Origin of the sequence: Ancylobacter gelatini (genome assembly GCF_022601675.1) — a bacterium.
GTDB lineage: Bacteria > Pseudomonadota > Alphaproteobacteria > Rhizobiales > Xanthobacteraceae > Ancylobacter > Ancylobacter gelatini.
The window spans coordinates 164055-221725 of record NZ_JAKVIL010000004.1; the positions used below are offsets into that span (position 1 = coordinate 164055).

At 67.3% G+C, this 57671-nt stretch carries 49 protein-coding genes (1 of these 49 only partly in view); 19 read left to right on the plus strand and 30 right to left on the minus strand.

The genetic code is table 11. From position 1 onward, the window contains the following. The 5 genes from MKI84_RS09120 to MKI84_RS09140 all read right to left on the minus strand — a co-directional run. Nucleotides 1–418, minus strand: partial view of a pyruvate dehydrogenase complex E1 component subunit beta gene (locus MKI84_RS09120; RefSeq protein ID WP_241618757.1) — the 5' portion only. 998 nt of this gene lie to the left of the window's left edge; only the first 418 of its 1416 coding nucleotides appear in the window; its start codon is at nucleotides 416–418; its stop codon lies beyond the left edge, outside the window. A gap of 37 nt (nucleotides 419–455) precedes the next feature. Next, a complete protein-coding gene (locus MKI84_RS09125) occupies nucleotides 456–770 on the minus strand; it encodes a hypothetical protein (RefSeq protein ID WP_241618759.1) in 315 nt (104 codons plus the stop codon). Between the two features lie 28 nt (nucleotides 771–798). After that, nucleotides 799–1872 carry a pyruvate dehydrogenase (acetyl-transferring) E1 component subunit alpha gene (gene pdhA, locus MKI84_RS09130; RefSeq protein WP_241618761.1) on the minus strand — a complete coding sequence of 358 codons (1074 nt, stop codon included), beginning with the start codon at nucleotides 1870–1872 and terminating at the stop codon, nucleotides 799–801. A gap of 245 nt (nucleotides 1873–2117) precedes the next feature. Next, nucleotides 2118–2450, minus strand: coding sequence for an FtsB family cell division protein (locus tag MKI84_RS09135; RefSeq protein WP_241618764.1), 333 nt, complete (start codon nucleotides 2448–2450; stop codon nucleotides 2118–2120). 115 nt (nucleotides 2451–2565) lie between these two features. Beyond that, the gene (locus MKI84_RS09140) at nucleotides 2566–3300 is read right to left on the minus strand and encodes an SDR family NAD(P)-dependent oxidoreductase (protein WP_241618766.1); all 735 of its coding nucleotides are present in this window, start codon (nucleotides 3298–3300) and stop codon (nucleotides 2566–2568) included. Nucleotides 3301–3385: 85 nt separating this feature from the next. On the opposite strand from MKI84_RS09140, the gene MKI84_RS09145 reads away from it, so the two are divergent. Beyond that, nucleotides 3386–3802, plus strand: coding sequence for a winged helix-turn-helix transcriptional regulator (locus tag MKI84_RS09145; protein WP_241618768.1), 417 nt, complete (start codon nucleotides 3386–3388; stop codon nucleotides 3800–3802). Between the two features lie 92 nt (nucleotides 3803–3894). On the opposite strand, the gene eno is transcribed toward MKI84_RS09145, so the two are convergent. Next, nucleotides 3895–5178, minus strand: coding sequence for a phosphopyruvate hydratase (eno, locus tag MKI84_RS09150; protein WP_241618770.1), 1284 nt, complete (start codon nucleotides 5176–5178; stop codon nucleotides 3895–3897). 122 nt (nucleotides 5179–5300) lie between these two features. Here eno and queF point away from each other — a divergent pair, with 122 nt between their 5' ends. After that, a complete protein-coding gene (gene queF / locus MKI84_RS09155; RefSeq protein WP_241618772.1) occupies nucleotides 5301–5753 on the plus strand; it encodes a preQ(1) synthase in 453 nt (150 codons plus the stop codon). Nucleotides 5754–5765: 12 nt separating this feature from the next. On the opposite strand, the gene glmS is transcribed toward queF, so the two are convergent. Beyond that, nucleotides 5766–7592 (minus strand): glutamine--fructose-6-phosphate transaminase (isomerizing), encoded by a 1827-nt coding sequence (gene glmS, locus MKI84_RS09160; RefSeq protein WP_241618774.1) that lies wholly within the window; start codon nucleotides 7590–7592, stop codon nucleotides 5766–5768. Nucleotides 7593–7709: 117 nt separating this feature from the next. Here glmS and MKI84_RS09165 point away from each other — a divergent pair, with 117 nt between their 5' ends. After that, entirely contained in the window at nucleotides 7710–8219 is a 510-nt protein-coding gene (locus MKI84_RS09165) for a GNAT family N-acetyltransferase (RefSeq protein ID WP_241618776.1), read from the plus strand. 4 nt (nucleotides 8220–8223) lie between these two features. Here the strand turns inward: MKI84_RS09165 and glmU are convergent, their stop codons facing one another. Then, a complete protein-coding gene (gene glmU / locus MKI84_RS09170; protein ID WP_241618779.1) occupies nucleotides 8224–9585 on the minus strand; it encodes a bifunctional UDP-N-acetylglucosamine diphosphorylase/glucosamine-1-phosphate N-acetyltransferase GlmU in 1362 nt (453 codons plus the stop codon). A gap of 94 nt (nucleotides 9586–9679) precedes the next feature. Here glmU and MKI84_RS09175 point away from each other — a divergent pair, with 94 nt between their 5' ends. Then, a complete protein-coding gene (locus MKI84_RS09175) occupies nucleotides 9680–10102 on the plus strand; it encodes a hypothetical protein (RefSeq protein WP_241618782.1) in 423 nt (140 codons plus the stop codon). Here MKI84_RS09175 and MKI84_RS09180 read toward each other — a convergent pair. Then, nucleotides 10062–11681 carry a glycoside hydrolase family 17 protein gene (locus MKI84_RS09180; RefSeq protein WP_241618783.1) on the minus strand — a complete coding sequence of 540 codons (1620 nt, stop codon included), beginning with the start codon at nucleotides 11679–11681 and terminating at the stop codon, nucleotides 10062–10064. The two genes, MKI84_RS09175 and MKI84_RS09180, sit on opposite strands and share 41 nt — an antisense overlap. A 240-nt stretch (nucleotides 11682–11921) precedes the next feature. Between MKI84_RS09180 and MKI84_RS09185 the strand changes: the two genes are divergently transcribed. Both MKI84_RS09185 and MKI84_RS09190 read left to right on the plus strand, forming a co-directional pair. Next, the gene (locus tag MKI84_RS09185) at nucleotides 11922–12392 is read left to right on the plus strand and encodes a hypothetical protein (RefSeq protein WP_241618785.1); all 471 of its coding nucleotides are present in this window, start codon (nucleotides 11922–11924) and stop codon (nucleotides 12390–12392) included. Nucleotides 12393–12658: 266 nt separating this feature from the next. Continuing rightward, nucleotides 12659–15319 carry a glycosyltransferase gene (locus MKI84_RS09190; protein WP_241618787.1) on the plus strand — a complete coding sequence of 887 codons (2661 nt, stop codon included), beginning with the start codon at nucleotides 12659–12661 and terminating at the stop codon, nucleotides 15317–15319. Between the two features lie 95 nt (nucleotides 15320–15414). On the opposite strand, the gene MKI84_RS09195 is transcribed toward MKI84_RS09190, so the two are convergent. The 4 genes from MKI84_RS09195 to MKI84_RS09210 all read right to left on the minus strand — a co-directional run bounded on the left by MKI84_RS09195 (nucleotide 15415) and on the right by MKI84_RS09210 (nucleotide 19943). After that, entirely contained in the window at nucleotides 15415–16284 is an 870-nt protein-coding gene (locus MKI84_RS09195) for a VOC family protein (protein ID WP_241618788.1), read from the minus strand. Between the two features lie 255 nt (nucleotides 16285–16539). Next, nucleotides 16540–18168, minus strand: coding sequence for a CTP synthase (locus tag MKI84_RS09200; protein WP_241618790.1), 1629 nt, complete (start codon nucleotides 18166–18168; stop codon nucleotides 16540–16542). 119 nt (nucleotides 18169–18287) lie between these two features. Then, nucleotides 18288–18674: a preprotein translocase subunit SecG gene (gene secG / locus MKI84_RS09205; RefSeq protein ID WP_241618792.1), complete on the minus strand. Its 387-nt coding sequence runs from the start codon at nucleotides 18672–18674 to the stop codon at nucleotides 18288–18290. Nucleotides 18675–18878: 204 nt separating this feature from the next. Beyond that, nucleotides 18879–19943 (minus strand): hypothetical protein, encoded by a 1065-nt coding sequence (locus MKI84_RS09210; RefSeq protein WP_241618794.1) that lies wholly within the window; start codon nucleotides 19941–19943, stop codon nucleotides 18879–18881. Between the two features lie 295 nt (nucleotides 19944–20238). On the opposite strand from MKI84_RS09210, the gene MKI84_RS09215 reads away from it, so the two are divergent. After that, nucleotides 20239–21321: a helix-turn-helix transcriptional regulator gene (locus tag MKI84_RS09215; RefSeq protein ID WP_241618797.1), complete on the plus strand. Its 1083-nt coding sequence runs from the start codon at nucleotides 20239–20241 to the stop codon at nucleotides 21319–21321. Here MKI84_RS09215 and tpiA read toward each other — a convergent pair. Beyond that, on the minus strand, nucleotides 21312–22061 hold the full coding sequence (tpiA, locus tag MKI84_RS09220) for a triose-phosphate isomerase (protein ID WP_241618799.1): 750 nt from the start codon (nucleotides 22059–22061) through the stop codon (nucleotides 21312–21314). The two genes, MKI84_RS09215 and tpiA, sit on opposite strands and share 10 nt — an antisense overlap. 179 nt (nucleotides 22062–22240) lie before the next feature. Here tpiA and MKI84_RS09225 point away from each other — a divergent pair, with 179 nt between their 5' ends. The 9 genes from MKI84_RS09225 to MKI84_RS09265 all read left to right on the plus strand — a co-directional run bounded on the left by MKI84_RS09225 (nucleotide 22241) and on the right by MKI84_RS09265 (nucleotide 31383). Then, nucleotides 22241–24145 (plus strand): peptidylprolyl isomerase, encoded by a 1905-nt coding sequence (locus tag MKI84_RS09225; RefSeq protein WP_241618802.1) that lies wholly within the window; start codon nucleotides 22241–22243, stop codon nucleotides 24143–24145. A gap of 10 nt (nucleotides 24146–24155) precedes the next feature. Beyond that, nucleotides 24156–25670: an anthranilate synthase component I gene (gene trpE, locus MKI84_RS09230; RefSeq protein WP_241618804.1), complete on the plus strand. Its 1515-nt coding sequence runs from the start codon at nucleotides 24156–24158 to the stop codon at nucleotides 25668–25670. 190 nt (nucleotides 25671–25860) lie between these two features. Continuing rightward, nucleotides 25861–26469 (plus strand): anthranilate synthase component II, encoded by a 609-nt coding sequence (locus MKI84_RS09235; protein WP_241618806.1) that lies wholly within the window; start codon nucleotides 25861–25863, stop codon nucleotides 26467–26469. Nucleotides 26470–26500: 31 nt separating this feature from the next. After that, nucleotides 26501–27526 carry an anthranilate phosphoribosyltransferase gene (gene trpD, locus MKI84_RS09240; protein WP_241618808.1) on the plus strand — a complete coding sequence of 342 codons (1026 nt, stop codon included), beginning with the start codon at nucleotides 26501–26503 and terminating at the stop codon, nucleotides 27524–27526. Between the two features lie 10 nt (nucleotides 27527–27536). Continuing rightward, nucleotides 27537–28352, plus strand: coding sequence for an indole-3-glycerol phosphate synthase TrpC (trpC, locus tag MKI84_RS09245; protein ID WP_241618810.1), 816 nt, complete (start codon nucleotides 27537–27539; stop codon nucleotides 28350–28352). A gap of 3 nt (nucleotides 28353–28355) precedes the next feature. Further along, the gene (gene moaC / locus MKI84_RS09250; RefSeq protein ID WP_241618812.1) at nucleotides 28356–28862 is read left to right on the plus strand and encodes a cyclic pyranopterin monophosphate synthase MoaC; all 507 of its coding nucleotides are present in this window, start codon (nucleotides 28356–28358) and stop codon (nucleotides 28860–28862) included. Nucleotides 28863–28867: 5 nt separating this feature from the next. Next, nucleotides 28868–30097, plus strand: a complete 1230-nt coding sequence (locus MKI84_RS09255; RefSeq protein WP_241618814.1) for a molybdopterin molybdotransferase MoeA — start codon at nucleotides 28868–28870, stop codon at nucleotides 30095–30097. Nucleotides 30098–30183: 86 nt separating this feature from the next. Then, the gene (gene hpxZ / locus MKI84_RS09260; protein WP_241618816.1) at nucleotides 30184–30582 is read left to right on the plus strand and encodes an oxalurate catabolism protein HpxZ; all 399 of its coding nucleotides are present in this window, start codon (nucleotides 30184–30186) and stop codon (nucleotides 30580–30582) included. A gap of 72 nt (nucleotides 30583–30654) precedes the next feature. Then, on the plus strand, nucleotides 30655–31383 hold the full coding sequence (locus MKI84_RS09265) for a GntR family transcriptional regulator (protein ID WP_241618818.1): 729 nt from the start codon (nucleotides 30655–30657) through the stop codon (nucleotides 31381–31383). A 44-nt stretch (nucleotides 31384–31427) separates the two neighbouring features. Here MKI84_RS09265 and atzF read toward each other — a convergent pair whose 3' ends face one another. Then, the gene (gene atzF, locus MKI84_RS09270) at nucleotides 31428–33254 is read right to left on the minus strand and encodes an allophanate hydrolase (RefSeq protein WP_241618822.1); all 1827 of its coding nucleotides are present in this window, start codon (nucleotides 33252–33254) and stop codon (nucleotides 31428–31430) included. 237 nt (nucleotides 33255–33491) lie between these two features. On the opposite strand from atzF, the gene lexA reads away from it, so the two are divergent. After that, on the plus strand, nucleotides 33492–34187 hold the full coding sequence (lexA, locus tag MKI84_RS09275) for a transcriptional repressor LexA (RefSeq protein ID WP_241618823.1): 696 nt from the start codon (nucleotides 33492–33494) through the stop codon (nucleotides 34185–34187). A gap of 89 nt (nucleotides 34188–34276) precedes the next feature. On the opposite strand, the gene MKI84_RS09280 is transcribed toward lexA, so the two are convergent. Beyond that, complete coding sequence (locus MKI84_RS09280) at nucleotides 34277–36607, minus strand: ComEC/Rec2 family competence protein (RefSeq protein WP_241618825.1); 2331 nt, start codon at nucleotides 36605–36607, stop codon at nucleotides 34277–34279. Nucleotides 36608–36752: 145 nt separating this feature from the next. Between MKI84_RS09280 and gltX the strand changes: the two genes are divergently transcribed. Together gltX and gltA are read left to right on the plus strand one after the other, a co-directional pair. Then, a complete protein-coding gene (gene gltX / locus MKI84_RS09285) occupies nucleotides 36753–38186 on the plus strand; it encodes a glutamate--tRNA ligase (RefSeq protein WP_241618827.1) in 1434 nt (477 codons plus the stop codon). Between the two features lie 276 nt (nucleotides 38187–38462). Beyond that, complete coding sequence (gene gltA, locus MKI84_RS09290) at nucleotides 38463–39773, plus strand: citrate synthase (RefSeq protein ID WP_241618829.1); 1311 nt, start codon at nucleotides 38463–38465, stop codon at nucleotides 39771–39773. Nucleotides 39774–39903: 130 nt separating this feature from the next. Here gltA and lpxB read toward each other — a convergent pair whose 3' ends face one another. The 14 genes from lpxB to dnaE form a co-directional block, all read right to left on the minus strand. Then, nucleotides 39904–41070 carry a lipid-A-disaccharide synthase gene (gene lpxB, locus MKI84_RS09295; RefSeq protein WP_241618831.1) on the minus strand — a complete coding sequence of 389 codons (1167 nt, stop codon included), beginning with the start codon at nucleotides 41068–41070 and terminating at the stop codon, nucleotides 39904–39906. Next, nucleotides 41067–41975 carry an LpxI family protein gene (locus MKI84_RS09300; protein ID WP_241618833.1) on the minus strand — a complete coding sequence of 303 codons (909 nt, stop codon included), beginning with the start codon at nucleotides 41973–41975 and terminating at the stop codon, nucleotides 41067–41069. Before MKI84_RS09300 ends, lpxB begins: the two co-directional genes overlap by 4 nt. Next, a complete protein-coding gene (gene lpxA, locus MKI84_RS09305; protein ID WP_241618835.1) occupies nucleotides 41950–42780 on the minus strand; it encodes an acyl-ACP--UDP-N-acetylglucosamine O-acyltransferase in 831 nt (276 codons plus the stop codon). Before lpxA ends, MKI84_RS09300 begins: the two co-directional genes overlap by 26 nt. After that, on the minus strand, nucleotides 42777–43250 hold the full coding sequence (gene fabZ, locus MKI84_RS09310; protein ID WP_241618838.1) for a 3-hydroxyacyl-ACP dehydratase FabZ: 474 nt from the start codon (nucleotides 43248–43250) through the stop codon (nucleotides 42777–42779). The genes lpxA and fabZ overlap by 4 nt, the downstream gene beginning before the upstream one ends. Continuing rightward, complete coding sequence (gene lpxD / locus MKI84_RS09315) at nucleotides 43247–44323, minus strand: UDP-3-O-(3-hydroxymyristoyl)glucosamine N-acyltransferase (RefSeq protein ID WP_241618840.1); 1077 nt, start codon at nucleotides 44321–44323, stop codon at nucleotides 43247–43249. The genes fabZ and lpxD overlap by 4 nt, the downstream gene beginning before the upstream one ends. 88 nt (nucleotides 44324–44411) lie before the next feature. Further along, nucleotides 44412–46874: an outer membrane protein assembly factor BamA gene (bamA, locus tag MKI84_RS09320; protein ID WP_425353818.1), complete on the minus strand. Its 2463-nt coding sequence runs from the start codon at nucleotides 46872–46874 to the stop codon at nucleotides 44412–44414. Nucleotides 46875–47056: 182 nt separating this feature from the next. Further along, nucleotides 47057–48202, minus strand: a complete 1146-nt coding sequence (rseP, locus tag MKI84_RS09325) for an RIP metalloprotease RseP (RefSeq protein ID WP_241618845.1) — start codon at nucleotides 48200–48202, stop codon at nucleotides 47057–47059. A 122-nt stretch (nucleotides 48203–48324) separates the two neighbouring features. Further along, nucleotides 48325–49149 (minus strand): phosphatidate cytidylyltransferase, encoded by an 825-nt coding sequence (locus MKI84_RS09330; RefSeq protein WP_241618847.1) that lies wholly within the window; start codon nucleotides 49147–49149, stop codon nucleotides 48325–48327. A gap of 4 nt (nucleotides 49150–49153) precedes the next feature. Next, nucleotides 49154–49915 (minus strand): isoprenyl transferase, encoded by a 762-nt coding sequence (locus MKI84_RS09335; RefSeq protein ID WP_241619210.1) that lies wholly within the window; start codon nucleotides 49913–49915, stop codon nucleotides 49154–49156. A gap of 51 nt (nucleotides 49916–49966) precedes the next feature. Next, a complete protein-coding gene (gene frr / locus MKI84_RS09340; protein ID WP_241618850.1) occupies nucleotides 49967–50530 on the minus strand; it encodes a ribosome recycling factor in 564 nt (187 codons plus the stop codon). A 163-nt stretch (nucleotides 50531–50693) separates the two neighbouring features. Next, on the minus strand, nucleotides 50694–51428 hold the full coding sequence (gene pyrH / locus MKI84_RS09345) for a UMP kinase (protein WP_241618853.1): 735 nt from the start codon (nucleotides 51426–51428) through the stop codon (nucleotides 50694–50696). 117 nt (nucleotides 51429–51545) lie between these two features. Next, nucleotides 51546–52469 (minus strand): translation elongation factor Ts, encoded by a 924-nt coding sequence (gene tsf, locus MKI84_RS09350; RefSeq protein WP_241618855.1) that lies wholly within the window; start codon nucleotides 52467–52469, stop codon nucleotides 51546–51548. A gap of 206 nt (nucleotides 52470–52675) precedes the next feature. Next, the gene (locus MKI84_RS09355) at nucleotides 52676–53674 is read right to left on the minus strand and encodes a 30S ribosomal protein S2 (protein WP_241618857.1); all 999 of its coding nucleotides are present in this window, start codon (nucleotides 53672–53674) and stop codon (nucleotides 52676–52678) included. 262 nt (nucleotides 53675–53936) lie between these two features. Then, the gene (dnaE, locus tag MKI84_RS09360; protein WP_241618859.1) at nucleotides 53937–57371 is read right to left on the minus strand and encodes a DNA polymerase III subunit alpha; all 3435 of its coding nucleotides are present in this window, start codon (nucleotides 57369–57371) and stop codon (nucleotides 53937–53939) included. Between the last annotated feature and the right edge of the window lie 300 nt (nucleotides 57372–57671).

The window sequence follows — 57671 nt, forward strand, 5'->3', positions numbered from 1 at the left end:
CTTCCGGCTCGGGGATTGCCGCCGGCTGGGGCGGGGTCGCGACCGCCGAATTCACGATAGCCGGGGCGGCGGGAGCGGACGCCGCGACCGGCGAGGGCTCCAGCGGCGCGGCCTCGACCGGCGGGGCAGACTGGGCCGCCTGGGGGCTCGGCGCGCTTGCCGCGCTGGCGTCCTCGCCATCGGCAAGGATCACGGCGATCGGGGTGTTCACCGCGACGTCCTGCGTGCCTTCCGGCACCAGGATCTTGCCGAGCGTGCCCTCGTCGATCGCCTCGACTTCCATCGTGGCCTTGTCGGTTTCGATCTCGGCGATCACATCGCCGGACTTCACCGTATCGCCTTCTTTTTTCAGCCACTTGGCCAGATTGCCCTTCTCCATGGTGGGAGACAGGGCCGGCATGAGAATTTCGGTCGGCATGGCGGCGTTCCCCAAAAGGTCGCGTCGAGATCGCGCGTCACTGATGCGTCTGTGCCGGAAGCACCAACGTCAGATTGCTGTAGACAGCCATCGAGGCGATGGCGACGAGGATGGCGGCGAAGAGCGCGACCAGCATCTTGTTGAGGCTGGTCGCCTTGTCGGAGGGCGCCCCGGGGACGTGGCGCATGGCAAACGGCCACGCCACGGCCATGATGAGGCTGACGGCGGAAGAGCCGCCGCCGGCGCGGGTCACCGAGGCGATGCCATAGGCCAGCCGGATCGACAGGACCCAGATGACCGCCGCGGCCGAGACCGAGGCGACCAGGAGAACCCAGAACAGGTTGGCAAGCATCAATGCGACCCCGGTGCCGGCGCGGCGATCAGCGAAGCACGTCGGTGTAGAGCTCCGACGCGTCGGGCTCCGGATCGTTGGTGGCGAAATCGGCCGCCGCGTTCATGGTGTCGCGGATGCCGGCATCGACCGCCTTGAGGTCATCCTCGCTGGCCCACTTCTTCTCCAGAAGGCGGGCACGCACCTGCTCGATCGGATCGTGTTCGGTGCGCATCTTCTGCACCTCTTCCTTCGAGCGGTACTTGGCCGGGTCGGACATCGAGTGGCCGCGATAGCGGTAGGTCAGCATCTCAAGGATGTAGGGGCCCTTGCCGGAGCGGGCGAAGGCGACTGCGCGCTCGCCGGCGGCCTTGACCGCGCGCACATCCATGCCGTCGACCTGCTCGCCGGGAATGTTGAACGAGGCGCCGCGGCGGGAGAAGTCGGTCTGGGCGGAGGCGCGGTTCACCGCGGTGCCCATCGCGTATTTGTTGTTCTCGATGATGTAGACCACCGGCAGCTTCCAGAGCTCCGCCATGTTGAAGCTCTCATAGACCTGGCCCTGATTGGCGGCGCCATCGCCGAAATAGGCCAGGGTGACATTGCCGTTGTCGCGGTAGTGATTGGCGAAGGCGAGGCCGGTGCCGAGCGAGACCTGCGCGCCGACGATGCCGTGACCGCCGAAGAAGCCCTTCTCGATGCTGAACATGTGCATCGAGCCGCCCTTGCCCTTGGAATAACCGCCGCGACGGCCGGTAAGCTCGGCCATGACGCCCTTGGGATCCATGCCGGTGGCCAGCATGTGGCCGTGGTCGCGATAGCCGGTGATGACCTGATCGCCCTGCTTGAGCGCGAGCTGCATGCCGACGACGACGGCTTCCTGGCCGATATAGAGATGGCAGAAGCCGCCGATCAGGCCCATGCCGTAAAGCTGGCCGGCCTTTTCCTCGAAGCGGCGAATCTCGAGCATCATCTTGTAGGCTTCGAGATCCTGCTCCTTGGTGAAGTCGAGGACGGAAGCGGCCTTTTCGCTCCGCCGAGCCGAGGCCCTCGTCGTCGCAGCCTTGGCCGCGGTCTTAGGTGCAGTCTTGCCAGCAACCGTCTTCTTCGCGGCAACAACCATGGCGCATCCCCAGCTCGTTACGAATTGGGTGAGCTTAATATCGCAACTTCCGGCAATGCGCTACGCCCGAAACGCAATGCTGCGCCGCACAACATGTTGTAGACGCAATGGTTTCGGCATTTCAACTGAATTTGAGTTAATAAATAAAATTAGCTCAAATCAAGTTAAGTTCATGCGATTCCTGAGTTTCCTCTCCGCAAGGTCATTTGCGTATAAAAAATACCATAAAACCACTCACGCAGCTTTCATGGCGCCGGCGGCGCCGCAACCGGACGCAGCAGCACGAGGTCCTTCGGATGCACGAGATTGAGAAGCGAGCGCGCCTCCTCGTCGAGAAGGTCGGCATCGATCCGGTCGGGCGACAGCAGCCGGACGCGGGATTCGATCGCCTCGCGACGGGAGCGCAGCGCGTCGCGCTCCTGCGTCAGTTCGGTGATCTGCTGCTCGAAGCCCCGGCGGGCGAGCAGGCCATACTGGCCGTTATAGCCCTGAAAGGCGAAATAGCCGATCAGGGCCGCAGCTCCCAAATGGAGCGTGATGGTCTGGAATATGGAGCGCCAGCGCGTGCGAATAATCATGAGGCCAGAGCCTAGCGCGCGGCGGTTGAGAGGGCGTTAACGATGATTGCGAAAGCCTCGCACCCCCTCCCTTGGCAGGAGATGTGAGGCGGCGCGACACCGCCTCACACGCGCCTCAGACCTGAGCGAGGCCGCCGTCGACGAACACCTCGCCGCCGGTCATGAAGCTGCTGTCCGGCGAGGCGAGGAACGCCGCCACCGCGCCGGTCTCCGACGCCTCGCCGACACGGCCCAACACCGTGCTGGCGCCAACGGCCGCTATTCCCTCCTCGCCGACCACCTCAACCGCGAGTTCAGTGCGGATCGGGCCGGGTGACATCACGTTGACGCGGATGCCGGAAGCTTTGAGATCCAGCGCCCAGCTGCGCGCCAGGTTTCGCACGGCCGCCTTGGTCGCGCTGTAGATGCTGAACGCCGGCGTGCCCATGACGCTGGTACTGGACCCGGTGAGGATGATCGATCCGCCCGCCGACATGAGCGGCAGCGCCTTCTGCACCGTAAAGATTAGGCCTTTGACGTTGACGTCGAAGGCCTGGTCGTAATGCTCGGGCGTGATCTCGCCGAGCGCGGCGAACGCCCCGGTGCCGGCATTGGCGAGCACGATGTCGAGCGTGCCGCGTTCGGCCTTCACCGTCTCGTAGAGCCGGTCGAGGTCGCCAAGCTCCGTGACCGAGCCCTGCACCGCCCGCGCCGAGGGGCCGAGCTTCGCCACGGCCTCGTCCAGCACCTCCCGCCGCCGCCCGAAGAGATAGACGAACGCGCCCTCTTCGATGAAGCGCTTCGCGGCGCCGAAACCGATGCCGCTTGCGCCGCCCGTGACTACCGCCGTCTTGCCTGCCAGCCTGCTCATGATGTGCTCCTTGGTTTAAGGTTGCACTGAGCTGGCAAGCTACCCACCTATGGACAAGTATGCACCTTTTGGTAAGTGTCGAAAAATGTCATCCGATCGCTCGACGCCTGTCCCGGCTCCGCCTCAGAACTGCACGCCGACGCTGCCCGGCTTCACGTGCGGGCTCGACGCCACCTTGCGGGTCATTTCGGGAAAATGGAAACCGCTGATCCTGTACTTCCTCGCCCAGGGCGGCCCCACCCGTTATGGCGAACTGCGCCGCGCGGTGCGCGATGTCAGCGACAAGATGCTGATCCAGCAGTTGAAGGAGCTGGAGGGCGACGCCCTGGTGAAGCGCACCGACTACAAGGAGGTGCCGCCGCGCGTGGACTACAGCCTCACGCCGCTGGGCCGGAGTCTGGCCGAGGCGCTGGTGCCGCTGTGCAACTGGGGCACGGAAAACCTTGCCGAAGTCACACGGGTCTTTGCCGAGCGCGAGAGCCTGAGGGCCACCCGGCGCTGAGTGCCCGCCAAAAGAAAATCCCCGGGACCGGCCCGGGGATTCGCGTAAGCATCCAACATCGCGCTGGCGGATGGCCCGCGCGCCTTTCAAGCTCAGGCCAGCGCCTTCAGCGCGGAGCGGCCGGCGTAGATCGCCTGGGGGCCGAGTTCCTGCTCGATGCGCAGGAGCTGGTTGTACTTGGCGGTGCGGTCGGAGCGGGCCAGCGAGCCGGTCTTGATCTGCCCGCAATTGGTGGCGACCGCGAGGTCGGCAATGGTCGAATCTTCGGTCTCGCCCGAGCGATGCGACATCACGGCGGTGTAGCCGGCCTTGTGGGCCATCTCGACCGCGTTCAGCGTCTCGGTGAGCGAGCCGATCTGGTTGACCTTGACCAGGATCGAATTGGCCACGCCCTGCTTGATGCCGGCTTCCAGCCGCGTGACGTTGGTGACGAACAGGTCGTCGCCGACGAGCTGGCACTTGGAGCCGATGGTGTCGGTGAGCAGCTTCCAGCCCTCCCAATCATCCTCGCCCATGCCGTCCTCGACGGTGACGATCGGGTAGCGCGCCACGAGGTCGGCCAGGTACTTCACCTGGGCCTCGATATCGCGCACGACACCTTCGCCCTCATAGTCGTACTTGCCGTTCTTGAAGAACTCGGTCGAGGCGCAGTCGAGGCCGATATAGACGTCCTCGCCGGGCTTGTAGCCGGCGGTCTCGATCGCCTTCACCACGAAGGCCAGCGCGGCGTCCGCCGACGGCAGGTTCGGGGCGAAGCCGCCCTCGTCGCCGACATTGGTGTTGTGGCCGGCATCCTTCAGCGCCTTCTTCAGCGTGTGGAAGATTTCCGCGCCGGTGCGCAGCCCTTCCGCGAAGGTCGGGGCGCCGACCGGCATGATCATGAATTCCTGGAAGTCGATCGGGTTGTCGGCATGGGCGCCGCCATTGATGATGTTCATCATCGGCACGGGCAGCACGCGCGCATTCACGCCGCCGACATAGCGATAGAGCGGCAGGTCGCGCGCGGCCGCGGCGGCCTTGGCGAGCGCCAGCGAGACGCCGAGAATGGCGTTGGCGCCGAGGCGCGCCTTGTTCGGCGTACCGTCCAGTTCGATCAGGATCTGGTCGATGGCGGGCTGATCCTCGGCATCCATGCCGCCGATCGCATCGAAGATTTCGCCGTTCACGGCATCGACCGCCTTCTCGACACCCTTGCCGAGATAGCGCCCCTTGTCGCCGTCGCGCAGTTCGACCGCCTCATGGGCGCCGGTGGACGCACCCGACGGCACGGCGGCGCGGCCGCGCGAGCCGTCTTCGAGCACGACATCGACCTCGACGGTCGGGTTGCCGCGGCTGTCCAGGATTTCGCGGCCAATGATATCGACGATAGCGGTCATGCGTTTCCCCAAATTTCCCGATCGCGGGAGCATCACGTTCCCAGCGCTTCTACTCGACCGCTGTGACATGCGAAAGAGGTGCCACTGATAACGGCGCGCCGTGCCGCGCGAGGAGTGCCCTGATGACAGACGAGACGCTGCAGCTTGGCCGCGCCACCCAATGGCCGGCCTCCCCTGAACAAGCGGTGCTCGACCGCGTGCCGAACCCGCAGGCCGATACGCTCTACGTGGCGCGGTTCACCTGCCCGGAATTCACCTCGCTGTGCCCGGTGACCGGCCAGCCGGACTTCGCCCATCTGGTCATCGACTATGTGCCGAAAGACTGGCTGGTGGAATCGAAGTCGCTGAAGCTCTATCTGGCGAGCTTTCGCAATCACGGCGCGTTCCACGAGGACTGCACGGTCGCCGTGGGTCGCCGCCTGCACGACCTGCTGGCCCCGCACTGGTTGCGCATCGGCGGTTACTGGTATCCGCGCGGCGGCATTCCGATCGACGTGTTCTGGCAGAGCGGTGCCCCGCCGGCCGACATCTGGCTGCCGGACCAGGGCGTTCCGCCCTATCGCGGGCGGGGATGAGGGGCTTCCCCCTCACTCCACCGTGACGGACTTGGCAAGGTTGCGCGGCTGGTCGACATCGGTGCCCATCACGACCGCCGTGTGATAGGCGAGAAGCTGGATCGGCAGCGCATAGACGAGCGGCGCCACCGCCGGGTGGGTCTCCGGCAGAACCAGTGTCGCCTCGGTCTCGATGCCGGCCCTGGCCGCGCCCTCGGCGTCGGTCAGCAGGACGATGCGGCCACCGCGGGCGGCGACTTCCTGCATGTTCGACATGGTCTTCTCGAACACGGCATCGTGCGGGGCGATCACCACCACCGGCATCTTCTCGTCGATCAGCGCGATCGGTCCGTGCTTCAGCTCGCCCGCCGCGTAACCTTCGGCGTGGATGTAGCTGATTTCCTTGAGCTTCAGCGCGCCTTCCATCGCCAGCGGATAGGCGGTGCCGCGCCCGAGATAGAGCACGTCCTGCGTCTTGGCGAAGGCGCGCGCCAGCGCCTCGATCTCGGGGCCGAGCTTGAGCGCCTCGTTCATCAGGCGCGGCACCTCTACCAGCGCCTGGACGATGGCCCGCTCCTCTTCCACGGAGAGCACGCCGCGCGCGCGGCCGGCGGCGACGGCCACGGCCGCCAGCGTTGCGAGCTGGCAGGTGAAGGCCTTGGTCGAGGCGACGCCAATCTCCGGGCCGGCGAGCGTCGGCATCACCACATCGGCCTCGCGGGCGATGGTGGACGTCGGCACGTTGACCACCGCCATGATGTGCTGGCCGTTTTCCTTGGCATAGCGCAGGCTCGCCAGCGTGTCGGCCGTCTCGCCGGACTGCGAGATGAGGACGGCAAGGCCGCTCTTCGGCAGCGGGGCCTCGCGGTAGCGGAACTCGGAGGCGACGTCGATCTCGACCGGCAGGCGGGCGAAGCGCTCGAACCAGTATTTCGCGATCAGCCCGGCATAATAGGCGGTGCCGCAGGCGGCGATGGAAATACGGTCGAGCGCGGCGAAATCGAAGGGCAGGTCGTCGGGCAGGCGCACCGTCCCGTTCGCCATGTCGAGATAATGGGCCAGCGTGTGGGCGACGACCTCGGGCTGCTCGTGCATCTCCTTGGCCATGAAGTGGCGGTGGTTGCCCTTCTCGACCAGGAAGGCGGTGGCGGCGGTCTTCTGGACCGGGCGCGCCACGATGTCGTTGGCGGCGTTGTGGATCTCGACGCCGTCATGGGTCAGCACCGCCCAGTCGCCATCATCGAGATAGCAGATCGTGTCGGTGAAGGGCGCGAGCGCGATGGCGTCCGAGCCGAGATACATTTCGCCCTTGCCATAGCCCACCGCGAGCGGGCTGCCCTTGCGAGCCCCGATCAGCAGGTTTTCGTCGCCGTCGAACAGGAAGGCCAGCGCAAAGGCGCCCTGCAGGCGTGGCAGCGCGGCGGCCACCGCGTCGACCGCGCTACGTCCGCAGCGCATCTCGCGCGTCACCAGATGGGCGACGACCTCGGTGTCGGTCTCGCTCTCGAAATTGGCACCGTCGCCGCGCAGCTCGTCGCGCAGCTCGCGGAAATTCTCGATGATGCCGTTATGCACCACGGACACCTGCGTGGTGGCGTGGGGATGGGCATTGGCCACGCTTGGCTTGCCATGGGTAGCCCAACGGGTGTGGCCGATGCCGATAGCGCCGGCCAGCGGGGCGTCGCGCAGCACGGTCTCAAGGTTGCGCAGCTTGCCCTCGGCGCGGCGACGCTCCAGCCGTCCGTGCTCCAGCGTGGCGATGCCGGCGGAATCGTAGCCGCGATATTCGAGGCGCCGAAGTGAATCGACCAGACGATCGGCGACGGGCGCCGCACCTACGATGCCGATGATGCCACACATGGGTGATCTGATCTCCGAACCGCACAGGATATTGCACCGCAGGGTTTAACCGCCGGTGACCGGGATACCGAAATCAAGTCTCATGTCGATTCGTATCGCCAGATTCCGGAGCCGCCCGTGACCACGCCTCCTTCCCGCTTCCGCGTCCGTCCGGCGCGGCCCTCTGATGTGCCGACACTGACCGGGCTGCTCAACGCCATCATCCGCGCCGGCGGCACGACGGCGCTGGAAACGGAGATGAGCGAGGCCGACGTCGCGCAGATGTTCCTCGCCGGCGCGGCCGTGCTGTGCTGCCATGTGGTCACCGGGCCGGACGACGATACGCCGCTCGGTTTCCAGACCGTGGTGCGTCATGCCGAGCTGCCCCCTGGCTGGTGCGACATCGCCACCTTCACCCGGCGCGATCCCGCCCTGCCCGGCGCCGGACGCGCGCTGTTTTCCGCCACACGGGAGCGGGCGCGGGAACTCGGCCTCGTCACCATCAATGCCGCGATCCGCGCCGATAACAGCGGCGGGCTCGCCTATTATGGGAAGATGGGGTTCGACACCTATCGCACCCTCCCGGCCGTACCGCTGCGCTCGGGCGCATGCGTCGACCGCATCTTCAAGCGCTACGACCTCGGCTGACCGCTCAGCCCTTCTGCGCCTTGCGCGCGGTGAAGCGCTCGCGCAGCCGGCTGGCCCAGCCCGGCTTGTTGACCTGCCGCGCGCGGGCGACGGCGAGCGCGTCGGCCGGGACGTTCTCGGTGATGACCGAGCCGGTGCCGATATAGGCGCCGTCGCCGATGCTTACGGGGGCGACCATGAGCGTATTGGTGCCGATGAAGGCGTTGGTGCCGATGATGGTGCGGTGCTTGCCGTAGCCGTCATAATTGCAGGTGATCGAGCCGGCGCCGATATTGGTGCGCGCTCCCACGCTGGAATCGCCGACATAGGACAGGTGATTGACCTTGACCCCTGCCCCAAGCTCGGAGGCCTTGATCTCCACGAAGTTGCCGATGCGGACGCCCTCCCCGAGCGCCGCGCCGGGGCGCAGGCGGGTGTAGGGGCCGATGGCAACGCCGCGCGACAGGCTCGCGCCTTCCAGATGCGAGAACGAGTGGATCACCACCTCGTCGCCGACCTGAACACCGGGGCCGAACACCACGTTGGGCTCGACAATCACGTCGCGTCCGAGCCGGGTATCGGCGGAAAAGAACACGGTCTCAGGTGCCACCAGCGTCGCCCCGCCGGCCATGGCGCGGGCGCGCAGGCGGTTCTGGATCACCGTTTCGGCCTCGGCGAGTTGGGCACGCGTGTTGACGCCGGCCACGTCTTCCGCCGCCACCTCGCAGGCCATTGCCTCGCGGCCAGAGGCGCGGGCGAGTTCCACCGCGTCGGTGAGGTAGAATTCCTTCTTTGCATTGGCATCGCCGATGCTCTCCAGCAGGGCGAGCGCGGCGTGGCCATCGAACGCCATCAGCCCGGCATTGCAGAAGTCGATGCGCTTTTCCTCCGGCGACGCATCCTTGTCCTCACGGATGGCGAGCAACGCACCGTCGCGCGTGACGAGGCGGCCATAGCCGGCGGGGTCCGCCGCGCGGAAGCCCAGCACCGCCACGGCCGCGCCAGCCGCCAGCGGGGCGCGCAGTGTTGCGATGGTCTCGGCGCTGACCAGCGGGGTGTCGCCATACATCACCACCACGTCATCATAACCGCGCGCCAGCGCCGCGCGGGCGGCGAGCACGGCATGGGCGGTGCCGCGGCGGTCGGCCTGCACGAACACATCCGCCCCCGGCAGCACGCGGGTGGCCTCGGCCGCGACGCGGTCATGATCCGGCCCGATCACCACCGCAACGGCCGCGGCATCCGCGCCCTTCGCCGCTTCGAGAACATGGGCGATCATGGAGCGCCCGGCGATGGCGTGCAGCACCTTGGGCAGGGAGGACGCCATGCGCGTGCCCTCGCCGGCGGCGAGGACGATGACGAGGAGGCTGCGCGTGGGGGACGACATCGATATTTCTCTCCGGCGGGGACGGCGGGTGCTGTTTAGCGCAGCCGCGCCGGAGCCGGAAGCGGCGTCGCGACGTTGATCGCGGGCGTGCGCCGTGTCATCCATCGTCGGCACGATCGAGATCGAGGACCGCCCCTTGCCGAAACCCAGTTTCCTGCCCGGCGCCCGCGCCGCCAACATCGTCATCGCGCTTGGTGCCTTCGCGCTCGGCTGGGCGATCTACATGCGCTACGCGCTGGTCGAGCAATCCGGCGTCGGCCTCGCCTGCATCGGCATGGACACCGCGACCTGCAACACGCGGGCGATCGTGATCGAGATGTTCGGCTATTCGGCGTTCGGCATCGCGGCGATCATCACCGCCGCGCTCCAGTTCTTCCGGCCCTCGGTGCCGATGTTCACCATTGCCCTGATGGCGACCGGCATCGGCCTGGTCATGTACAACAACAACCTGTCGGCGCTGGCCGCCGGCCTGCTGCTCATTTCTTTCGCCCGGCCCTGGCGAGGTGCCAGAGCGTGAAGGCGAGCACGACCAGCAGCGCGCCGGTCCACAGCGCCTGCCAGTTCTCGAAGGTCTCGTTGATCGCGATGTAGAGACCGCTGGCGAGGAAGACCGCTGCCGCGATCACCTCGGCATGGCGCGATTCCCCGCTGCGGCGCACCGGGGCCACCAGCGCGTAGAGCGCGAAGGCGGTGATGATCGGCGTCAGGCCGGCGAAGTTAAAATCCTTGTAGCGCGGGTCGAACACCAGCCCGAGCCCGATCTGCGCGACCAGCACCAGCGAGGCCGCCAGCAGCCAGGCCAGCACGCGCTCCATGGCCGGCGCCGGGCCGGCATGGCCGGGATTGAGCGCCACATCCAGCGTGACGAGCCGGGTCCGCATGCCGATGGCGGCAGCGGCCACCAGCGGCACGGCAAGCGCCAGCACCAGAAGCGCGATACCGCGAATCCAGCCGCCAATGCCGAGACTCTCCACCGGAATCGTGTGCAGCAGCCGCCCGATCATCAGCCCGGCGAAGAAGGCGACGCCAGCCACCGCCAGCCAGTGCCGTGTCGCCGGAACCGGAGCGCCGGACCGGCGCTGGGCAAGGCCGGCGACGGCGAAGACGAACCCCGCCAGCACCACGCCGGCAAGCGCCTGCAGCATCCAGTTCGGATGGTCGGAGACCGGCTCGCCCCAGGTGAACTTGAAATCGCGGGTATAGGCGTCGAGGAAGCCCCAATGGCCGCCGACCGTGCCCTCGGAAGCGCGCTTCCAAGGCTGGTCGAACGCCTCGATCACATTGAGCTGGTAGCCCTTGGCCTTGGCCAAAGCCAGCAATTCCTGAATGACATTCGCCTGGTTGGAGGGCGAGGGCAGCGCGCCCTCGCGCATCCGGCCCTCGCTTGGCCAGCCGGTTTCGCCGATCAGTATCTCCTTGCCGGCGAAGACCTGCCCGACATGCTCGCGGATCTCGCCGAGATGAGCGACGGAATCCTCGGCGGCGACGGGCAAATCCTCCCAGAACGGCAGGATGTGAACGGTGACGAAATCCACCGAGCCGGCGAGATCGCGGTTGCGCTCCCAGAACTCCCAGACATCGGCATAGGTGACGGGCACCGCACCAACCTTGCTCTTCACGTCCTTGAGGTAGGTTGCCATGTCCACGGGAGACAATTCGCCGCGCAGCAGCACCTCGTTGCCGACGATCACCGCCTTGATCACGTCGGGGTTCTGCTGCGCCGCCTTCACCGCCGCGTCGATCTCGATGCGGTTATTGTCGCGGTTGCGGCCGAGCCAGATGCCCTGAAGCACGGTGAGGCCATGCTTGCGCGCCAGCTCCGGCACGACATGCAGCCCCATCTCGGTAGAATAGGTGCGCACGCATTCCGTGATCTTGGCGAGGCGCGCGAAATCGTCGTCGATCTGCTCGGGCGGGATCACCAGTCCTGCCATGAACGGCGACTGCCCGGGCCGGAACGGCGCATACGAGACGCAGGGCAGCTTCTCGCCGGCAGCGAGCGGCGAGACCGGGGCCGGCACCGGCTGTCCGAGCCAGGCCCAGACACCGACGATCGCCGCGCAGACAACGGCGGCGAGCGCTACGGGAAGTCGCATGCGGAAACTCTCCAGATCGGACCGGCCGGCCGGCGCGGCACGATGCCGCCGGCCGAATACGCGCTGCTTTGTAGCCTCAGGGAGCGCCGATGGGGAAGCTCCCGATTTCCGCCGGACATCACGAAATGCCGAAGCCTTGGTCATGCCGTCAATCTGCGCCGTCATGCTGACAAATTCGGCGGCTTCACCTAGTGTGCAAACTCCACTGGCCTCCCTCTTTCGCGTGTGACGTTTCCCATCATGCTGTTCTCCGTACGCCTTCTCTCCGCCCTCGTGATCGGCGGCTTCGTCCTCACGGCGACCGCTTCCGTGCCGGTATTCGCCCAGACCACCAATGGCGAGCAGAAGCCGGCCGAACAGTCGCCTGAAGAGCAGGCAAAGGAGGCCCAGCGCCGCTCGATCGAGGAATTCAACCAGGCCGCCAAGCTGCCGGGCAATGCGGGTCTTCCGGAATGCGTGTGGAGCGGCCGACGGATCGCCATGCTGCTGTGGCGCGACGACATCGACACCGCCCGCCGCCACCTCGAACTCTATGAGCGCTTCGGCTGCCCGACCGAGCATCTGAAGATCGCGTTCCGCTGCCTCGTGCGGCAGGGCAACATCGACTCCAAGGCGCAGGAGCGGCTTTCCGAGCGGGTGCACATGTGCTGGGTGAACCCGGATTCCACTCCTCCGGTCCCCGCACAGGCGCCCCCCGCCCCCGCGCAGTGAACGGCGCGCTGCGTCACCCGCACAATCGATGAACGAGCATTCATCCGCAAGGCGTTTGCAGCGCAATGAAATCATGGCCGAGCCGCGGCTGTGACACGTCACTGCCACAGTGCGGAACCATATTCCGCCTTACCGCGTTGCCGGCCTGTAAAGGCTTGCGCCGACTCACATCGGAATTATCGCGATGCGGCGCAGGACATGCTGCAACCGCGTTAAAATTGTACTATATGTCACCCGTTACCTCACTCCATCCGTGGGTTAGTTCCATGCGTCCCGCTGTTCGTGTCGCTGCCGCTGCTCTTGCGGTGGTCACGTCCGTGCATGCCTTCATGTGGCTGGCAATGCGCGAGGAGGTGACCGCTCCGGGCATTTCCGACCGCCTCGCCAGCATGTCCTTCGCGCCCTATGGTCGCGATGCGAACCCGGACAAGGGCGAGCCGACCACGGAGGCGCAGATCCGCGCCGACGTCGACGCGGTGGCGCCCTACACCAAGGCGGTGCGCACCTACGCGTCCACCGGGGGGCTGGAGCATGTCGCGCGCCTTGCCGGCGAGGACGGGCTCAAGGTCACGGTCGGCGCCTGGCTGGACGAGGACGAGGCGCGCAACGAGCGCGAGATTGCCAACGCCGTCGAGGCCGCGAAGAAGAACTCCAACGTCGTCGGCATCGTGGTCGGCAACGAGTCGATCCTGCGCGCCGAGCGCACGCCCGAACAGCTCATCGAGACCATCCGCCGCGTGAAGCGCGAAACCAACGTACCGGTCACCACGGGTGAGACCTGGGACGTATGGCTGGACCATCCCGAGCTGGTTTCCGCCGTCGACTACATCGCCGCTCACATGCTGCCCTATTGGGAAGGCGTGACGCCGCAACAGGTGGTCGACCACACCATCGCCATTTATGACCGCCTGCGCGCCACCTATCCCGGCAAGCGCATCGTCATCGCCGAGTTCGGCTGGCCGAGCCAGGGCTACAACCGCGACAACGCGGTTCCCGGCGAGCTTGAGCAGGGCCAGATCATCCGCAATTTCGTCGCGCGGGCCGATGCTCTCGGTATCGACTACAACATCATCGAGGCGTTCGATGCGCCGTGGAAGAGCTTCGAAGGCAGCGTCGGCCAGTACTGGGGCCTGCTCGATGCCAATCGCGAGCTGAAGTTCCCGCTTTCCGGCCCGCTCACGCCCTCGACCTACACCGCGACGGCGGCGATCGCGCTGCTGCTCGGCATCGCCTTCGCTCTGCCGGTGTTCCGCTTCGGGCGTCTCACCATGACGCAGGGATTGGTGATGATGGGCGCGGCGAGCCTCGTCGGCGCCTGGATCGCGACGGTCGCGGATTACTGGATCAGCCACTACATCGTCGGCGGCAATGTCGTGACCTTCATCGCCAGCCTCGTGCTGCTGGTGCCCCTGGTCGTGGTCATGCTGTATCGGGTCGAGGAACTGGCCACCATTGCCTTCGGCCACTCCCCGCGCCGCCTGCTGCGCAATGAGGGCGCCAAGGGCGACGCCCTGCCCGCGCGCACCCCGAAAGTGTCGATCCACATCCCGGCTTATAAGGAGCCGCCGGAGATGCTGAAGCACACGCTCGACAGCGTGGCGCGGCTGAACTGGCCGAATTTCGAGTGCCTCGTCATCATCAACAATACGCCCGACCCGGCATTCTGGGAGCCGATCGAGGCCTATTGCGCCCAGCTCGGCGAGCGCTTCAAGTTCATCAACCTGCCGAAGGTCGAGGGCTTCAAGGCCGGCGCCCTGCGCGTGGCCATGGAGAAGACCGCGCCCGACGCCGAGATCATCGGCGTGATCGATGCCGACTATGTTGTCGACCCGAACTGGCTGCACGATCTGGTGCCGACCTTCGAGGACCCGACCGTCGGCATCGTGCAGGCGCCGCAGGATCACCGCGACGCCAATAAGAGCCTCATGCACGAGGCGATGAATACCGAATATGCCGGCTTCTTCGACATTGGCATGGTCCAGCGCAACGAGCATGACGCCATCGTCGTGCACGGCACCATGTGCCTGATCCGCCGCGCCGCCATGGTCGAGGCCGGCGACTGGTCGAGCGACACGATCTGCGAGGACACCGATCTCGGTCTCTCGATCGTCGAGCGCGGCTGGAAGAGCCACTACACCAACACCCGCTATGGCTGGGGCCTGCTGCCGGACGATTTCGCCTCGTTCAAGAAGCAGCGCCACCGCTGGGCCTATGGCGGCATGCAGATCGTCAAGAAGCACTGGCGCCGGATGCTGCCCAATGGCGGCACCCGCCTCACCCCGGCACAGCGCCGCGAATTCGGCATCGGCTGGGTGAGCTGGCTCGGCTCGGAGAGCGTCGGCGCGCTGGTGGCGATCCTCAGCCTCGCCTGGGTGCCCTTCGTGCTCGGCCTCGGCATTGCGGTGCCGCAGCGCATCCTGACCGTACCGATCCTGTTCTGCTTCGGCATCTATGTGCTGCACTTCTGCGCGCTGTACCGTCTGCGCGTGGCCACCACCCCGGTCCGTATGATCGGCGCGGCCATCGCGGCCATGGCGGTTCAGTTCACGGTCGCCAAGGCGGTCTATGACGGGTTCCGCTACAAGGACCTCGCCTTCGCCCGCACCGCCAAGGGCTCCTGGCTGGCTGGCGCGGCCCGCGCCTTCCCTGCCCTGCCGGAGACCATCATCGGCAGCGGCCTCATGCTGGCGGCCATCGTGCTGCGCATGACCAACTGGCACGCGGTGGTCGAGGTCGACCTGTTCGCCTTCGCGCTGGCCATCCAGAGCCTGCCCTTCCTCGCCGCCGCCGTCATCGGCTGGCTGGAAGGCTCCAGCCTGAATGCCTTCGAGACATGGGCAAGCCTGCGCGCCCGCGCCTTCGCCCTGCTGCCGGGCCGCGCGACGCCCCGGGCCGCGCGGGTCACGGTGGAGAAGGTGGCGCCCTGAGGACGCCGCCCGCCCCCGCGGCGATTGAAGAGCCGACATGAAAAAAGGCCCGGAAGCTGTTGCGGGCCTTTTTTATTTCGCCGTCAGCGATCGGCTCAGTCGGCCGCCTCGAACACCAGCGCCGCGCCGAGCCCGGCCTTGGGGCCGATCACGATGATGCCCTCGATCTCTTCGGCCGACATGCGGCTCGACGCCACCCGTCGGCGCGCCTTGGTGATGTCCGCCACCGCGAAACGCAGCGCCGCGAGCCGCAGCCCCTGATCGGCCGGCGCCGCCACGCCGAAGCGCTGGGTGTAGATTTCCGGGCTCATCAGGTCGACCGACCCGCGCGGCGTCCGCGCGATGTGCCAGCCATCCACCGCGCGGCGGAATGGAACATCGAGGAAGGCGGCGAGAAAATCGAGATGGGCGGCGGGCTCCGTCGCAACCAGCACGACGCCGGCAATCGAGTCCGTGCTGTTCATGTGGCGCTGCAGATCCGGTGACCAGAAATTATCCGGAAAACGCTGGTGGCAGGTGAAGAAGCCGGCATGGAGCGAGGCCGGATCGCGCGCGAAGGCCAGCGTGAACGCGACCTCGACATCCGAGCCATCCGGCCGCTTGCCCTGCCGCGCGAAGTCGAAGGTCTCGAACCCGCCATAGCCGGCGGCGTCGAACTCCGTCTTGTCGGCGGCCGGGTCCGCACTTTCCAGCACAAGCATGGACAGGCCCGCTCCGGCGGTGGCGAGGAAATCCCGATTGAAGGCGCCGAAGGAAAAAACGCCGCCGGTGTCGGGGGGAATCGCGTCCGGCTCGGCAATTTCGAGCAACTCGACGAAGAAGCCCGGTGTCTGGATCAGCCGGTTATGCGTGCCCCAGGGATGACGGTTGCGCGCGCCCACGGTGAAGCCAAGCATGTCGTAGAGCTCGCCGGCGGCCTCAAGATCGCGGACGACATGGACGACATGATCGAGACCGCGCGGCATGGGCATACTCCTGACAAGGCAATGCCGGCAGGAGAGCACGGGGGGGATGGGGAAATCCAGCGCCGATTGCCCCGCTGCGGCGATCTGTGGACAGCCGCGTCCCGCGGCGCCGGAGAGGATCCTGCTGAAACCCAGCGGAACGGCCGCGGAGGCGTGTCAAAGGCGGACCAGACGCGGCCCATGCCGACGCATCCGCCGGGATGGGGAACCGGCGGCGGGCGCAAATACCGCCCGCCCCGCACGACCATGGACGCGTCAGAACAGCCGGCTCTGCACCGCCGCAGCGCCGATGAAGGAGGCGAACAGCGGGTGCGGCTCGAACGGACGCGACTTCAGCTCGGGATGGAACTGCACGCCGATGAACCACGGGTGATCCGGGTATTCGATGATCTCCGGCAGCAGCCCGTCCGGCGAAAGGCCGGAGAATCGCATGCCGCAGGCCTCCAGCCGGTCGCGATAGGCCATGTTGACCTCGTAGCGGTGGCGATGGCGCTCGGAAATCTCGGTGGCGCCGTAAATGTCCGACACCCGGCTCTCCGGCGCCAGCGCGGCGGTATAGGCGCCGAGCCGCATCGTCCCGCCAAGATCGCCGCCGATACCGCGCTTCTCCAGCTCATTGCCGCGCAGCCATTCGGTGAGCAGGCCCACCACGGGCTCGGTGGTCGGACCGAATTCCGAGGAATTGGCGGCCTCGACACCGGCAAGGTTCCGCGTCGCCTCGATCACCGCCATCTGCATGCCGAAGCAGATGCCGAGATAGGGTACGCGCCGCTCGCGGGCGAACTGCGCCGCGCGGATCTTGCCCTCCGCGCCGCGCTGGCCGAAGCCGCCGGGCACGAGGATGCCGTGGACATGCTCGAGGAACGGGGCGGGGTCCTCGCGCTCGAAGATCTCGCTCTCGATCCAGTCGAGATTGACGCGCATATTGTTGGCGAGGCCGCCATGGGCCAGCGCCTCGATCAGCGACTTATAGGCGTCCTTCATGCCGGTATATTTGCCGACAATGGCGATGGTGACGGCGCCTTCCGGGTTGCGGATGCCCGATTCGACCTTCTTCCAGCGCGTCAGGTCCGGCTCGGGTGCCGGCTCGATGCCGAACGCCGCCAGAACCTCGCCGTCCAGCCCGGCCTCGTGATAGGCCGAGGGCACGGCATAGATGTTGTCGGCGTCGCGCGCCTCGATCACCGCGCTTTCGCGCACATTACAGAACAGGCCGAGCTTGCGGCGCTCCTCGCGGGGGATTTCCCGGTCGGTGCGGCACATCAGAATGTCCGGCTGGATGCCGAGCGCCCGCAGCTCCTTGACCGAGTGCTGGGTCGGCTTGGTCTTCAGCTCGCCGGCCGAGGGGATATAGGGCAGCAGCGTCAGGTGCACATAGATGCAGTGCTTGCGCGGCAGGTCGTTGCCGATCTGGCGGATCGCCTCCAGGAACGGCATCGCCTCGATGTCGCCCACCGTGCCGCCAATCTCCACCAGCACGAAATCATAACCCTCGTTACCCGAGAGCACGAAATCCTTGATGGCGTTTGTGACGTGCGGAATCACCTGGATGGTGGCGCCGAGATAATCGCCGCGCCGTTCCTTGGTGAGGATGTCCTGGTAGATGCGCCCGGTGGTGATGTTGTCGGCCTTGGTGGCCGGCCGCCCGGTGAAGCGCTCGTAATGGCCGAGATCGAGATCGGTCTCGGCGCCGTCGTCGGTGACGAAGACCTCACCATGCTGATACGGGCTCATCGTGCCCGGATCGACATTGAGGTAAGGGTCGAGCTTGCGCAGCCGCGTCTTGTAGCCACGAGCCTGCAACAGCGCGCCGAGAGCGGCGGAAGCGAGGCCCTTGCCAAGCGAGGACACGACGCCGCCGGTGATGAAAATGTAGCGCGCCATGGAAGTGGGTTTCTAGCTGCAAAAACACGATTCGACGAGAGGCCGCCGCGAAGATCGGCCCCTCGCCTGTGGGAAACCTGGAAAAAGCCCGCCGCGACCCTGAAAGCCGCGGAAGGATCTCACTGGGACTGCGGAACCTGGGGGCCGCTCGGGGCGGCCGGCGCCGGCTGGGCGCCCTGAAGCTGGTCGAGCACGGTGCCGCCGGGCGCAGGCGCCGGAGCGCCGGAAGGCAGCGTCGTCGGCGTGTTGAAGATCGTGGCCGGACCACGACCCCAGCCCGCCACCATGGTGAGCGAAAGGCTGGTGAGGAAGAACAGGCCAGCGAGAATCGCGGTCGCGCGGGTCAGCGCGTTCGCCGTGCCACGGGCCGAGAAGAAGCCGCCACCCGCGCCGCCACCACCACCGCCGCCAATGCCGAGGCCGCCGCCTTCGGAACGCTGGATCAGCACGACGCCGATCAGCGCCAGCACCACCATCAGATGGACGACAATCAATACGGTCTGCATGGGACGCCTTCAAAAAACCCAAAGCGGCGCCGGGCCCGACCCTTCGGCCACGCCCTCCGCCGCAACATTCGGCGCGTTCCTACACGATCGCGCCCGACTTTGCCAGCACAAGAGGCGGAACCGGCAACCGCCCCGCCTTCGCGCTTTCAAATAGGTCGAAAACCACGCCGCGCCAGAGCCACGCCTTGTGGAAACATCGGCATGTCACGGACAAGGCGCGTTGGGGCTGGGGTTTCGAGGGCATTGCGGCCCGACATTCGTGAGGGAGTTCGCGAGATTGCCAAGCTGCTCCTGCCCCTCCCCCTGCAGGGCGGCCAGCGCCTGTTGCGCCGCCTGCTCGTCTTCAAAGACCCGCTTCTGGCCCGGGGTCATGAAGGATGTCACGGGCATCCCCAGCCCTGCCGAGAGTGCTTCGGTGATGAGATCTGCATCGTAATAGCTGGAGACATATTCGGGCACCCAACCATTGGCGGGTCCCGGCCGGGTCTTGTCGATCAGGTACTCGTAGGATTTCTTGAATGCGGTGTCGTTCAGGAAACCGCTGTCTTCGAGAAACGTACTCAACGCCTCCAGACGAGCACTCTCGAGATCGAAGCTTGCCTGGACCGCATCGCCGATTGCCGCATTATGGCGACCGATATCTTCCAGTTGCTCGGGTGTCGGATAGCGTCGGCCTTCAGCGGCTCCCTCGCCTTGCGGTACATCGTTAAAGGAGACTCCGCCCCGCTCACCGCCGATGCTGAAGGGCTGGTCGACATAGACCCTGCCATTTTCGTCGGTCTTGAGCTCAACACCACGAGCTTGAAGCCGACTGCGCTCACTCTCCGCCAACGCCGCAACGTTGCGCTCAGCGCTGGCGAAGGCCACACCAAGGCCCGCCATCATCTCCGCATGGCCGGGCGCGTTCGGCATTTGCGCGACGGCTTCCTTGATAAGGGCAAGACGCTCGGCCAAGTGGATGGCCGAGGAACCGCTTCCGTCAGCACCCTCAATGAAGTTCGTGACGAGGCCCGAAAAAACGAAGGTAGCGAAGCCGGGTGTGACGCCGTCCGGCGGATTCGCGACAAGGCTCGAGAATGCCGCAAACACGTTGCCAACATTATCGTTCGAGAGCGGCCTGCCCGGCACCAGCGCACGCATCACCTGCGCGCTCATCTGCACGCGATCCGGCGCTTCCAATGCCGCTGCATCGGCAGTCACGCCGCCGGTCATGCTCAGCATGGCCAGCATCATACCAGCGCCGGTCAGGCGCCGGTAGCCGACAGCCATGGATCTCGCGACTTTGGCAAAACTCATATTAGCCCCGCACATTCCCGTTGCATGCACCTGAAAACCCTGATTCAGGCCGCACTTCCCAGCATCAGTGTCGCCAGCGCGGGCGGCTTGGCGCATCCCTCACTTTGGGTAGGTTGCAACTTCCGGCGGTGATCGCGTTCAACTGTGGCTCGCATGTCACAGGCACGCATCGCGGCGGTAAAAGCTGCACGGAACTTGCATTTGTTCATTGGGACACAGCGCCCGCCGCACCGGCCTCCCATCGATTTCAGTCCTCCGAGACACCCGCATGAGCCCCGCCGACGACCTGATCGCCGCCATCTATGAGAGCGCCGCGCTTCCGGAGCTGTGGCCAACCACGCTCGACCGGCTGGCGGCAGTGGTGGAGTGCGACAAGGCGCTGATGTTCACTACCGACGGCGCGCGGGTGCAGCGCTGGGTGTGCAACGAGGCGATGCGGCCGGGCATGGAGGTGTTTCTGCGTGACCGCTGGATGGAGCGCAACCCGCAGGGCGCCCACGTCATCACCTACCCCGAGCCGGCCTTCAAATGCGACGACGACCTGTTCTCGCCCGAGGAGATCGAGACGCTACCCTACTACCGCGAGTTCCTGCGGCCGAACGGCATGGCGTGGGGCACCGGCACCATGATCGAGGGCGGCAGCGCCGATATGGCGATCGTCTCGATCCACCGCCCCTATGAATGCGGGCCGATCGAGCGCGCGCGCATGGCGGAACTGACCCGGCTGCGGCCGCATCTGGCGCGCGCCACGCTGGTCTCGGCTCGGCTCGCGAATGAACGGCACGCCGCCACGCTCTCGGCGCTCGAAAACCTCGGCCTGCCGGCGGCGACGCTCAGCCCGGCCGGCCGGCTGATCGACGCGAATGCGGTGTTCGGCACACAAGCCGGCGACGAGATGGTCGACCTGCCGGGCCGGCTACGCTTCCGGGACAGGGAGGCCGACCGGCTGTTCCAGACCATGCTCGATACGCCGCAGGCGACCGGCGCCAGCTTCCCGCATCGCGCAGGCGAGCATCGGCCGCCCTTCATCGTGCATGTCTCGCCAATCGCCGGCCATGGCCGCGACCTGTTCGCGGCCGCGCGATGGCTGCTGATCCTGACCCCGCCCGCTGCCGGAAAGCCGGTGAGCGCACGGATGCTGGCCGGGCTGTTCGACCTGACACCGGCCGAATCGCGGGTGGTCGTCCATCTGCTGCAGGGCGCCGGCGTCGGCGGCGCGGCGGAAGGAACGGCCACCACGCCGGAAACCGTGCGCCATCACCTCAAATCGGTGTTCTACAAGACCGGAACCCACAGTCAGGGCGAATTGCTCGCCCTGCTGCATGGTCTACGCCCGTCTCCTCAGCAATAGGCGCGGGCGATATCGAGGAAGGTGGCGGCCTGCAGGCTGGCCCCGCCGACCAGCGCACCGTCGACATTCGGCACGCCGAGAATGGCGACGGCATTGTCCGGCTTGACCGAACCGCCATAAAGCAGCCGCATGCTCTCGCCTTCCGCCCCGAAGCGGGCGACCAGTTCGGCACGTATGGTGGCGTGCATGACGGCGATGTCGTCCATGGTCGGAATCAGCCCGGTGCCGATCGCCCAGACCGGCTCATAGGCCACGACCAGTTCCGCGCCCGTGGCGTTGTCCGGGATCGAGCCGGCGAGTTGCGTGCGCACCACGTCGAGTTCCAGCCCGGCGCGGCGCTCGGCCTCGGTCTCGCCGACGCAGACGATGGCAATCAGCCCCGCCCGGCGCGCGGCCTCCGCCTTGGCGCGCACCGTCGCGTCGGTCTCGCCGTGATCGGCGCGGCGCTCGGAATGACCGACGATCACCGCCGTGGCGCCGGTATCGGCAATCATCTCGGCGGAAATGTCGCCGGTATGGGCGCCGCTGGCCTTGGCGTGGCAGTCCTGCGCGCCGATGGCGATGCGCGAGCCCAGCGCCACCACCGGCAGCGTCGCCAGCAGGGTGGCCGGCGGGCAGATCAGCAGGTCGACCCGCGCCTTCATCGTGCGGTCATAGCCTTCCATCATGCGCGCGAACTCGGCGACGGTCCCCTTGAGGCCGTTCATCTTCCAGTTGCCGGCAATGAGGGGGCGGGGCATGGGCGTGTCATCTCGCTCGTGAAACTCGGATGACCCCGCGTAACAGACGTTTTTTGCGCACGCAAATGATGTGAGCTGTGGCGTTGCGGCACACGGGAGGCATCCCTATGATGCGCGCCTTTCGCGAGCCGGCCCCGATCCCGGGACCGGACCTGTGCCTATGCCCAACGAGAAACGAAATGCTGCAGAGCCTGCGCAGTCGCGCTTCCGGTATCGTCGCCAAGATCCTCATGACGCTCCTCATCCTCAGCTTTGCGGTGTGGGGCATCGCGGACGTGTTCCGCGGCTTCGGGAGTCAGACGCTGGCGACCATCGGCTCGACCGAGATCACCGTCCCGGAGTTCCGGCAGCTCTATCAGGACCGGATGCAGCAGATCAGCCAGCAGATCAAACGCGGCCTGACCCCCGATCAGGCCCGCGCGCTCGGCATTCCCGACCAGATTCTCAATGAGCGCCTCGCCGAGGCCGCGCTCGACGACATGGCCGGCACCATGGGCCTCGCGCTCTCCACCGAGGAGATCGTGCGCCGGGTGCACCAGAACCCGGCCTTCTTCGGGCCGTCCGGTTCGTTCGATCCGGCCTATTTCAACCAGCTCCTGCGTTCGAACAACTTCACCGAGGCGCGCTTCGTCGAATCCGAGCGCCGGCTCGCGCTGCGCCAGCAGCTCATCCAGTCGCTCGGCGGCGGCATCGAATTGCCGCAGGTCATCAAGGACGCCGCCGCGCGCTTCGAGACCGAGGAGCGCTCGGTGAACTACGCGGTGCTCACCGCCGCCGGCCTCCCTGCCCTGCCCGAGCCGACCGAAGAAGAACTCCGCAGCTTCTTCGAGGCGCGCAAGGTGGCGTTCAAGGCACCGGAATTCCGCAAGATCGCCGTGCTCGCCCTCACCCCGCAGGCGCTTGCCGAAGCGCAGCAGGTATCCGACGCCGAGGTCGAGGCGGCCTATCAGGCCAATCTCGCCAGCTACGGCACGCCGGAAAAGCGCGTGGTGCAGCAGATCGTGTTCTCCAATGAGGAAGAGGCCAAGGCGGCCGCCGACCGCATCGCCGCAGGCACGCCCTTCGCGGACATCGCGGCCGAGCGCAAGCTGGAGGCCAAGGACATCGATCTCGGCGACGTGACCCGCGCCGACATCTTCGACAAGGCCATCGCCGATGCCGCCTTCGCGCTGGCGCCCGACAGCACGTCGGGCGTGGTCGCCGGCCGCTTTGGCCCGGTGATCGTGCATGTCGGCGCGGTGACGCCCGGCACCACGCAGCCGCTCGCGGAGGTCGCACCGGTGATCCGCGCCGCGCTTCAGGTCGACGGCGCCCGCCGCGCGCTGCTCGCGACCTATGACAAGATCGAGGACGAGCGCGCCAGCGGCGCCCAGCTCGGCGAGGTCGCCTCCCGGCTCAACCTCACCCTCCAGCAGATCGACGTCGACCCTCAGGGCCTCACCGCGGACGGCACGCCGGCGGCTGATTTCCCGGGCCGCGCGGAGGTGCTGCGCGGCGCTTTCGCCAGCGATGTCGGCGCCGAGAACGACCCGGTCCAGATCCCGCAGAGCGCGGGTCAGGGCGGCGGCTATGTCTGGTACGAGGTCGAGGCCATCACCCCGCCGCGCGACCGCACATTCGAGGAAGCCCGCGTGCAGGTGCTGGAGCGCTGGAAGCAGGACGAGACCGCCAAGGCGCTCGACGCCCGCATCGAGGAACTGACCAAGAAGATCGAGGCCGGCACGCCGTTTGATCAGGCCATCACCGAGGCGGGGCTCGAAATGCGCACCGCCAACGGCCTGACCCGCGGCCGCGCCACCGATGGCCTGCCGCAGGAAGTGCTGGCGAGCGTGTTCGACGCGGCACCCGGCAAGGTCGCCTTCGCGCTCACCAATGGCGGCGACAGCCGCGTGTTGTTCCAGCTGGTGCGCAGCACGGTTCCCGCCGGTGCCAGCGTCAATGACAAGCTGCTGGCCGACATCCGCCAGAGCATGGAAAACGACCTGATGACCGAATATCTGGTCCGGCTGCAAAACGATCTCGGCGCCCGCGTAAACCGCGCGGCGCTCGACCAGATCGTCGGCGGTGGCGAAGCGGTGAACTGAGACCCGACCGATGAGCGTTACCCCGGATATCGCGGCCTTCACCGCGCTTTATGAGCGCGGCGAGCCGCAAGTGGTCTCTTCCGTTCTGGTCGCCGATCTTGAGACGCCGGTCTCGGCCTTCCTCAAGATCGCCGGCGAGCGGCCCAACAGCTTCCTGCTGGAATCGGTCGAGGGCGGCGCCACGCGTGGGCGCTACTCCATGATCGGCATCGAGCCGGACCTGATCTGGCGCTGCCGCGGCAATGCGGCGGAGATCAACCGCCGCGCCGCCCACGCCCCCGATGCCTTCGAGCCCTGCAGCGATGCGCCGCTGGTCTCGCTGCGCAAGCTGGTGGCGGAATCGCGCATCGCGCTGCCGGCGGGCTCCCCTCCCATGGCGGCGGGCGTGTTCGGCTATCTCGGCTATGACATGGTGCGCCAGATGGAGCGCCTGCCGGAGCCCAAGGCCGATCTGCTCGGCGTGCCGGACGCGATCTTCTTCCGCCCGACCGTGATGGTGGTGTTCGATGCGGTGCGCGACGAGCTGACCGTGGTCACCCCGGTGCGCCCGCAGCCCGGCGTCAGTGCCGGCGCGGCCTATGAATCCGCCCTTGAGCGCATCGAGCGCGTGACGGCGGCGCTCGACAGCGCGCTGCCCAACCTGCCGGCCGCGGATGCCTTCCATCAGGAGGTGGCGCCGCTCTCCAACACCGAGCCGGCGCAGTACCTCGCCATGGTGGAGCGGGCCAAGGAATATATCCGGGCCGGCGATATCTTCCAGGTGGTGCTCTCGCAGCGCTTCGACGCGCCGTTCACCCTGCCGCCCTTCTCGCTCTACCGGGCGCTGCGGCGGATCAACCCGGCGCCGTTCCTGGTCTATTTCAACTTCGGCGGCTTCTCGCTGGTGTGCTCCTCACCGGAAATCCTGGTCCGGCTGCGCGACAACACCGTCACCATCCGTCCGATCGCCGGCACCCGCCCGCGCGGCGCCACGCCCCATGAGGACAAGGCGCTTGAGGACGAATTGCTGGCCGATCCCAAGGAGCGCGCCGAGCATCTGATGCTGCTCGATCTCGGGCGCAACGATGTCGGCCGCGTCGCCTCGATCGGCTCGGTGCATGTTACCGACAGCTTCTTCATCGAGCGCTACAGCCAGGTGATGCACATCGTCTCGAATGTCGAGGGCACGCTGGACCCGCGCCGCGACGCGCTGGACGCGCTCGCCGCCGGCTTTCCCGCGGGCACCGTCTCGGGCGCGCCAAAAGTGCGGGCGATGGAGATCATCGACGAGCTGGAGCGCGACAAGCGCGGCATCTATGCCGGCGCCATCGGCTATTTCGGCGCCGACGGCGAAATGGACACCTGCATCGTGCTGCGCACCGCCGTGGTGAAGGATGGCAAGATGCATGTTCAGGCCGGCGCCGGCATCGTCTATGATTCCGTGCCGGAGAGCGAGTTGCAGGAATGCGTGAACAAGGCCAAGGCCCTGTTCCGCGCCGGCGAGGAAGCGGTGCGGTTCGCTGCGCGAGCGGGACGGGGGCAGTGAGCATGACGGTTTTTCGTCACGAGCGATGGCGGGACATGTGACGCCTCGATCATCTTCCCGGACGGCCGCAGGCCGCTCGGCGCGGATGACGGCCAACGGCGCGGCTTGACCTTGCGCCGGCTCACCCCCTAGAGCTTCTCCAAGCGGCAGAATGCCGGCACGGGAAGCTCTCCGCTCGAACGGAACCGCCATGATCCTTCTGGTCGACAATTACGACAGCTTCACCTGGAACCTCGTCCACTATCTCGGCGGCCTTGGCGTCGATGTGGAGGTCCGCCGCAACGATGCGCTCACCGTCGAGGAGGCGCTGGCGATGAAGCCCGAGGCCATCGTCATTTCTCCCGGCCCGGCCACGCCAAACGAGGCCGGCATCTGCCTCGACCTCATTTCCCGCGCCGCCGGCGAGGGCGTGCCGGTGTTCGGCGTCTGCCTCGGCCATCAGGCCATCGGGCAGGTGTTCGGCGGCGACGTCATCTGCGCGCCGCTGCCGATCCACGGCAAGCTCGCCGAGGTAAAGCATCGCGGCGAGGGCGTGTTCCGCGGCATCAACGGCCCGTTCAAGGCGACGCGCTACCATTCGCTGGTGGTGGACCGCACCACCCTGCCCGACGCGCTCGGCGTCACCGCCGAAACCGATGACGGCCTGATCATGGGCCTCTCGCACAAGGAACTGCCGGTGCACGGGGTGCAGTTCCACCCAGAGAGCATCGCATCGGAACACGGCAAGACCATTCTCAAGAACTTCCTCGACCTTGCGCGGGCGTGGAATGCCGGCCCCCGCCGCGCGCGCGCGGCCTGACGACGATCGCGGACGAAAGATTTCAGGGCTCATGGAAAACCTCAAATCCATCATCGGCAAACTCGCCGCCGGCACCACGCTGACACGCGCCGAAGCGGCCTTCGCCTTCGACGTCATGATGTCGGGCGAGGCGACGCCCTCGCAGATCGGCGCCGTGCTGATGGGCCTGCGCGTGCGCGGCGAGGATGTCGAGGAGATCGCCGGCGCGGTCTCCACCATGCGCGCCAAGATGCTGCGCGTGGAAGCGCCGGAGAACGCGGTCGACGTGGTGGGCACCGGCGGCGACGCCTCCGGCTCCTACAACATCTCGACCTGCGCCTCCTTCATCGTGGCCGGCGCCGGGGTGCCGGTCGCCAAGCACGGCAACCGCGCGCTGTCCTCCAAGTCCGGCGCGGCCGACGTGCTGATGGCGCTGGGGGTGAAGATCGACCTCACCCCGGCACAGATTTCGCGCTGCATCAACGAGGCCGGCATCGGCTTCATGTTCGCTCCCGCGCATCATCCGGCGATGAAGCATGTCGGCCCGAGCCGGGTCGAGCTCGGCACCCGCACGATCTTCAACCTGCTCGGCCCGCTCTCCAACCCGGCCGGCGTGAAGCGGCAGATGGTCGGCGTGTTCGCCCGCCACTGGGTCGAGCCGCTGGCGGAGGTGCTGAAGACGCTGGGTTCGGTGCGTTCCTGGGTCGTGCATGGCTCCGACGGGCTCGACGAGATCACCGTCACCGGCCCGACCTATGTCGCCGAGTTGAAGGACGGCACGATCCGCTCCTTCGAGATCACGCCGGAACAGTTCGGCATCGCCCGCGCGGACGCCGCGGCCCTGCGCGGCGGCGATGGCGAGACCAATGCCGGCGCGCTGCGTGCGGTGCTGGCCGGCGAGAAGAGCGCTTATGCCGATGTCTCGCTGCTGAACGCGGCGGCCGCGCTGGTCGTTGCCGGCAAGGCGGAACATCTCGGCGAGGGGCTGGAGCTCGCCCGCGCGAGCCTGTCCAGCGGCCATGCCGAGGCCGCACTGAACCGGCTGGTCGCGGTCTCCGCGCTCGCCGCAGCGGAATAGGAGACGGCCGGTGGCGGATATTCTGGAAAAGATCGGCGCCTATAAGCGCGAGGAAATCGCCGCTGCCAAGCGCGCGGTAGCGCCCGCCGAGATCGCGGCCCGCGCCAGCGCCGCCCCGGCCCCGCGCGGATTTCTGAGCTCGATCCGCGCCAGGATCGCGGCAGGCGAGACCGCCCTGATCGCCGAGATCAAGAAGGCGAGCCCGTCCAAGGGGCTGATCCGTCCCGATTTCGCCCCGCCGGCGCTGGCCCGCGCCTATGAGGCCGGCGGGGCGGCGTGCCTCTCCGTGCTAACCGACCAGCCCTCCTTCCAAGGCGCGCCGGAGTTCCTCACGGCCGCCCGCGCCGTCTGTTCGCTGCCGGCGCTGCGCAAGGATTTTCTCTACGACACCTACCAGGTGATGGAAGCCCGCGCCTGGAGCGCGGACTGCATTCTCGTCATCATGGCTGCGGTCGATGACGCGCTGGCTCTCGATCTGATTGAGGCCGCCCATGGTCTCGGCATGGATGCGCTGGTCGAAGTTCATGATGAGCCTGAGCTGGAGCGCGCGCTCGCCCTGCCCGCCGCTCTCATCGGCATCAACAACCGCAACCTGCGGACCTTCGAGGTGTCGCTTGAGACCTCCGAGCGCCTCGCCCCGCGCATCCCGGCCGATCGTGTGATCGTCGGAGAGAGCGGCATCTTCACGCCCGACGACGTGGCGCGGCTCGCGCAATCGCGCATCGACACGATTCTGGTCGGTGAGAGCCTGATGCGGCAGGAGGACGTCGCGCAGGCGACCCGCGCCCTGCTCGCCCGCCCCGATCCGATCCGCGCGGCGGGCTGAGCCATGGGCGCGGATGCGGCCGACGGCTCCGGGAGCGCCCAGCTCTCGCATATCGACGCCAGCGGCGCGGCCAATATGGTCGACGTCACCGACAAGCCGGCGACCGACCGCACCGCCACCGCGCTCGGCAGCGTGGTGATGCTGCCGGAAACGCTCGACCTCATCCTCTCCGGCAATGCCAAGAAGGGCGACGTGATCGGCACGGCGCGCCTCGCCGGCATCATGGCCGCCAAACGCACCCACGAGCTGATTCCGCTCTGCCATCCGCTGCTGCTCTCCAAGGTCAGCGTGGAGATCGAGCCCGACACCGCCCTGCCCGGCCTGCGCCTTTCCGCAACGGTGCGCGTGAGTGGTCCGACCGGGGTGGAGATGGAAGCCCTGACCGCCGTCTCCGTGGCGTGCCTGACCATTTACGACATGGCCAAGGCGGTGGATCGCGGCATGCGGATCGAGGGCATCCGCGTGGTCGAGAAGGCCGGAGGGCGCTCGGGCCACTGGAAAGCGGAGTAGCGCCGATGGCCCCCACCCTGATGCCGGTGACCGAGGCGCTGGCGCGCCTGCTGGCCGCAGCCACGCCGCTCACCAGCGAAACGGTGCCGCTGATCGAGGCCCATGGTCGTGTCACCAGCGCCCCTGTGATCGCCCGCCGCACCAGCCCCGGCGCCGACGTCTCGGCGATGGACGGCTATGCGGTGCGCGCCGCCGATGTCGCGCGCGCTCCGGAGACGCTGGAACTGATCGGCGAATCCGCCGCCGGCCGCCCGTTCGCGGGCGAGGTCGCCCCGGGCACCACGGTGCGCATCTTCACCGGGGCGGTAATGCCGGTGGGTGCGGACGCGGTGGTGATCCAGGAGGACACCACCCGCGAGGCGACGCGCATCACCATGACCGAGGCGGCGACCGCCGGTCGCCACATCCGCCGCGCCGGCGGCGACTTCGCGACCGGCCAGATCATTGTTCCCGCCGGCCGGCGGCTCACCGCGCGCGACCTCGCGCTCATTGCCGCCGCCGATATCGCCGAAGTGGCGGTGCACCGGCGCCCCCGCGTGGCCCTGCTCTCCACCGGCGACGAGCTAGTGCGGCCCGGCACCGGCGCCGATGCCCATCAGGTCATTGTCTCCAATCTTTATGCCCTTATGGCCCTCATCCGCTCCAGCGGCGGCGAAGCGTCGGATCTCGGCATATTGCCCGATGACATGGCGGCGACCACAGCCGGCATGCGCGCGGCACTGGATGGCGGCTTCGACGTGCTGGTCACCACCGGCGGCGCCTCCGTGGGCGACCATGATCTGGTGGCTCCGGCCCTGACAGCGGAAGGCGTGACCCTCGCCGTGCACAAGATCGCGCTCCGGCCGGGCAAGCCACTGATGTTCGGCCGCTCCCGGCGCGAGCCGGCCACGCTGGTGCTCGGCCTTCCGGGCAATCCGGTCTCGGCCCATGTCTGCGCCCTGCTGTTCCTGAAGCCGCTCTTGCGGGCGCTGCAGGGCGAGGCGGTCACGCCGGAGGTGCCCGTGCAGGCGGCCGAGCTCGGGATCGACCTGAAGGCCAATGATCACCGCATGGATTTCATGCGCGCCGAAATTATCGGTCATGGCGCGGGCGGGCCGATCGTGCGCCCGCTTCCCGTGCAGGACAGCTCGATGCTGAGCGTGCTCGCCCGCGCCGACGCGCTGCTGGTGCGGGCGCCCAACGCCCCTGCCGCGAAGGCCGGCGAGCCCTGCGCGATCGTGCCGCTCGACGATTGAGGCTGGCCCACCACTTCGCGATTGACGTTGCGCCCCCGCCGCGCTGTGCTGACATCACCGCACAGCATCAGGGAGCCGGGCACGCGATGGAGATCAACATTCCCGAGATTCGCGCGGAGGTCGAAGCTGCCTTCGCCGCTTATGAACGGGCGCTCGTTTCCAACGATGTCGACGGCCTCGACGCCCTGTTCTGGGACAGTCAGATCACCATCCGCTACGGCAGCGGCGAGAATCTGTACGGAATCGAGGCGATTCGGGCCTTCCGTGCCGCCCGGTCCGCCTTCGGGCTGGAGCGCTCTCTGGAGCGCACTGTGATCACAACGTATGGCCGCGACATGGCCACGGCCTCTACCCTGTTTCGGCGGGAGAACGCGCCGGGCCGAATCGGCCGGCAGATGCAGACCTGGATGCGTACCGCCGACGGCTGGAAGGTGGTCGCCGCCCATGTCAGCATCATCGACGAGCCGCAGCCCGCCCCGCGCTGAGGTACCGCCGCCAACGCGCGCGGGCGCGTAATAGTTGCGGCGCCTCGCCGCTCCGCTGGATAGATTGCCCCGATGCCCGCCTCCTCCGCCCGCCCCCGATCCGCCGCCCCCGCTGGGCGCTCCCCGGAACCTCGCGAGGAGCCGGCGCGCCCCCGGCTTCCCCGCCCCACGCGCGCCGAGGAACTGCGCCTTCAGATCGCCGAGGACATCACGCGCGGCCTGCTGCCGCCGGGCACAACGCTGGACGAGACCGCACTCGCCGCGCGGTTCGGCGTCTCCCGCACCCCGGTACGCGAGGCGATCCGCGAACTCGCCGCCTCCGGGCTGGTGCAGACCCGGCCGCATCGGGGCGCCGTGGTGGCGCGTCCCAGCGTGGCCCGGCTCGAACATATGTTCGCGGTGATGGCGGAGCTGGAAGCGCTCTGCGCCGGCCTGTGCGCGCTCCACATGACGCCGGCCGAGCGCAATGAGGTGGCGGCGCTGCACGCCGGCATGGGCGAGCTGGTCCGTCACGGCGACTTCGCCCGCTACCGGGAGGCCAATGAGACCTTCCACACCACGATCTATGCCGGCAGCCATAATGACTATCTGGTGGAACTCACGCTCGGCACGCGGCGCCGGCTCTCGCCCTTCCGCCGTGCCCAGTTCCTTGCGCTCGGCCGGCTTTCGCTGTCGCACGCCGAGCATGAGCGCGTGGTGACCGCGATCCAGCGCGGCGACCGGGATTCGGCTTCAAGCGCGATGCGAAGCCACATCTCGATTGTTCATAACGCGTATGAACAATATTCTCAAACTATTTGATATTACACGATATATTTTACTTTTAAACGGACAGGCGAACGTCCTCATCCTCGCGCAAAGCTGGCGGCATTGCGCTTGGCCACCTCGTCCGCGAGGAAGGCCTTCCAGCCGCCGAAAGCGGTGATATCCCGGGCGGAGCCGGCAGCGACGGCCTCCAGCACGAAGCCCTTAACCTGGCCGCCATCTTCCAGCTCGACCGTTCCCAGCCCGAGCGGCGCGGGAATCGCCGCGACGAAACGGCCATAGGCCGCCGCCGGCAGCGCCCAGATCTCGCAATCGATCGGCGCGCCGCTGCCCGGCCGGCCGCGCAGCAGCCCCGGCCGCCGCACGCGGCCCTCCGGCAGCAGATAGAGCTGGTAGTCCGCGCTGGTCCGCGCCGACCGCAGCAGCACGCCGCCCGCCGCGAGCAGATCGACATTCAGCGGCAGGCCCGACAGGTGAGCGCCGAACAGCGCGATCTCCAGGAAGCCCGGCGCGGCCCGGGCGGGAACGTCCGGGGTCGAGGGCAGGCCGCGCCCGGTCGCGCCCATGGTGAGCCCGCTCGCGGCATGAAAGCGCGAGCCGAGCGCCGCCAGATGGGCATCGCGCCCGGCCGGCGCGAGCAGCGTGATGCCGAACGGGGCGCCGTCGTCGCGGATTTCCGACGGCACGGCGAGGCCGCACATGTCGAGCAGATTCACGAAATTGGTGTAGACGCCGAGATGGCTGTTGAGCCGGATCGGGTCCGCGCGCATCTGCGCCACCGTGTAGACCGTGGGCATGGTCGGCACCATGAGCGCGTCGAAACCCGCCAGCACCTTGTCGGCGATCGCCTTCAGCTCAGCGAGGCGGTAGCGGCCGCGAAAGGCGTCAACCGCGGAGAATCCCCGCCCCTGCTCGACGATGGCCCGCACGGACGGATCAAAGGAATTCGGCCGCGATTCGAGAAAGGAACCGACAGCGGCGAAACGCTCGGCCACCCACGGGCCCTCATAGAGCAGCCGCGCGGTTTCGTAGAACGGCTCCATCTCGATCTCGACGAGGCTCGCGCCGAGTTCGCTCATCCGCGCAATGGCGCGCTCGAAAGCGGCCTCCGACACGCGATCGCCGAAACTCACGCGGTCCCGCACGCGGGGCACGGCAAGGCGCGGACGCACCGGAAAGGCGCCCCGCGCGCCCAGCGGCAGGGGGCGCGAGAACGGATCGTTCTCGTCCGGCCCGGCCATGGCGGCGAGCACGGCGAGGGCATCCTCCACATTGAGCGCGAACACCGACACGCAATCGAGCGAGCGGCAGGCCGGCACCACGCCATTGGTGGAGACCACGCCGAGACTAGGCTTCAGGCCGACAATATTGTTCAGCCCCGCGGGCACGCGCCCGGAGCCGGCCGTGTCCGTGCCCAGGGCGAACGGCAGCAGCCCGGCCGCCACCGCCACCGCCGAGCCGGAGGACGAGCCACCCGGCACCAGATCGGCCCGCATCGCGTTCACCGGCGTGCCATAGGGCGAGCGCGTGCCGTTCAGCCCGGTGGCGAACTGGTCAAGGTTGGTCTTACCGATGACGATGGCCCCGGCGCGTCGCAGCCGGGCGACGGCGCCGGAATCATGCGTGGCGTCATAGCCGAAATCCGGGCAGGCGCAGGTCGTGGGCAGGCCGGCGACGTCGATATTGTCCTTCACCGCGAAGGGCACGCCATAGAGCGGCAGCGTCGCGGGATCGATGCCTTCCAGCGCCTTCAGCGCGGCGGCAATGGCCTGTGGCGAGCTGATGGCGGTAAAGATGGCCGGATCGCCATGTGCCTCGATTCGCGCCAGGCAGTCCGCCACGGTCTGGGACGGGTGGAATGTTCCGGCGCGATGCCCCGCGACGATTTCCTCGACAGTTGCGAACAACGGCGCCCCCGACACGACACTTCCCGGACTGCATACCACTTGAGCACGGCGAGAGCCATTGCATACATTAGGCGCCCCTGCCTCGTTTCTCGGCAGAACCGGCGGGGCAGCCGGACCGACATTGGCGATTTGTTTACCCATTGTAGAACACAAAAAGAACGGATATGGTTTGTTCGTGATTTGTTTCGCTGATTTGGTTCACCCCGGCGCCGCCCTCCCGCAAGAGACGAATGCCCTATGCTCACCCGCAAACAGCATGAGCTGCTTCACTTCATCAATGAACGCCTGAAGGAGACCGGCGTCCCGCCCTCCTTTGAGGAGATGAAGGAAGCACTGGATCTCCGGTCGAAGTCCGGCATCCATCGTCTGATCACGGCGCTGGAAGAGCGCGGCTTCATCCGCCGCCTTCCCAATCGTGCCCGGGCGCTTGAAGTCATCCGCCTTCCCGAAGCGACGCAGGCGCCCCGCGCCGCGGCGCGCCAGTTCGCCCCGAGCGTCATCGAAGGCAGCCTCGGCCGCGTGCCCCCGCAGAACGAAGAAGATGGCGGCCGTCCGATCCCGATCCCGGTGATGGGCCGCATCGCCGCCGGCACGCCTATCTCGGCGATTCAATCGCGGGACCACACCATTTCCATGCCGCCGGAAATGCTCTCCGCCGGCGAGCATTTCGCGCTCGAAGTGCGCGGCGATTCGATGATCGAGGCTGGCATTCTGGATGGCGACCTCGCTCTGATCCGCAAGAGCGACAGCGCCAATACTGGCGACATCGTGGTCGCGCTGATCGATGACGAGGAAGCCACGCTGAAGCGCCTGCGCCGCAAGGGCGCCTCCATCGCGCTGGAAGCCGCGAACCCGGCCTATGAGACCCGCATCTTCGGCCCCGACCGCGTGCGCATCCAGGGCCGGCTGGTCGGGCTGTTCCGCCGCTACTGAGGCCGGCGGTTCGGGAGCGTCCGACATTTCGGGCGCCGGTTCCGCCTCTGTCCGTCATGTGAGGGGCGGATCGTCCAGCGCTATTTTCTCTAGGGCCTCGCCGCGTCTTCGGAGGTGGTCTCGGGCGACGGAATGGGCGCCCCGGTTGCCGTTCCTTCCACTCCGGGCGGGGCGACGCGTTCGCTCTGGCCGAAGCCGGGATGCCAGAGCCGTCTCGGCTGCCGGGGCCGTGCTGCCTCGACACGCCAGCCTCCGTCAGGCCGGGCAAACAGGGCCAGCCCGCCATTCTGCCGACGCGGATCGATGCGCAGCACCTGCGCCGCGCATCCCTCGGGCGGCGGGACCTTCGTTACCAGCAGCGCCGCGAGGCGGCAGTCATCGGCGAGTGAATCCGGGCCGCGGGACAGAGCCACGCGCTGGCCATTCGACGTCGCCAATGTGCACCCCTCGGCATCGCAGCGCGGCGCGGCGGCATCGGGCGAGGGGCCGGCCGCGCCGCGCTCGCCCTCCATGCCGCGCCATTGCTCGACGGCGAAACGACGCTCCAGCCCGGCATCGCGGTCGCCCATCACCTGGAGCCGGCCATCGGCGCCACGCACCGCGACCGTTCGCGCCTGCGGGTCGACCAGAACATCGGGCAGCGGCGCACGCCAGCCGAACCAGAGCGCGCCGATGAGCATGGCGGGCGCCAGCACGATCAGCCAGCTGCGCGCGAGACACAGCGCGATCACCATCCCGCTCAGCAGGACCATGCTCGCCGCCGGCATGGCGCGGATGCCGCTATCGGCACCCGGTAGCGCCGCAACGGCCTGCGATACCGCCACCATGGCGTCGATGCCCCAGCCCATCGCCCACCACGCCGCGCCGTCCCAGCCGAACGGCATGAGCAGACAACCGACGAGTCCGGCCGGCATGATGATGAACGACACCAGCGGCATGGCGGCGAGATTTGCGACAAGGCTCAGGGGCGCCAGCCGGTGAAAATGGAAAGCGGCATAGGGCGCGGTGGCAAGCCCCGCCGCGAGCGAGGTCAGCAGCAGCGCCGCGACATAGCGCACCGGCATGCCCATGAGGCTGCCGCCTATCCCGCGACCGCCCGCCGCCCTCCCCGCCGGTGCGGAAAGCCGGTGGCCGAAGCGCTCATAGGCCGCCACCAGCGCCAGAGTCGCGGCAAACGACATCTGCGCGCCGGGGTCGAGGATCGCCCACGGCGTCATCACCAGCACCGCCAGCGCCGCCAGCGCCAGCGTGCGCAGGGTCAGCGCCGGGCGCGCGGCGATGACGCCGGCCAGCACCAGCAGCGTCATTACATAGGAACGCTGCGTCGGCACCTCGGCGCCCGACAGCAAGAGATAATAGGTCGCGGCCAGCGCCGCCGGCACCGCTGCCCAGGCCCTGATCGGGTAGCGCAGCGCCAGCGGCGGAAACAGCGCGAGCAGCGCCCGCACCAGGAAGAACACCGTGGTCGCCACCAGTGCCATGTGCAGGCCGGAGATCGACAGCACATGCGACAGGCCGGACACGCGCATGCTCTCCTCGATCGGCTCGGGCACCGCGTCGCGCAGGCCCGTAACGAGAGCCACGGCGATGCCGCCGGACGCGCCGGGCAGGCTGGCACTGATGCGCGCCGCCATCTCGTTTCGTCGCGCATCCAGCCAGGCGCCAAGGCGCAGCGACAGCGGCACCGGGCCGGGCGCGGCGCTGTCCTGCGCCTTGCCCAGCGCAAAGCCGGTGGCGCCGATCCCGTCGAACCAGGCGGCGCGGCCGAAATCGAAACCGCCGGGCCAGGTCGCGCCGGGCGGCGGAGACAGCGTGGCTCGCAGCGTTACATGACTGCCGATCGGCGGGGCGACACGCGCGGCCAGCGTCACGCGCACGCGCTGCGGCACCGCACTCAGCCGGCGTTCGATGCCGGTGACGAGGAGCGTGATGCGGCTGCCGCGCATGCGCCGCTCGCGTGCCTCGACGAAGCCCGAGACCTTGACCGCGGTCAGCGTTTCACCAAGCACCGGATGGGCGATGCGCTGGACCTGAAAGCTCGCCACGGCAAAGCCGCAGGAGACCGCCGCCGCCAGCGCGAACAGGTGGAACGCCCCGGGCCGCGCCCGGGCCAGCCAGGCCAGCGCGGTGAACAGCACGGCCGGCACCAGCGCGACATAGGCCATCGGCTCGTGCTCGGCCCCGAAATAGAGCGCCACGCCGATGCCGAAGCCGATGACGGCGTAGAGAAAGCCGCGCCTGTCCTCGACCTCGCGCGCCAGCGTCGTCGCCAGCACCGCCGGAAGCCGCCCGGCGAGCCCTTCCGGCAGAAAGGGCAGGCCGGCGGCGGGACCGCGCGCGACCTCGCCCGCCGCCCGGGCGCCGATGCGCGCCGGAGCGATGCTCCCCTGCTCCGGACGATACCCGCCCCCGGCTCCCACGCCCCACTCCGGCGCTTGCAGACACCTGATGCAGCCGGCGGCCGATCCTGTGCCTTTTCCCCTGTCACGGACCTATGGTACACGCACCGTCCGCGCCCGCTATGCTTTGGCCCGCCTGATTTCCGCGGCGCGAGACGGAATTGATATGTCCGAAAAGGTCGTTACCCGCTTCGCCCCCTCGCCCACCGGCTTTTTGCACATCGGCGGCGCCCGTACCGCGCTGTTCAACTGGCTCTATGCCCGCGCCAAGGGCGGCACCATGCTGCTGCGCATCGAGGACACCGACCGCCAGCGCTCGACGCCCGAAGCCATCGAAGCCATCATCGACGGGCTGAAATGGCTCGGCATCGATTGGTCCGGCGACGTGGTCTACCAATTCGCCCGCGCCGCGCGGCACCGCGAGGCCGTGGAGCAGATGATCGCCGCCGGCCGCGCCTATCCCTGCTACGCCACGGCGCAGGAGTTGGAAGAGATGCGCGAACTGGCCCGCAAGGAGGGCCGCGCCCCGCGCTATGACGGGCGTTGGCGCGACCGCAACCCCTCCGAAGCGCCGGCCGGCGCCAAGCCCGCCATCCGCCTCAAGGCCCCGACCGAAGGCGAGACCGTGATCGACGATCTCGTCCAGGGCCGCGTCGTGTTCCAGAACAAGGAACTCGACGACCTCGTGCTGCTGCGCTCGGATGGCACGCCGACCTACATGCTCTCGGTGGTGGTCGACGACCACGACATGGGCGTCACCCACATCATCCGCGGCGACGACCACCTCACCAATGCCGCGCGCCAGACGCAAATCTACCATGCGCTGGGCTGGGGGGTGCCGAAGATGGCCCATATCCCGCTGATCCACGGCGCGGATGGCGCCAAGCTGTCCAAGCGCCATGGCGCGCTCGGCGTCGATGCCTATCGCGCCATGGGCTATCTTCCCGCGGCGCTGCGCAATTATCTGGTGCGGCTCGGCTGGAGCCACGGCGACCAGGAGATCTTCTCGACCGAGGAAATGAGCACGCTGTTCGACCTCGATCGAGTGGGCCGCTCGGCCGCGCGCTTCGATTTCGCCAAGCTGGAGAACGTCAACGGCCACTATATGCGCGCCACCCCGGACGCCGAACTGGTGGCCGCGATCGATGCGCTCATTCCCCACCTGCCCAACGGCGCCGAGTTGGCGGATGCCCTGACTCCGGAACGCCACGCGCAGCTCCTCGCCGCCATGCCCGGCCTCAAGGAGCGAGCCAAGACGCTGGTCGAGCTGATCGACAGCGCCTCCTATATCTGGCGCGCCCGGCCGCTGGCGATGGAAGACAAGGCACGCGCCCTGCTCACCCCGGACGCGCGCGCGCTGCTGGCGGCGGCGGGCACGGAACTGGCGAAGGTTTCCGACTGGTCGGCCGCCAGCACCGAGGCCGCCGTGCGCGCCGCTGCGGAAGCCGCTGGCGTCAAGCTCGGCGCCATCGCCCAGCCGCTGCGCGCGGCGATGACCGGGCGCACCACCTCGCCGGGGATCTTCGACGTTCTGGCGGTTCTGGGCAAGGAAGAGGCGATGGCGCGCCTCGCCGACCAGGCGGCCTCGACTATTGGATGATCCCGCTCCAGCATGGATATGATGCAACTGCGAAATACCGAAAGCCAAGGCGAGTGAAGCATCTGGCAACCCTCAGATACCTCATTCGCTGCGCTTGCGAGCAGCAGGCGAAACCGCTACCACTTGGGAAATCGGGCCAGAGGAGGGCACCCCGCCTTCCGGCGACGCATGCCAATAACGCGCGGCGCGGCACCCTTCAGAACAGGCATGCAGGGTCACGCACCGTAACGTCCCAACCCACCGACATATCGGTCCATTTGCTTCAGGGAGATCCGCATGGACGCCAGTAACGGCAATTCGGCGAAATCCGCCACTCTGACCATTGGCGAGCAGAGTTGGGATCTCCCGATCCTGAAGGGAAGCATCGGCCCGGACGTGGTCGACATCGGCAAGCTCTACGGCCAGACCGGGATGTTCACCTACGACCCCGGCTTTACCTCGACCGCGAGCTGCGAAAGCTCGATCACCTATATCGACGGCGACGAAGGCATCCTGCTCTATCGCGGCTACCCGATCGAACAGCTCGCCGAAAGCGGCGACTTCCTCGAGACCTGCTACCTTCTGCTTTACGGGGAGTTGCCCACGGCGGCGCAGAAGGCCGATTTCGATTACCGCGTCACGCGCCACACCATGGTGCATGAACAGATGAGCCGGTTCTTCCACGGCTTCCGTCGCGACGCGCACCCCATGGCCGTTCTGGTCGCTTCGGTCGGCGCGCTCTCGGCCTTCTATCACGACAGCACCGACATCGCCGATCCGCAGCAGCGCATGATCGCCTCGATCCGCATGATTGCTAAGATGCCGACGCTGGCGGCCATGGCCTACAAGTACACCGTCGGCCAGCCGTTCGTTTATCCCAAGAACGACCTCGACTATTCGTCGAACTTCCTGCGCATGTGCTTCTCGGTGCCCTGCGAGGAGTACAAGGTCAACCCGATCCTCTCGCGCGCCATCGACCGCATCTTCATCCTGCACGCCGATCACGAGCAGAATGCCTCGACCTCGACCGTGCGCCTCGCCGGCTCCTCCGGCGCCAACCCCTTCGCCTGTATCGCCGCCGGCATCGCCTGCCTGTGGGGACCCGCGCATGGCGGCGCCAACGAGGCGGCGCTCAAGATGCTCGGCGAAATCGGCTCGGTGGACCGCATCCCCGAATATATCAAGCGCGCCAAGGACAAGAACGATCCGTTCCGCCTGATGGGCTTCGGCCATCGCGTGTACAAGAACTACGATCCGCGCGCCAAGATCATGCAGAAGACCTGCCATGAGGTGCTCGGCGAACTCGGCATCAAGGACGATCCGCTGCTCGACATCGCGGTCGAACTGGAGCGCATCGCGCTGCAGGACGAGTATTTCGTCGAGCGCAAGCTCTACCCGAATATCGACTTCTATTCGGGCATCACGCTGCGCGCGCTCGGCTTCCCGACCTCCATGTTCACCGTGCTGTTCGCCCTCGCCCGCACCGTGGGCTGGATCGGCCAGTGGAAGGAAATGATCGAGGATCCGGGCCAGCGCATCGGTCGTCCGCGCCAGCTCTATACCGGCGCGACCTCGCGCGACTACATCCCGATCGCCCGCCGCAAGTGAGCGATAAGTAGCGGCGGCGCGGGACTCTTGGGCCCAGCCGCCCCTCGACCAACAAAAACCCCACCTTCCGGTCAGTGGAAGGCGGGGTTTTTTGTGTCGACGACGGTGCCCCGATCGGATGACGGCAAGGTCAGCGGGCCGCGAGCGTCTCCAGCACAGCGCGCGCAGCGTGGCGGCTCGGGCTCTCGCCGTCCTGCCCCATGATCGCGTCGAGCCGCGCAAAGGCGGCAAGCTGCGCCTCCCGTTCCGCCCCGCCCTCAATCAGGCGGCGCAACTGCGCAGCCATGGCCGGCGGATCGATATGCCACTGCAAATATTCCGGCATGGCGTTCTCGCCGAGGATCAAATTCGGCAGGATCGCGGTCTTGACCCGGATGATGTAGGGGGCGATCCGCCCCTCCAGCCACGGCACGCGATAGGCCGCGACGGTGGGAATGCCGGCCAGCGCCATTTCCAGCGTCACCGTGCCCGAGGCGGCCAGAGCGGCGCGGGCCTTGCGGAACCAGCCGCGCTTTTCGTCCTCATCCACCACGAGGCGCGGCTTCACCCGCCACCCGGCCACCATGTCTTCGACCTGCGCGAGACGACGCGGCAGGGTCGGCAGCACGAGTTCCACCTCCGGACCGTTCGCCTTGAGGTCCGCCAGCACCTCGCCAAACGCCGTGCCGAGACGGCTGAGTTCGGCGCGCCGGCTCCCCGGCAGCACCAGCACGACAGGCGGGGCGGCCTCGCGGCGCAATGCGTCCGCGGCGTCGGGGCGCAGTTGGTCGAGTTCCCCCAGCAGCGGATGGCCGACATAGGTGGTCGGCGGGCCGCCGAGCCGTTGCATTTCCTCGGGCTCGAACGGCAGCAACGCCAGTACGCGGTCGAAATCCGGCGCCATGGCCTTCGCCCGGCCCGGCCGCCACACCCAGACTGTGGGCGCGACATATTTCACGATGGGCAGTTCAGGCCGCCGGGCGCGGACACGGCGCGCCACGCGATGCGTGAAATCCGGCGCGTCGACCATCACCAGAACGTCCGGCGGCGCCGCGAGGATCGCCTCCACGGTCCGGCTCATGCGATTGAGAATTCGCGGCAGGCCGCCAATCACCTGTGCGAAGCCCATGGCGGTGATATCCTCCATGGGGAACAGGCTGGCGAGGCCCTGCGCCTGCATCCGCGCGCCGCCGACGCCGCGAAACCGCACGCCGCCGGGCGAGAGCGCGGCGAGTTCCGCCATCAGCCCCGCCGCCAGCGTATCGCCGGATTCCTCGCCGGCGACGAGGAAGACGTCGAGCGGCCGCAACTCGCTCACGTCGCGGCCTCCGACGCCGCGTCGGCCGCAAAGGCATAGATGAACAGGCCGGCGGTATCGGCCGCACGCAACAGCGCTTCGACATCGGTGACGATCACCCCGCCGGCCTCAACCGCGATGCCGGCCAGCCCGGCGCGGGCGGCGCCCTCCACCGTGCGGGGACCGAGCGAGGGCATGTCGATGCGCCTGTCCTGCCCGGCCTTGGGGCGCTTCACCAGCACGCCGCAGGGCGTCGGCATCTTTATGCGGCCATTGGCGCGCAGCTCGGCGACGCGCGCGAGCATGAGATCGGTGCCCTCCGCCGCCTCCAGCGCCACGACATGACGGTTCATCACCACCACACCCTGCCCGATATCGAGCGGTCCGGTGACGCCAAGCACGCTGCGGCCGGTGGCGATATCGTCAAGCGCCTCCTGCGAGGGCACGCGCGCGCCAAGCTGGCCGGCAGGGATCAGCATCTCCGGCGCCACCTCGTGGGCACCGAGCAGCCGGAAGCCGGCCTCCTCGAACAGCCGGGCGATGCTGGTCAGCAGGTGATCGTCACCGCCGCGCAGCATGGAGAACACACGCGGGAACATCCGGATCGTGGTCCAGTCCAGCCGGATGTCGCGGATGCGCGGGCGCAACACATTGCCGATCATCACCACGTCGCGGCAGCCATGGCGGCGCAGTTCGGCGGTCAGCGTGCCGAAGCGGCCGATCGGAACCCAGACATGGGGCCAGCGCTCGACTTCGGGGTCGGCAAAGCCGCGCAACGGAAAGAGGACGACCTGCCGCCCGCTTCGCCGCGCCGCGGCCGCAACCGCCAGCGGGAAGGAGCCGCCGCCGCAGATGATGGCGAGCGGCTCTCCGCCGGGCTCGCCCGCGCCCGGCCCGAGATCAGGCCGCCGCGGGCTCGGCGGCATGGTCGTCGGCATCGGCGGGAACGGTGAGGCGGCGCTTGCCGGCACTGCGCACGAACGCGACGATCGTCATGACATGGGCATTGTCGCCATAGGTCTCGGCCACACGCTCGGTTCGCTCCGACAGCGTGCCGGCGCCGTAGAACAGCTCGCGATACGCGGCCTGGAGCTGGCGACGCTGCACCAGCGTCATGCCACGACGCTTAAGCCCGGTATAGTTCAGCGAGCGCAGCCCCGGATGGCCCTCCATCATCAGGCCGAAGGGGATAATGTCGAAATGCACGCCGCACATGCCGCCGACCATCGCACCTTCACCGATGCGCGTGAACTGGTGGACCGCCGCCAGCCCGCCGATGAACACATTGTCGCCGACCGTGACATGGCCGCCCAGCGTGGCACCATTGGCGAACACCACCCCGTTGCCGACCACGCAGTCATGGGCGACGTGGGTGCTGACCATGAACATGCAATTATCGCCGACAACCGTCTCCATCGCACCGCCGGCGGTACCGGGATTCATGGTGACCTGCTCGCGGATGATGCAGTTGCGACCGATGATCAACCGGCTCGGCTCGCCCTTGTAGTGGTAGGATTGCGGGGGAAACCCGAGAGAGGCGAACGGATAGATGACCCCGCCCTCACCGATTGTGGTGTGGCCGGCCAGAGCGACATGGGAGATGAGCTTCACCCCCGCACCGAGCTCGACATTCGCGCCGACCGTGCAGAACGGGCCGATCTCGACACCCTCACCCAGCCTGGCGCCATCCTCGACGCGCGCCGTGGGGTCGATCTTCACCTTGTCGGTCATTTTGCTCCTTCGCGCGAAATCATCGCGCCGACTTCCGCCTCGGCGACGAGTTGCCCGTCCACCTTGGCCTCGCCCCGGAACCACCACATGTTCCGGCGCTTGCTCATCTGCGTCATGTGGTATTCGAGCACATCGCCCGGCAGCACCGGCTTGCGGAACTTCGCCTTGTCGATGGTCATGAAATAGACCCGCGTGGGCGCCGCCGCGCCGGGCTGACCCAGCAGGCAGATCGTGCCGGCGGTCTGGGCCATGCCTTCGAGGATCAGTACGCCCGGCATGACCGGGTTTTCCGGGAAATGGCCCTGAAAATGCGGCTCGTTGGCCGACACGTTCTTGATGCCGATGGCGCGCTTGTCACCCTCGATGCCGACGATCTTGTCGATCATGAGAAACGGATAGCGATGCGGCAGCGCCGCGAGAATTTTCTGGATATCGGCGCTCCCCAGCGCGCCTTCGGTCGGAGCGTTCATTTCCCCGTTTGTCCTTCCTGTACGCTTTTCGGTCCGCCCGGCGCCTCCCCGCGCCCGAGCCGCTGGACCGCCATCACTTCTCGAAACCACTCACGCATCGGCTTTGCCGGCGAGCCGCCCCATTCCACGCCGGCCGGCACGTCGTCCTTGACATTGCTGGTCGCCGCGATGCGCGAGCCGTCGCCGATCCGCACATGGCCGATCACGCCAACCTGGCCGCCGAGCACCACATAGTCGCCCAGCGTCGCGCTGCCGGCGATGCCGGTCTGCGAGACGATGATGCAGTGGCGCCCGATCACCACGTTGTGGGCGATCTGTACCAGATTGTCGATCTTGGTGCCCTCGCCGATCACGGTGTCGCGAAGCCCGCCGCGATCAATCGCGGTGCCGGCGCCGATTTCGACGTCGTCCTGGATCACGACACGGCCGATCTGCGGAATCTTGGCGTGGCTGGCACCTCCCAGATAGCCGAAGCCATCCTGCCCGATGCGCGCACCGGGATGCACGATCACGCGGTCGCCGAGCAGCGCATGGAGCAAGGAGGCGCCCGGCCCGATCGAGCAGCCGCGCCCGATGCGCACGCCAGGCCCGATCACGGCGCCGGCGGCGATGCTTGTGCCCTCGCCGATCTCCGCGCCGGGGCCGATGACCGCGCCCGGATCGATGGTCACGTCGCCTTCAAGTCGCGCCTGCGGGTGGACCACGGCGCCGGCGGCGACGCCGTGCTGTGCGAAGACCGGGCCCGGACGCAGCATGTCGGCATGGAGCCGCCGCGCGATCGCGACGAAGGCGGCATGCGGCTTGTCGACCACGACCGCAGCGGTACCGGCCGGGACATGGGAGGCGTACCGGGCAATGACGAGACAGACACCGGCACGGGTCGCGGCCAGTGCGGGCACGTTGCGCGCGCCGTCCATATAGGTGAGGTCGGTCGGCCCCGCGCCTTCGAGCGAGGCGACGCCGGTCACGCGAAGCGCCGGATCGGCGCCCTCGCCCACCGTGCCGCCGACAAGCGCGCCGATGTCGTCAAGCGACAGCGGAACCGGGACGGCATGGAAGACCGGATCGCTCATGCTGAAGCACACCGCCCCTTGTCGATCAAACGAACCGGCGGCCCGGAGAACCCGGACCGCCGATCAACTCTCAAGCCGGATCAGAATATCAGAAGCGGGTACCGCCGCTGAAGCGGAAAGCCTGCGTCTCGTCGTAGTCTTCCTTGGTCAGCGCCCAGGCATAGTCGAAGCGCAGCGGGCCGAAGGGCGACTTCCAGATCAGGCTCACGCCGACCGAGGACCGGATCATGTCGCTATCGGCGACGCAGACATTGTTCAGGCCCTGCGTGCTGGAGCCGGCAATCGCCGAACAGTCGGTCAGGTTGTTTTCCCAGCCGGCAATGTTGGTGAAGGTGGTGTCACCCTGATAGTCCCAGAGCGAGCCTGCATCGGCGAACACAGCGGCCTTCAGCCCGAGTTCCTTGGGCAGGAAGGACAGCGGGAACTGCAGCTCGGCCGTGGTGCCCCAGTAGAGCGTGCCACCCAGCGCGTCCGGTTCCTCATCATAGCCGCCCGACGCAAGGTCGCGCGGGCCGATGCCGTTGGGCTCGAAGCCGCGAACGAGGTCCGGACCCTTGAAGAAGTTATCGAGGATACGCAGGTTCTCGCCACCCCACGAGGTGATGTTACCGGCCTGGCCGCGCAGCATCAGGACGAAGTCACCATAGACGGGGATGTACCAGCGGGAGTCGAAGGTCGACCGCAGATAGTTCACATCGCCGCCGAGGCCGGCAAAGTCCTGCTTGAGCTCAAGCAGGTAACCGCTTGTCGGCTCAAGATTATTGTCCAGCATGTTGTAGGACAGCGTGTAGCCGATCGCCGAGGTGATGGCCGGGTCGTTGTTGACCTCGCGCAGCGCCCACGAAACGTCATTGTAGTAACCGAACGAGAGGCACTCCGCGGCCGAGTAGTAGCTCGGGCATTCGTTGATCGAAATTTCCTTGCGCGACAAGGTATAGCGCAGACCCAGCGTCAGCTCGTCGGTGAGCGGCAGGCCGAGGCGCAAGGTGCCGGCGGCGGTTGACGTATCGTAGGGGCTGTAATCGGTCTCGGTGGTTTCCTTCCAGGACAGATCGAAGCCGGCCGCAACGCGGTAGTCGAGGAAATAGGGCTCGGTGAAGCTGAACTCGGCGCCCTGCACGTTCTCGCCCAGCGAACCGGCAAGGCGCACATACTGGCCACGGCCAAGGAAGTTCTTCTCCGAAACCGCGACTTCGCCGATGAAGCCGTCCGTCGTGGAATAGCCGCCCGAGATCGAGAACTCGCCGGTCGGCTGGTCTTCGACCTGCACGACGAGGATCACGCGGTCCGGCGCGGTGCCGGGCTCGTTGGTGATCTTCACATCCTTGAAGTAGCCGAGATTGCGCAGACGGCGTTCGGCGCGGTCGATCAGCACGCGATTATAGGCGTCGCCTTCGGCAAGATCGAACTCGCGGCGAATGACCCAGTCGCGAGTACGGGTGTTGCCGCGGATTTCGATACGCTCGATATAGACGCGAGGACCTTCTTCCACCGCGAACACCAGCGAAATGGTGCGGTTCTCGACGTTGCGATCGCCGCGCGGCCGCACCTGAGCGAAAGCGTAACCGGCCTTCGAGACTTCGATGGTCGCGTTCTCAACCGACTTCTCGACCAGATCGGCGTTGTAGACCTGGCCCTTCTGCACACGCAGCGCGGAGCGGATGGTGGCGGGCTGCACGTCCTTGATGCCGGAAACGACATCGACATCGCCCACGCGGTACTGCGGACCCTCATCCAGCACATAGGTCAGGATGAACCCTTCCTTGGCGCGATCGAGGTCGGCAGTCACGGAGACGATGCGGAAATCGGCATAGCCGTTCTTCAGGTAGAAGCGGCGCAGCAGTTCCTGATCGTTGTTGATGCGGTCGACGTCATAGACGTCGGTGTTCTTGAGCCACGAGAGCCAATTGGTCTCGGTCGTGGTCATCTCGTCCTTGAGCTTGTAGTCCGGGAACGCCTTGTTGCCCACGAACGCGATGCCAGCAATGCCGAGCTTCTCACCCTCGGTAATCTCGAAAACGAGATCAACGCGACCCTGCCCGCGATCAATGGTCTTGGGCTCGACGCGCACGTCATAGCGCCCCGAGCGGCGATACAGCTCGATGATGCGCTGGGTATCGGCCTGCACCGTGGTCTTGGAGAATGGCGCGCGGGACTTGGACTGCACCTCGCTGGCGAGCTGCTCGTCCTTGATCTTCTTGTTGCCCTCGAAGGCGACGCGGTTGACGACCTCGTTCTCGGCCACGCGCACGATCAGACGGCCACCGCTGTGGCTGATGGTGACATCGGAGAAAAGACCGGTCGCATAGAGCGACTTCAGCGCCTCGTCGATCTTGGCAGCGGTCAGCGGCTGACCCGGCTGCGTCGCGAAGTAGGAGCGGATGGTCTCGGCGTCAACGCGGCGATTGCCTTCGACGACGATGGAACTGGCAGTCTGCGCAACGGCGCTGACAGGCACGACGACGGATCCGGCGACCCCAGCCACAGCCATCAGTGCCACTACACCGACCACCGAAGCCATTTTACTCAAAAACCGGACACTAACAGTCATTTGGTGCGCAACCTTACCGTTGTTCTGGGCACAGACTCATCCACTCGCGCGGACAGGCATAGCCCTTCACCCTGCGTCCCGCTTTGTACAGGCTTTTGGTATGCCTGCAAACCAAAGCGGCCCCCGACCCACGCCTTTTCCGCACGGCGTGGCTCCGAGGCCACGCCCTGCGGAAAACAGGGTCAAGATTTTGATATATTGAGTATATCGTTCCACGTAGCAAACAGCATAAGCATCAGAACCAGTGCCAGACCGATGCGGAATCCGACCTCCTGAGCCCGGTCGCTGAGCGGGCGACCGCGCAGCGCCTCGATGGCGTAGAAGAGTAGATGCCCACCATCGAGCAAGGGTACCGGAAACAGGTTAAGAAGTCCGATCGAGACCGAAAGCACCGCGGCGAGCTGCAGTAGCGCGCCGAATCCGAAGGTCGCCACCTGGCCGGAAACCTGCGCAATGCGGATCGGGCCCCCAAGCTGGTCCGCCGATTCCCGCCCTGTCACCACCCCGCCGAGATAGCTGAAGGTTCGGTCGACGATGAACCACACTTCGCTGGTCGCCGCCGACACCGCCGCGACCGGACCGAGACGCTCGGTCTTGACCTGGCCGTTGCCGGTCGAACGCGAAATGCCCAGCACGCCGAGCCGATGCACATTGCCGAAGCTGTCGGTGATCTCGCGCCGGTCCGGCGTCGCCTCGATGACGACAGCGCGCCCGTCGCGCTCCACCTCGACGTCCAGCTTCACGTCGGCGCTCGCACTGACGATACGCTGCATGTCGCCGAACGACTCGATCTTGGTGCCGTCGATCGAGAGAATCACGTCGCCCGGCAGAAAGCCCGCGCGCTCGGCGGCACTGCCGGCCTGCACGGCATCGACCTGCGGGGTGGTCACCTGCCTGCCGACCGTCATGAACAGGCCGGCGAAAATGACGATGGCGAGGATGAAATTGGCAATCGGCCCGGCGGCGACGATCGCCGCCCGCGCCCCGACCGGCTTATGGAAGAAGCTGTCGCGCTTGTCCTCTTCGGTCATCCCCTTCAGCGAATCGCGGTCGGGCGTGCTGGCCGCATTCTCGTCGCCGAGGAACTTCACATAGCCGCCGAGCGGGATCGCCGAAAGCTTCCAGCGCGTGCCGTGGCGGTCGTTGAAGCCGACGATCTCCGGCCCGAATCCCACCGAGAACGCCACCACGCGGACGCCGGCACGGCGGGCGACCCAGAAATGGCCGAGCTCATGGAAGAACACGACGATGGTCAGCACGAAGAGAAACGGCACGACATAGCCGAGCAGCCAGCTCGCATTGCCACCCATCGAGGCGAGAAAATCCATGTGTCAGCACAGTCCCAAATGAGCACGCCGGACGACGCGCCCCTCACTCATGCGTGAGGTTTAAGGCCAAGTTGGGCAAAAGTCCGCCCGAATCCGAAATCTCCCGCGCCGGATCGCCGCATTCACCAGATGAGCAGCCCCCGTGCCGGCGCATCAGGCGCGTGCAGCAGGCCGATCGCCAGCGCCAAGGCGGCGCCGACGATGAAGCCGTCGAGCCGGTCCATCAGCCCGCCATGTCCGGGAATGAGGTGGCTGGAGTCCTTTACGCCGAAGCGCCGCTTCATCGACGATTCGAACAGATCGCCGCCCTGGCTCGCCACGCTGACCACGAACGCGACCGGTGCGGCGGAGAGGAACGATTCGATTCCCGCGGCGCGCAGCACCAGCACACCGGCCAGCGTCGCCAGAATCGCCCCACCCAGTGCCCCGGACCAGGTTTTATTGGGGCTGACACGCGGCCACAGCTTCGGCCCGCCGATCAGCCTTCCGCAGAAATAGGCCGCGATGTCGGTGGTCCACACCACGGCGAGCAGCCAGCCGAGGCTGATCAGCCCGAGCGTATCGTCGGCGCGCAGCAACTGTGCGGGAAACATCACGCCGGCCGCGTAAACCATGCCGCCCAGCGCCCAGAGCCGCGCCGGCCCGCCGCCGCGCGCCACCAGCGCCAGCGCCGCCGCGCCGATCAGCGCGATGGCGGCAGCAAGCGGGAGAGTGCCGCCGGAATAAAGGCTCGCCAGCGCCGCCAGCAGTGCGCCGCCGCCGAGGGCGAGCAGCACGCGACCCGGCCGTGCCGCGGTCATCGCAAGCCATTCCCACAGCACGAGCACCGCGGCGATGGCAAGCATCACGGCGAAGGGCCAGCCGCCGATAAAGGCTGCGAACAGCACCACCGGCGCCAGCAGCATCGCCGAGGCGACGCGCGGCAGAAGATCGGGACCGATTGCCAAGCTCTCAGCGCCTGCGACTATCGACGCCGCCGAAGCGCCGCTCGCGCCGGCCATATTCGGTCAGCGCGCTCTCCAGCCATGAGCGATCGAAATCGGGCCACAGCACGGGCATGAACACCAGTTCGGCATAGGCTGCCTGCCACAGCAGGAAGTTCGACAGGCGCTGCTCGCCGCTGGTGCGGATTACCAGATCGAGCGCAGGCAGGTCCGCCGTGTCGAGCCGTGCCTCCAGCATGTCGGTCGTGATGTCGGCCGGAGAGAGCCGGCCCTCGGCGACTTCGCGCGCGAGCTGCTGCGCGGCGCGGGCAATCTCGTTGCGCGCGCCGTAATTGAACGCGACCGAGAGCACGAGCCCGGTATTGTCGCGGGTCAGCGTCTCGGCCTCGCGGAACAGCGCCTGCACCTCGTCATCGGTCGGGTGGCCCTCGCCGATGATGCGCACGCGCACATTGTCGGCGTGAAGCTTCTTCAGATCAGACCGCACGAAACGCTTCAACAGGCCCATCAATTCGCCGATCTCGGCGGCCGGACGCGACCAGTTCTCGCTGGAGAAGCTGTAAAGCGTCAGCGCCTCGATGCCGAGTTCCGCGGCCGCGCGCACTGTCCGGCGCACCGCCTCGACGCCGCGCCGGTGCCCCTCGAAGCGCGGCAGGCCGTGTGCGGTCGCCCAGCGGCCGTTGCCATCCATGATGATAGCGACGTGACGCGGGACGGCTCCGCCAGCCGTGCCCGGCGTCTCCGCCCGGGTCGAGGTGCTTTCAGGCAGCTCGATATTCGCGATCTTCACGGAGAGCCCCCTCTGCGCGCCCAGCGCTGGCTATACTGCCAGAATTTCCTTTTCCTTGGACGCCACGATCTGGTCGACTTCGCCGATCGATTGATCCGTCGCCTTCTGGACCTGATCGGCGAGGCGATCGAGATCGTCCTTGCTGACGTCGCCATCCTTCTCCGCCTTCTTCAGCGAATCCAGACCGTCGCGCCGGACATGGCGCACGGAGACGCGCGCAGCCTCGGCATATTTATGCGCAACCTTGACCAGTTCCTGACGCCGGTCCTGGGTGAGCTCAGGAATGCGCACGCGCAGCACCTGGCCTTCGGTCTGCGGGTTGAGCCCGAGATTGGACTCGCGGATCGCCTTCTCGACCGCCGAAACCATGCCACGGTCCCACACCTGCACCGAGAGCAGACGCGGCTCAGGCACGTTCACCGATGCCACCTGGCTCAGCGGCATGTGGCTGCCATAGGCATCGACCTGGATCGGCTCCAGCAGGCTCGCCGAAGCGCGCCCGGTGCGCAAGCCGCTCAGTTCCTGCTTGAGGACGCCGATGGCCCCCTGCATGCGACGCTTCAGATCGGCAAGATCGATGGGACCAGTGCTCATAGCGGACCTCGTTTCATTCCCCTGAACGCAGCGCCGGAAGCAGACGCTTCCCGCAACGGCGCTCCAGGCTCCGTCATTCAAACGCGGCTATATCGAATGGATCGGCCGCCGAGGCAAGCAGGACGCAATGACTTAATCAAATACAGGCAAAGAACGACAGGTATCAGGGGGCGACAGTGGTCGACCGCCCCTCCCCACAGATGGCGGCGGCGATGGCACCGGGCTCGCGGATGGAGAACACCACGATCGGCAGCTTCGCCTCGCGGGCCAGCGCGAAAGCGGCGGCATCCATCACCTTGAGATCCTTGGCGAGCGCATCGTCATGGGTCAGGCGATCGTAGCGCGTGGCGGACGGATTCGTCTTCGGGTCGGCCGTGTACACGCCGTCCACATTCGTCGCCTTCAGCACCGCGTTGCATTCCAGCTCCGCCGCGCGCAGCACGGCGCCGGTATCGGTGGTGAAGTACGGATTGCCGGTGCCGCCGGCCAGAAGCACGATGCGCCCGCGCGAAAGATGGCGGGCCGCGGTCTGGCGGGCATAGGGCTCGCAGATGGTGGGCATGGGAATCGCCGACAGCGTGCGTGCCGGACTGCCGGCATGCTCGATCGCCTTTTCCAGCGCGAGCGCGTTCATGACCGTGGCCAGCATGCCCATATGGTCAGCCGTGGCGCGGTCGAGCCCCTGCCCCGCCACGCTGGCGCCGCGCAGGATATTGCCGCCCCCCACCACGACGGCGACTTCCGCGCCGGTGCGCCGGGCCTCGACCAGATCGGCGGCGATGCCCTCGATGGTCGGCCAGTGGAGGCCGAACGCCTCGCTGCCCATGAGCGCCTCACCGGAAACTTTGACCAGCACGCGCGCATAGGCGCAGGTGCCGGGCTCAGGCAGCGTCGACATGAGGAACCTCAAATGACATCAAAAAATACGTTCGCGACTCGTCAACCGTCGACACAATAAAGCACGCCGGCAGCTTCGCAGCCCCCGGCGTGCTCTTATCAACGCATTGCTTCAGGCTCAGACGCCCGCAGCCGCGGCGACTTCGGCGGCGAAGTCGCTTTCCTGCTTCTCGACGCCCTCACCGAGGCCGAAGCGCACGAAGCCGGCGATCTTGATCGGCGCGCCGACCTTGCCTTCGCTCTCCTTGACCGCCTGCGCGACGGTCTTGGAGGGATCGTGGATGAAGGCCTGCTCGACCAGCGTCACTTCCTTGAAGAAGGTCTTCAGGCCGCTCTCGACGATCTTCTCGACCACATTGGCCGGCTTGCCGGAGGCCGCGGCCTTCTCGGCCAGCACGCCGCGCTCGCGGGCGATGACGTCGGCGTCGACGCCGGCGGCATCCAGCGCCTGCGGGTTGGCGGCGGCGACATGCATCGCGATCTGGCGGCCGAGGGCGGCCAGTTCATCAGCCTTGCCGGTCGATTCCAGCGCGACGAGCACGCCGATCTTGCCGAGGCCCTCGCCCACCGAACCGTGGACATAAGCGCCGATGGCGCCGGCCGAGACTTCCAGCTTGGCGGCGCGGCGCAGGTTCATGTTCTCGCCGATGGTGGCCACCGCCGAGGAGATGGCGTCGGCAACGGTGGCGCCGCCCGGATAGGCCGCGGCCTTGACAGCCTCGACATCGCCGTCGGTCGACAGGGAAACCTGCGCGACGCTGCGCACCAGATCCTGGAACTGCTCATTGCGCGCCACGAAGTCGGTCTCGGAGTTCACCTCGACGAGCACGCCCTTGGTGCCGGCAACGGCGATACCGATCAGGCCTTCGGCCGCAACGCGACCGGCCTTCTTGGCGGCCTTGGCGAGACCCTTCTTGCGCAGCCAGTCGATGGCGGCCTCGACGTCGCCGTCGACCTCGCCGAGCGCGGCCTTGCAGTCCATCATGCCGGCGCCGGTCTTGTCGCGCAGCTCCTTCACCAGGGCAGCGGTGATGTTGGCCATGTTCTTTTCCTCACACGATTTCAACTGTCATCGACGCGTCACCGAACGACCCGTCATTCGACGACACGGCCGGCCGGAGGGTTCCGGGCCGGCCGTGCATTCACATTGGCGTGGTGCGCGGCGCAGGCGCCGCGATCACCTAACCGTTGGCGCAGGCGCCACGACTACTCAAACTCAGGCGCCTGCCGGAGCCGACGCCGTCGTGATCACTCGACCTCGGCGGTCAGTTCCTTGGCCTGGGCGATCCAGCCATCCACGCGACCCGGCAGGCCGACTTCCTCGCCGATGCGGTGCGCATCGACCGCATCGAGCGCGGCAATCTGCGAGTAGTGGAAGATGCCGAGATCGGTCAGCTGCTTCTCGATCGCCGGGGAAACGCCGGTGAGCTTCTTCAGGTCGTCGGCGATACCGCGCGGGCCGGAAAGCGGCTCGAAGCTCGACCAGGTGGTTTCAGCCGGCAGGTCCTCGACCATCGGAACCTCGGAGGCGCCGACATCGATGCCAAGGTCGCCCTGGGCGCGGCCGATGCCGTCGATCGCCGCGCGGGCGATCAGGTCGCAATAGAGGTTGATGGCGCGGCCCGCGTCGTCATTGCCCGGAACCGGGAAGGCGATGCCGTCCGGATCGCAGTTGGTGTCGAGAATCGCGGCAACCGGAATGCCCAGGCGGCGCGCTTCGGCGACGGCGAGGTCTTCCTTGTTGGTGTCGATCACGAACAGAAGGTCGGGAATGCCACCCATGTCGCGGATACCACCGAGAGCGCGATCCAGCTTCTCCTTCTCGCGCTGGAGCGTCAGGCGCTCCTTCTTGGTGTAGCCCACGCCCTCGCCGGCACTGAGCAGCTCTTCGAGCTTCTTCAGGCGGGCGATCGAGTGCGAGATGGTCTTCCAGTTGGTGAGCATGCCGCCGAGCCAGCGGGAGTTCACATAATACTGGGCGGAACGCTTGGCGGCATCGGCCACGGCATCGGCCGCCTGACGCTTGGTGCCGACGAACAGCACGCGGCCGCCACGGGCCACGGTGTCGGAGACCGCCTGAAGGGCGCGGTGCAGCGCCGGCACGGTCTGCGCCAGGTCGATGATGTGGATGTTGTTGCGGGTGCCGAAAATGAAGGGGGCCATCTTCGGGTTCCAGCGGTGCGACTGGTGACCGAAGTGGACGCCGGCCTCAAGCAGCTGGCGCATGGTGTAATCGGGAAGTGCCATTGTCGTCTCTCTTCCGGTTGGCCTCCGCGGATTTAGCCGTGCCGAGGGATTTCGGCGTACGGCACCGGAGCGACCTGACGGCTCGCCCATCCAATGGACAGCGAGCCCGGGCGCGAATCCGCGTGCGGGATGGCGCGGCATATACGCGAGGAGGCCGAATGGCGCAAGTCCGGCGGCTGCACGCCGCAAGGGCGAGGACGGTCTGCCGCCCGCCCTTATGTCCTTTGCCCATAGCCGCGGCTGGGCTCATCGATAAGGGCCGTCAGTGCGCCTCGACCGCCACCACACCGGGCACCGCCTTGATGGCGCCGGCGATCTGGGGGGAGAGGCTGAAGCGGCCGGGGAGCTTGACCTCGACCTCGGTTGCCCCGCTCTCGCCGAGCAGCAGCACGAAGGCGACCTCGCCATCACCCCGCCCGCCGGCCAGCGAGCCAAGGCGGGAGGCGACGCTGTCCAGCGGCTCCGGGGAGCGCAGGAAGATGCGCAGGCCCTTCTGCATCTTGGCGGCGGCCTCGTCGAGCGGCTCGCAGTTCTGGATGCGCGCGCGCACATCCTCGCCCTGCAACTCGGCCGCGACATGCAGCAGCAGCGCCCGGCCCGGCTCCAGCAAGTCGCGGAACTGGTTCAGCGTCTCGGAAAACAGCACCGCCTCGAACTGGCCGGATGGATCGGACAGGCCGACAATGCCCATCTTGTTGCCGGTCTTGGTGCGGCGCTCCTGCTTGCTCACCACGGTGGCCGCGAGACGGCCATAGCCGTGGCCGGCGCGGACGGAGCGCTGGAAATCCATCCAGCGCTGCACGCGGAACCGCTCCAGTGCCTTACCGTACTCATCGAGCGGGTGGCCGGTGAGAAAGAAGCCGATGGCGTCGTATTCCTTCTGCAGCTTTTCCGCAGGCAGCCAGGCCTCGACATTGGGAATGCGCAGGCTTGCCGCGGCGGATGGACCGCCAAACATGTTGCCCTGCCCGAGCGCCACCTCGGCCCCCGTTGCCGCGGCATGGCCGAGCACGCCCTCGACCGCGGCAACAGCCCGGGCGCGGTTCGGCTCCAGCGCGTCGAACGCGCCGGCATTCACGAGACTTTCCATGGTGCGCTTGTTCAGCGCCTTGGCATTGATGCGCGAGGCGAAATCGGCGAGGTCCTTGAACGGCTTGTCGCCGCGCGCCTCGACGATGGCGTCGACCGCCTGCACGCCCACGCCCTTGATGGCGGCGAGCGCATAGAGGATGCGCCCGTCCTTCACCGCGAATTCGCGGCCGGAATGGTTCACCGACGGCGGCACCACCTCGATGCCGAGCCGCTGCGCATCCTGGCGGAATTCCGCAAGCTTGTCGGTGTTGCCCATGTCGAGCGTCATCGAGGCGGCGAGGAATTCGGTGGGGTAGTTCGCCTTGAGATAGGCGGTCTGGTAGGACACCAGCGCATAGGCGGCGGCGTGGCTCTTGTTGAAGCCGTAATCGGCGAACTTCGCCAGCAGGTCGAAGATCTCCGACGCCTTGGCCTTGGGCACGCCGCGCTCGATGGCGCCGTCGACGAAGCGCTCGCGCTGCTTGTCCATCTCGGCGCGGATCTTCTTGCCCATGGCGCGGCGCAACAGGTCCGCTTCGCCGAGCGAATAGCCCGACAGCGTCTGCGCGATCTGCATCACCTGCTCCTGGTAGATGATGACGCCGTAGGTCTCCTTGAGGCTGCCTTCCAGCGCGGGATGGGCATAGGCGGCCTGTTCCTGCCCGTTCTTCACCGCGCAATAGACCGGGATGTTGGCCATCGGACCCGGCCGGTAGAGCGCAACCAGCGCGATGATGTCCTCAAGCCGGTCCGGCTTCATGTCCACCAGCGCCCGGCGCATGCCCGCGCTTTCCACCTGGAACACGCCGACCGTCTCGCCGCGCGTCAGCATGGCGTAGGATTTCGCATCGTCGAGCGGGATGGTGGAGAGGTCGACCTTGATACCGCGCTGGGCAATGAGGCGTACGGCGGTCTGCAGCACGGTGAGCGTCTTGAGGCCGAGGAAGTCGAACTTCACCAGCCCGGCCTGCTCGACCCACTTCATGTTGTACTGAGTCACCGGCATGTCGGAACGCGGGTCTCGGTACAGCGGGACCAGCTTGGCGAGCGGGCGGTCGCCGATCACGATGCCGGCGGCGTGGGTCGAGGCGTGGCGGTTCAGCCCTTCCAGCCGGGTGGCGATGTCGAAAGCCCGCTTCACCACCGGGTTGGCGTCGCTCTCGGCCTGGAGCTTGGGCTCGTCGCCGATGGCCTGCTTCAGCGAGATCGGGTTGGCCGGGTTCTGCGGCACCAGCTTGCACAGCTTGTCGACCTGGCCATAGGGCATTTCCAGCACGCGGCCGACGTCGCGCAGCACGCCGCGCGCCTGCAGCGTACCGAAAGTGATGATCTGCGCCACCTGATCGCGCCCGTAGCGCTGCTGCACATAGCGGATCACCTCGTCGCGCCGTTCCTGGCAGAAGTCGATGTCGAAGTCCGGCATCGACACGCGCTCGGGGTTCAGGAAGCGCTCGAACAGCAGGCCGAAGCGCAGCGGATCGAGGTCGGTGATGGTGAGGGAATAGGCCACCAGCGAACCCGCGCCCGAGCCGCGCCCCGGCCCCACCGGAATTCCTTGCGCCTTCGCCCACTTGATGAAGTCCGACACGATGAGGAAGTAGCCGGGAAACTTCATCTTCTCGATGATCGACAGCTCGAAGGCGAGCCGGTCCTCATAATCCTTCACGGTGAGGCCCGTCGCCGGGCCGTGGACCGCGAGGCGCGCCGCCAGCCCCTCCTCCGCCTGGACGCGCAGTTCCTCGGCCTCGTCGCGGTCGAAGGTGAAACGCGGCAGGATCGGCTTCACGGTGCGCGGGCGATAGGCGCAGCGCCGGGCGATCTCGACCGTGTTGGCAAGCGCCTCCGGCAGGTCGGCGAACAGTGCTGCCATCTCGGCGCGGGTGCGGAACCGGTGCTCCGGCGTGAGCTGGCGGCGGTTGTCCTCGGCCACCAGCTTGCCTTCGGCGATGCAGATCAAGGCGTCATGCGCCTCATAGTCTTCCTGTGTGGCGAAGAACGGCTCGTTGGCGGCGACGATGGGCAGTTCGAGCCGATAGGCGAGGTCCAGCAGTCCCGCCTCGACGCTGCGCTCCTCGGCGGTGCCGTGGCGCTGCAGTTCGACATAGAGGCGATCGCCGAACATCTCAGCCAGCGTGACGAGCCGCTGCTCGGCCACATCGGCGCTGCCGGCGGCGATCGCGCGGTCGATCGGCCCGCCGGGTCCGCCGGTGAGCGCGATGAGCCCGTCGTTGATCCCGTGCAGCCAGTCCGCCTTGATGTGCGGCGCGCCGTCCGAGGCCGTGTCGAGGAAGGAGCGCGAGACCAGCGCGATCAGATTGGCCCAGCCGGTCTCATTGGCCGCCAGCAGCACGAGGCGCGGGCGCTGGACGTTCAGCCCGCCGCGCCCGGACTGGTCGGCGAAATCGATGGCGAGCGCGCAGCCGAGAATCGGCTGGATGCCGGAGCCGGCGAGCTTCTCGGAGAATTCCAGCGCGCCGAACAGATTGCCGGTGTCGGTCAGCGCCAGTGCCGGCTGGTGATCCTTTTTGGCGAGGTCGGCGAGCTTGGCGATGGAGAGCGCGCCCTCGAGCAGCGAGAACGAGGAATGGACGTGAAGATGGACGTATCCGGGATCGGTTGCGGCCATGTTCATTCTCCTGCGACTCAGCTGGCGCCGATGGTGGACACCGGCGCCGCCCGCGTCCACCGCCGCGCACGGGCATCCCCGTTGTCCTCAGGCGCGGCGCGTCAGACTCCGGTGAACACGCCCGCCCAGGTCCCGATCATCGCGATGAACAGACCGATGGACGCGAGCGCGGCAGCTTCTTCGAGAAGGATGCGGATCATGTCGACCTCCATGGAACATATGGAGAACATTATGCCCGCAATCCCCAGAGGTCAACGAATGTTCCTCTTTCGTTCTTGACTATGGTTTCCGACAGCCTAA

Bases quoted from the DNA above. Each gene is read 5' to 3' on its own strand.
- tsf (WP_241618855.1), bottom strand. From the start codon at position 52,469: ATGGCCAACATCACCGCTGCCCTGGTGAAGGAGCTGCGCGACAAGACC.
- lpxA (WP_241618835.1), bottom strand. From the start codon at position 42,780: ATGACCGACAAGGTGAAGATCGACCCCACGGCGCGCGTCGAGGATGGC.
- glmS (WP_241618774.1), bottom strand. From the start codon at position 7,592: ATGTGTGGCATCATCGGCATCGTAGGTGCGGCGCCCGTCGCCGATCGT.
- eno (WP_241618770.1), bottom strand. From the start codon at position 5,178: ATGACCGCTATCGTCGATATCATTGGCCGCGAAATCCTGGACAGCCGC.
- MKI84_RS09225 (WP_241618802.1), top strand. From the start codon at position 22,241: ATGCTGCAGAGCCTGCGCAGTCGCGCTTCCGGTATCGTCGCCAAGATC.
- MKI84_RS09180 (WP_241618783.1), bottom strand. From the start codon at position 11,681: ATGCGACTTCCCGTAGCGCTCGCCGCCGTTGTCTGCGCGGCGATCGTC.
- MKI84_RS09235 (WP_241618806.1), top strand. From the start codon at position 25,861: ATGATCCTTCTGGTCGACAATTACGACAGCTTCACCTGGAACCTCGTC.
- queF (WP_241618772.1), top strand. From the start codon at position 5,301: ATGACAGACGAGACGCTGCAGCTTGGCCGCGCCACCCAATGGCCGGCC.
- pdhA (WP_241618761.1), bottom strand. From the start codon at position 1,872: ATGGTTGTTGCCGCGAAGAAGACGGTTGCTGGCAAGACTGCACCTAAG.
- MKI84_RS09255 (WP_241618814.1), top strand. From the start codon at position 28,868: ATGGCCCCCACCCTGATGCCGGTGACCGAGGCGCTGGCGCGCCTGCTG.
- MKI84_RS09140 (WP_241618766.1), bottom strand. From the start codon at position 3,300: ATGAGCAGGCTGGCAGGCAAGACGGCGGTAGTCACGGGCGGCGCAAGC.
- pyrH (WP_241618853.1), bottom strand. From the start codon at position 51,428: ATGTCGACGCTGCCTGAGCCCGGCACCTGCGCCTATGCGCGCGTGCTG.
- frr (WP_241618850.1), bottom strand. From the start codon at position 50,530: ATGAGCACTGGTCCCATCGATCTTGCCGATCTGAAGCGTCGCATGCAG.
- MKI84_RS09145 (WP_241618768.1), top strand. From the start codon at position 3,386: ATGTCATCCGATCGCTCGACGCCTGTCCCGGCTCCGCCTCAGAACTGC.
- MKI84_RS09125 (WP_241618759.1), bottom strand. From the start codon at position 770: ATGCTTGCCAACCTGTTCTGGGTTCTCCTGGTCGCCTCGGTCTCGGCC.
- trpE (WP_241618804.1), top strand. From the start codon at position 24,156: ATGAGCGTTACCCCGGATATCGCGGCCTTCACCGCGCTTTATGAGCGC.
- MKI84_RS09135 (WP_241618764.1), bottom strand. From the start codon at position 2,450: ATGATTATTCGCACGCGCTGGCGCTCCATATTCCAGACCATCACGCTC.
- secG (WP_241618792.1), bottom strand. From the start codon at position 18,674: ATGCAGACCGTATTGATTGTCGTCCATCTGATGGTGGTGCTGGCGCTG.
- dnaE (WP_241618859.1), bottom strand. From the start codon at position 57,371: ATGGCCGCAACCGATCCCGGATACGTCCATCTTCACGTCCATTCCTCG.
- rseP (WP_241618845.1), bottom strand. From the start codon at position 48,202: ATGGATTTTCTCGCCTCGATGGGTGGCAATGCGAGCTGGCTGCTCGGC.
- glmU (WP_241618779.1), bottom strand. From the start codon at position 9,585: ATGTCGTCCCCCACGCGCAGCCTCCTCGTCATCGTCCTCGCCGCCGGC.
- MKI84_RS09190 (WP_241618787.1), top strand. From the start codon at position 12,659: ATGCGTCCCGCTGTTCGTGTCGCTGCCGCTGCTCTTGCGGTGGTCACG.
- MKI84_RS09200 (WP_241618790.1), bottom strand. From the start codon at position 18,168: ATGGCGCGCTACATTTTCATCACCGGCGGCGTCGTGTCCTCGCTTGGC.
- tpiA (WP_241618799.1), bottom strand. From the start codon at position 22,061: ATGCCCCGCCCCCTCATTGCCGGCAACTGGAAGATGAACGGCCTCAAG.
- lpxD (WP_241618840.1), bottom strand. From the start codon at position 44,323: ATGAGCGATCCGGTCTTCCATGCCGTCCCGGTTCCGCTGTCGCTTGAC.
- gltX (WP_241618827.1), top strand. From the start codon at position 36,753: ATGTCCGAAAAGGTCGTTACCCGCTTCGCCCCCTCGCCCACCGGCTTT.
- MKI84_RS09210 (WP_241618794.1), bottom strand. From the start codon at position 19,943: ATGGCTGTCGGCTACCGGCGCCTGACCGGCGCTGGTATGATGCTGGCC.
- bamA (WP_425353818.1), bottom strand. From the start codon at position 46,874: ATGACTGTTAGTGTCCGGTTTTTGAGTAAAATGGCTTCGGTGGTCGGT.
- MKI84_RS09355 (WP_241618857.1), bottom strand. From the start codon at position 53,674: ATGGCACTTCCCGATTACACCATGCGCCAGCTGCTTGAGGCCGGCGTC.
- lexA (WP_241618823.1), top strand. From the start codon at position 33,492: ATGCTCACCCGCAAACAGCATGAGCTGCTTCACTTCATCAATGAACGC.
- MKI84_RS09185 (WP_241618785.1), top strand. From the start codon at position 11,922: ATGCTGTTCTCCGTACGCCTTCTCTCCGCCCTCGTGATCGGCGGCTTC.
- MKI84_RS09195 (WP_241618788.1), bottom strand. From the start codon at position 16,284: ATGCCGCGCGGTCTCGATCATGTCGTCCATGTCGTCCGCGATCTTGAG.
- gltA (WP_241618829.1), top strand. From the start codon at position 38,463: ATGGACGCCAGTAACGGCAATTCGGCGAAATCCGCCACTCTGACCATT.
- fabZ (WP_241618838.1), bottom strand. From the start codon at position 43,250: ATGAACGCTCCGACCGAAGGCGCGCTGGGGAGCGCCGATATCCAGAAA.
- trpD (WP_241618808.1), top strand. From the start codon at position 26,501: ATGGAAAACCTCAAATCCATCATCGGCAAACTCGCCGCCGGCACCACG.
- MKI84_RS09215 (WP_241618797.1), top strand. From the start codon at position 20,239: ATGAGCCCCGCCGACGACCTGATCGCCGCCATCTATGAGAGCGCCGCG.
- MKI84_RS09265 (WP_241618818.1), top strand. From the start codon at position 30,655: ATGCCCGCCTCCTCCGCCCGCCCCCGATCCGCCGCCCCCGCTGGGCGC.
- moaC (WP_241618812.1), top strand. From the start codon at position 28,356: ATGGGCGCGGATGCGGCCGACGGCTCCGGGAGCGCCCAGCTCTCGCAT.
- MKI84_RS09300 (WP_241618833.1), bottom strand. From the start codon at position 41,975: ATGCCGCCGAGCCCGCGGCGGCCTGATCTCGGGCCGGGCGCGGGCGAG.
- hpxZ (WP_241618816.1), top strand. From the start codon at position 30,184: ATGGAGATCAACATTCCCGAGATTCGCGCGGAGGTCGAAGCTGCCTTC.